The 56318-nt window shown below is 62.9% G+C and carries 55 protein-coding genes and 1 tRNA gene (2 of these 56 only partly in view); 31 read left to right on the forward strand and 25 right to left on the reverse strand.

Going from position 1 to position 56318, the window contains the following annotated elements:
* On the reverse strand, nt 1–514 hold the 5' portion of the coding sequence (dapA, locus tag NKI46_RS04440) for a 4-hydroxy-tetrahydrodipicolinate synthase (RefSeq protein ID WP_023732000.1). The gene continues 368 nt to the left of window position 1, outside the view; 514 of the gene's 882 nt are visible here — the first part of the coding sequence; the start codon lies at nt 512–514; the stop codon falls past the left edge of the window.
* 277 nt (nt 515–791) lie between these two features.
* Between dapA and NKI46_RS04445 the strand changes: the two genes are divergently transcribed.
* Nucleotides 792–2825 (forward strand): lytic transglycosylase domain-containing protein, encoded by a 2034-nt coding sequence (locus NKI46_RS04445; RefSeq protein ID WP_352744923.1) that lies wholly within the window; start codon nt 792–794, stop codon nt 2823–2825.
* A 300-nt stretch (nt 2826–3125) separates the two neighbouring features.
* The gene (locus NKI46_RS04450) at nt 3126–4046 is read left to right on the forward strand and encodes an alpha/beta fold hydrolase (protein ID WP_352522268.1); all 921 of its coding nucleotides are present in this window, start codon (nt 3126–3128) and stop codon (nt 4044–4046) included.
* 40 nt (nt 4047–4086) lie between these two features.
* Here NKI46_RS04450 and NKI46_RS04455 read toward each other — a convergent pair whose 3' ends face one another.
* Nucleotides 4087–5163, reverse strand: coding sequence for a tyrosine-type recombinase/integrase (locus tag NKI46_RS04455; RefSeq protein WP_352522269.1), 1077 nt, complete (start codon nt 5161–5163; stop codon nt 4087–4089).
* Nucleotides 5164–5404: 241 nt separating this feature from the next.
* Entirely contained in the window at nt 5405–6619 is a 1215-nt protein-coding gene (locus NKI46_RS04460; RefSeq protein WP_023731410.1) for a porin, read from the reverse strand.
* A 464-nt stretch (nt 6620–7083) separates the two neighbouring features.
* Between NKI46_RS04460 and NKI46_RS04465 the strand changes: the two genes are divergently transcribed.
* From NKI46_RS04465 to NKI46_RS04525, 13 genes are all read left to right on the forward strand, one after another.
* Nucleotides 7084–7174, forward strand: a tRNA-Ser gene (locus NKI46_RS04465).
* A 271-nt stretch (nt 7175–7445) separates the two neighbouring features.
* Nucleotides 7446–7688 (forward strand): GIY-YIG nuclease family protein, encoded by a 243-nt coding sequence (locus NKI46_RS04470; RefSeq protein WP_352521909.1) that lies wholly within the window; start codon nt 7446–7448, stop codon nt 7686–7688.
* 121 nt (nt 7689–7809) lie between these two features.
* On the forward strand, nt 7810–8982 hold the full coding sequence (locus tag NKI46_RS04475; RefSeq protein WP_023684506.1) for a porin: 1173 nt from the start codon (nt 7810–7812) through the stop codon (nt 8980–8982).
* Nucleotides 8983–9242: 260 nt separating this feature from the next.
* Nucleotides 9243–10355, forward strand: a complete 1113-nt coding sequence (locus NKI46_RS04480) for a pyridoxal phosphate-dependent aminotransferase (RefSeq protein ID WP_352744926.1) — start codon at nt 9243–9245, stop codon at nt 10353–10355.
* A gap of 156 nt (nt 10356–10511) precedes the next feature.
* The gene (locus tag NKI46_RS04485; RefSeq protein ID WP_352744929.1) at nt 10512–10796 is read left to right on the forward strand and encodes an acylphosphatase; all 285 of its coding nucleotides are present in this window, start codon (nt 10512–10514) and stop codon (nt 10794–10796) included.
* A gap of 67 nt (nt 10797–10863) precedes the next feature.
* Entirely contained in the window at nt 10864–11508 is a 645-nt protein-coding gene (locus NKI46_RS04490; protein WP_023702168.1) for a TetR/AcrR family transcriptional regulator, read from the forward strand.
* Complete coding sequence (locus NKI46_RS04495) at nt 11477–12640, forward strand: isovaleryl-CoA dehydrogenase (RefSeq protein ID WP_352744932.1); 1164 nt, start codon at nt 11477–11479, stop codon at nt 12638–12640. Before NKI46_RS04490 ends, NKI46_RS04495 begins: the two co-directional genes overlap by 32 nt.
* Nucleotides 12641–12747: 107 nt before the next feature.
* Nucleotides 12748–13572, forward strand: coding sequence for a DUF1444 family protein (locus tag NKI46_RS04500; protein ID WP_352744935.1), 825 nt, complete (start codon nt 12748–12750; stop codon nt 13570–13572).
* A gap of 8 nt (nt 13573–13580) precedes the next feature.
* Nucleotides 13581–15188 carry a carboxyl transferase domain-containing protein gene (locus tag NKI46_RS04505; RefSeq protein WP_023670209.1) on the forward strand — a complete coding sequence of 536 codons (1608 nt, stop codon included), beginning with the start codon at nt 13581–13583 and terminating at the stop codon, nt 15186–15188.
* Nucleotides 15189–15719, forward strand: a complete 531-nt coding sequence (locus tag NKI46_RS04510) for an O-acetyl-ADP-ribose deacetylase (protein ID WP_023670208.1) — start codon at nt 15189–15191, stop codon at nt 15717–15719.
* Nucleotides 15720–15839: 120 nt separating this feature from the next.
* Nucleotides 15840–16214, forward strand: coding sequence for a hypothetical protein (locus NKI46_RS04515; protein WP_023670207.1), 375 nt, complete (start codon nt 15840–15842; stop codon nt 16212–16214).
* Between the two features lie 45 nt (nt 16215–16259).
* Complete coding sequence (locus NKI46_RS04520) at nt 16260–16637, forward strand: hypothetical protein (RefSeq protein WP_023684512.1); 378 nt, start codon at nt 16260–16262, stop codon at nt 16635–16637.
* Nucleotides 16638–16686: 49 nt separating this feature from the next.
* Nucleotides 16687–18663: an acetyl/propionyl/methylcrotonyl-CoA carboxylase subunit alpha gene (locus NKI46_RS04525; protein ID WP_352744939.1), complete on the forward strand. Its 1977-nt coding sequence runs from the start codon at nt 16687–16689 to the stop codon at nt 18661–18663.
* A gap of 49 nt (nt 18664–18712) precedes the next feature.
* Here the strand turns inward: NKI46_RS04525 and NKI46_RS04530 are convergent, their stop codons facing one another.
* Nucleotides 18713–19834 carry an ABC transporter substrate-binding protein gene (locus NKI46_RS04530; RefSeq protein WP_023670204.1) on the reverse strand — a complete coding sequence of 374 codons (1122 nt, stop codon included), beginning with the start codon at nt 19832–19834 and terminating at the stop codon, nt 18713–18715.
* Between the two features lie 386 nt (nt 19835–20220).
* On the reverse strand, nt 20221–20487 hold the full coding sequence (locus NKI46_RS04535) for an SEL1-like repeat protein (RefSeq protein ID WP_006199745.1): 267 nt from the start codon (nt 20485–20487) through the stop codon (nt 20221–20223).
* A gap of 437 nt (nt 20488–20924) precedes the next feature.
* Between NKI46_RS04535 and NKI46_RS04540 the strand changes: the two genes are divergently transcribed.
* Complete coding sequence (locus tag NKI46_RS04540) at nt 20925–21266, forward strand: DUF2147 domain-containing protein (RefSeq protein ID WP_352744942.1); 342 nt, start codon at nt 20925–20927, stop codon at nt 21264–21266.
* Between the two features lie 131 nt (nt 21267–21397).
* Here NKI46_RS04540 and NKI46_RS04545 read toward each other — a convergent pair whose 3' ends face one another.
* Nucleotides 21398–21628 carry a hypothetical protein gene (locus tag NKI46_RS04545; protein WP_156935551.1) on the reverse strand — a complete coding sequence of 77 codons (231 nt, stop codon included), beginning with the start codon at nt 21626–21628 and terminating at the stop codon, nt 21398–21400.
* Nucleotides 21629–21679: 51 nt separating this feature from the next.
* Here NKI46_RS04545 and NKI46_RS04550 point away from each other — a divergent pair, with 51 nt between their 5' ends.
* The 3 genes from NKI46_RS04550 (at nt 21680) to NKI46_RS04560 (ending at nt 24767) form a co-directional block, all read left to right on the forward strand.
* Nucleotides 21680–21874, forward strand: a complete 195-nt coding sequence (locus NKI46_RS04550; protein WP_023702175.1) for a hypothetical protein — start codon at nt 21680–21682, stop codon at nt 21872–21874.
* A gap of 278 nt (nt 21875–22152) precedes the next feature.
* The gene (locus tag NKI46_RS04555; protein ID WP_023731828.1) at nt 22153–23613 is read left to right on the forward strand and encodes an AMP nucleosidase; all 1461 of its coding nucleotides are present in this window, start codon (nt 22153–22155) and stop codon (nt 23611–23613) included.
* A gap of 152 nt (nt 23614–23765) precedes the next feature.
* A complete protein-coding gene (locus NKI46_RS04560) occupies nt 23766–24767 on the forward strand; it encodes an endonuclease/exonuclease/phosphatase family protein (protein WP_352744944.1) in 1002 nt (333 codons plus the stop codon).
* 25 nt (nt 24768–24792) lie between these two features.
* Here NKI46_RS04560 and NKI46_RS04565 read toward each other — a convergent pair whose 3' ends face one another.
* Both NKI46_RS04565 and NKI46_RS04570 read right to left on the reverse strand, forming a co-directional pair.
* Entirely contained in the window at nt 24793–25539 is a 747-nt protein-coding gene (locus tag NKI46_RS04565) for a DUF922 domain-containing protein (protein WP_348625725.1), read from the reverse strand.
* Complete coding sequence (locus NKI46_RS04570) at nt 25536–27215, reverse strand: electron transfer flavoprotein-ubiquinone oxidoreductase (protein ID WP_023670196.1); 1680 nt, start codon at nt 27213–27215, stop codon at nt 25536–25538. The genes NKI46_RS04565 and NKI46_RS04570 overlap by 4 nt, the downstream gene beginning before the upstream one ends.
* Before the next feature lie 303 nt (nt 27216–27518).
* On the opposite strand from NKI46_RS04570, the gene NKI46_RS04575 reads away from it, so the two are divergent.
* The 3 genes from NKI46_RS04575 (at nt 27519) to NKI46_RS04585 (ending at nt 30257) form a co-directional block, all read left to right on the forward strand.
* Nucleotides 27519–28073 carry a hypothetical protein gene (locus tag NKI46_RS04575; protein ID WP_352538491.1) on the forward strand — a complete coding sequence of 185 codons (555 nt, stop codon included), beginning with the start codon at nt 27519–27521 and terminating at the stop codon, nt 28071–28073.
* Between the two features lie 267 nt (nt 28074–28340).
* A complete protein-coding gene (locus NKI46_RS04580) occupies nt 28341–29219 on the forward strand; it encodes a uracil-DNA glycosylase (protein WP_352744947.1) in 879 nt (292 codons plus the stop codon).
* A gap of 225 nt (nt 29220–29444) precedes the next feature.
* The gene (locus NKI46_RS04585) at nt 29445–30257 is read left to right on the forward strand and encodes a helix-turn-helix domain-containing protein (protein ID WP_023670193.1); all 813 of its coding nucleotides are present in this window, start codon (nt 29445–29447) and stop codon (nt 30255–30257) included.
* A 19-nt stretch (nt 30258–30276) separates the two neighbouring features.
* On the opposite strand, the gene NKI46_RS04590 is transcribed toward NKI46_RS04585, so the two are convergent.
* A complete protein-coding gene (locus NKI46_RS04590; protein WP_023670192.1) occupies nt 30277–31179 on the reverse strand; it encodes a DMT family transporter in 903 nt (300 codons plus the stop codon).
* A 419-nt stretch (nt 31180–31598) separates the two neighbouring features.
* Between NKI46_RS04590 and pepN the strand changes: the two genes are divergently transcribed.
* Entirely contained in the window at nt 31599–34238 is a 2640-nt protein-coding gene (gene pepN, locus NKI46_RS04595) for an aminopeptidase N (RefSeq protein WP_352744950.1), read from the forward strand.
* 310 nt (nt 34239–34548) lie between these two features.
* Nucleotides 34549–36870: a PAS domain-containing sensor histidine kinase gene (locus NKI46_RS04600; protein ID WP_352497128.1), complete on the forward strand. Its 2322-nt coding sequence runs from the start codon at nt 34549–34551 to the stop codon at nt 36868–36870.
* Nucleotides 36871–36974: 104 nt separating this feature from the next.
* Here NKI46_RS04600 and NKI46_RS04605 read toward each other — a convergent pair whose 3' ends face one another.
* The 5 genes from NKI46_RS04605 to NKI46_RS04625 form a co-directional block, all read right to left on the reverse strand.
* On the reverse strand, nt 36975–37448 hold the full coding sequence (locus tag NKI46_RS04605) for an EF-hand domain-containing protein (protein WP_352744953.1): 474 nt from the start codon (nt 37446–37448) through the stop codon (nt 36975–36977).
* Nucleotides 37449–37512: 64 nt separating this feature from the next.
* Nucleotides 37513–40479: a bifunctional [glutamine synthetase] adenylyltransferase/[glutamine synthetase]-adenylyl-L-tyrosine phosphorylase gene (locus tag NKI46_RS04610; protein WP_352744956.1), complete on the reverse strand. Its 2967-nt coding sequence runs from the start codon at nt 40477–40479 to the stop codon at nt 37513–37515.
* Entirely contained in the window at nt 40479–41954 is a 1476-nt protein-coding gene (locus tag NKI46_RS04615) for a sensor histidine kinase (protein ID WP_352744959.1), read from the reverse strand. Before NKI46_RS04615 ends, NKI46_RS04610 begins: the two co-directional genes overlap by 1 nt.
* A gap of 107 nt (nt 41955–42061) precedes the next feature.
* Nucleotides 42062–42736 carry a response regulator transcription factor gene (locus NKI46_RS04620; RefSeq protein WP_352744962.1) on the reverse strand — a complete coding sequence of 225 codons (675 nt, stop codon included), beginning with the start codon at nt 42734–42736 and terminating at the stop codon, nt 42062–42064.
* 254 nt (nt 42737–42990) lie between these two features.
* Nucleotides 42991–44544, reverse strand: a complete 1554-nt coding sequence (locus tag NKI46_RS04625) for a Do family serine endopeptidase (RefSeq protein WP_023752740.1) — start codon at nt 44542–44544, stop codon at nt 42991–42993.
* A gap of 191 nt (nt 44545–44735) precedes the next feature.
* Between NKI46_RS04625 and NKI46_RS04630 the strand changes: the two genes are divergently transcribed.
* On the forward strand, nt 44736–45005 hold the full coding sequence (locus NKI46_RS04630) for a CopG family ribbon-helix-helix protein (protein WP_352744965.1): 270 nt from the start codon (nt 44736–44738) through the stop codon (nt 45003–45005).
* Entirely contained in the window at nt 45002–45310 is a 309-nt protein-coding gene (locus NKI46_RS04635) for a type II toxin-antitoxin system RelE/ParE family toxin (RefSeq protein WP_023670182.1), read from the forward strand. Before NKI46_RS04630 ends, NKI46_RS04635 begins: the two co-directional genes overlap by 4 nt.
* Here NKI46_RS04635 and NKI46_RS04640 read toward each other — a convergent pair.
* The 8 genes from NKI46_RS04640 to NKI46_RS04675 all read right to left on the reverse strand — a co-directional run bounded on the left by NKI46_RS04640 (nt 45307) and on the right by NKI46_RS04675 (nt 52459).
* Nucleotides 45307–45771, reverse strand: coding sequence for a cytochrome c-type biogenesis protein (locus tag NKI46_RS04640; protein ID WP_352744968.1), 465 nt, complete (start codon nt 45769–45771; stop codon nt 45307–45309). The two genes, NKI46_RS04635 and NKI46_RS04640, sit on opposite strands and share 4 nt — an antisense overlap.
* Nucleotides 45768–47759: a heme lyase CcmF/NrfE family subunit gene (locus NKI46_RS04645; protein WP_023670180.1), complete on the reverse strand. Its 1992-nt coding sequence runs from the start codon at nt 47757–47759 to the stop codon at nt 45768–45770. The genes NKI46_RS04640 and NKI46_RS04645 overlap by 4 nt, the downstream gene beginning before the upstream one ends.
* Nucleotides 47759–48202: a cytochrome c maturation protein CcmE gene (gene ccmE / locus NKI46_RS04650; RefSeq protein ID WP_023670179.1), complete on the reverse strand. Its 444-nt coding sequence runs from the start codon at nt 48200–48202 to the stop codon at nt 47759–47761. The genes NKI46_RS04645 and ccmE overlap by 1 nt, the downstream gene beginning before the upstream one ends.
* 3 nt (nt 48203–48205) lie before the next feature.
* Entirely contained in the window at nt 48206–49345 is a 1140-nt protein-coding gene (gene ccmI, locus NKI46_RS04655) for a c-type cytochrome biogenesis protein CcmI (RefSeq protein ID WP_352744970.1), read from the reverse strand.
* An 85-nt stretch (nt 49346–49430) separates the two neighbouring features.
* Nucleotides 49431–49874: an RT0821/Lpp0805 family surface protein gene (locus tag NKI46_RS04660; RefSeq protein WP_352744973.1), complete on the reverse strand. Its 444-nt coding sequence runs from the start codon at nt 49872–49874 to the stop codon at nt 49431–49433.
* A gap of 174 nt (nt 49875–50048) precedes the next feature.
* Nucleotides 50049–51467 carry an ATP-binding protein gene (locus NKI46_RS04665; protein ID WP_023821067.1) on the reverse strand — a complete coding sequence of 473 codons (1419 nt, stop codon included), beginning with the start codon at nt 51465–51467 and terminating at the stop codon, nt 50049–50051.
* Nucleotides 51451–52116: a response regulator transcription factor gene (locus NKI46_RS04670; RefSeq protein ID WP_023670175.1), complete on the reverse strand. Its 666-nt coding sequence runs from the start codon at nt 52114–52116 to the stop codon at nt 51451–51453. Before NKI46_RS04670 ends, NKI46_RS04665 begins: the two co-directional genes overlap by 17 nt.
* Nucleotides 52117–52198: 82 nt before the next feature.
* Nucleotides 52199–52459 carry a hypothetical protein gene (locus NKI46_RS04675; RefSeq protein ID WP_023670174.1) on the reverse strand — a complete coding sequence of 87 codons (261 nt, stop codon included), beginning with the start codon at nt 52457–52459 and terminating at the stop codon, nt 52199–52201.
* A 279-nt stretch (nt 52460–52738) separates the two neighbouring features.
* On the opposite strand from NKI46_RS04675, the gene NKI46_RS04680 reads away from it, so the two are divergent.
* Entirely contained in the window at nt 52739–53125 is a 387-nt protein-coding gene (locus NKI46_RS04680) for an ester cyclase (RefSeq protein WP_023732030.1), read from the forward strand.
* A gap of 6 nt (nt 53126–53131) precedes the next feature.
* Here the strand turns inward: NKI46_RS04680 and NKI46_RS04685 are convergent, their stop codons facing one another.
* Nucleotides 53132–53539 carry a DUF3168 domain-containing protein gene (locus tag NKI46_RS04685; protein WP_352744976.1) on the reverse strand — a complete coding sequence of 136 codons (408 nt, stop codon included), beginning with the start codon at nt 53537–53539 and terminating at the stop codon, nt 53132–53134.
* 217 nt (nt 53540–53756) lie between these two features.
* Here NKI46_RS04685 and NKI46_RS04690 point away from each other — a divergent pair, with 217 nt between their 5' ends.
* Nucleotides 53757–53966, forward strand: coding sequence for a hypothetical protein (locus NKI46_RS04690; RefSeq protein ID WP_023727640.1), 210 nt, complete (start codon nt 53757–53759; stop codon nt 53964–53966).
* Between the two features lie 7 nt (nt 53967–53973).
* Complete coding sequence (locus tag NKI46_RS04695) at nt 53974–54165, forward strand: hypothetical protein (protein ID WP_352744979.1); 192 nt, start codon at nt 53974–53976, stop codon at nt 54163–54165.
* Nucleotides 54166–54207: 42 nt separating this feature from the next.
* Here NKI46_RS04695 and NKI46_RS04700 read toward each other — a convergent pair whose 3' ends face one another.
* A complete protein-coding gene (locus NKI46_RS04700; RefSeq protein WP_023705437.1) occupies nt 54208–54474 on the reverse strand; it encodes a DUF1488 family protein in 267 nt (88 codons plus the stop codon).
* A complete protein-coding gene (locus tag NKI46_RS04705; RefSeq protein WP_023670169.1) occupies nt 54471–54734 on the reverse strand; it encodes a hypothetical protein in 264 nt (87 codons plus the stop codon). The genes NKI46_RS04700 and NKI46_RS04705 overlap by 4 nt, the downstream gene beginning before the upstream one ends.
* 247 nt (nt 54735–54981) lie before the next feature.
* Between NKI46_RS04705 and NKI46_RS04710 the strand changes: the two genes are divergently transcribed.
* Nucleotides 54982–55344, forward strand: a complete 363-nt coding sequence (locus tag NKI46_RS04710; RefSeq protein ID WP_352744983.1) for a co-chaperone GroES — start codon at nt 54982–54984, stop codon at nt 55342–55344.
* Between the two features lie 64 nt (nt 55345–55408).
* Nucleotides 55409–56318, forward strand: the 5' portion of a protein-coding gene (gene groL, locus NKI46_RS04715) for a chaperonin GroEL (RefSeq protein ID WP_352744986.1). It continues 719 nt past the right edge of the window; 910 of the gene's 1629 nt are visible here — the first part of the coding sequence; the start codon lies at nt 55409–55411; its stop codon lies off the right edge, out of view.

Here is a 56318-nt window from a genome sequence, read left to right on the forward strand (position 1 = left end):
ACACGCGCTCGACCTTGCCGGTGGCATCCTTGACGCCGACGATGTTCTGGAAGTCGTGCGCCAGCCTGCCCATCGTCTCCGGCATCATGTCGATCACCGAGCGCGGCGGGATGTTGTAGATGATGATCGGCAGCTTGGTCGCCCTGGCGACAGCGGCGAAATGCTCGTACAAGCCGCGCTGTGTTGGCTTGTTGTAGTAAGGCGTGACCACCAGAGCGGCGTCGGCGCCCGCCTGCTCGGCATATTGCACCAGACCGACCGCTTCCGCGGTGTTGTTGGAGCCGGCGCCGGCGACGACCGGAGCGCGCCCCTTGGCCACCTCGATGCAGACCTTGACGACATGGCGATGCTCGTCATGCGACAGCGTCGGCGACTCGCCGGTGGTGCCGACCGGGACGAGGCCCGTCGTGCCCTCGCCAAGTTGCCATTCGACGAAGGCGCGAAAGGCTTTCTCGTCGAAACGCCCGCTCTTTTCGAACGGTGTCACGAGCGCAGTAAGCGAGCCTCTCAGCATGTCGTCCAACTCCTTGGGACTTGTTTGTTTATGCGTGTCGTCGTCCCAAAACCGGTTTCCCCTTTTGGGCCACTGCATTGGGCGCCTTCTAGCCGAAAGCGAAGCCGCGCACCATAGTCTCGACACTGTTGCGCGGCAAGCATGCCGATGGTGCCAGCAAGCGCAATTCGAACGGCCTCGATAACGCTTTGTTTACGGGCTCTTCACGACCTAAGTCTAGGCTCTCGGGCACCTGGGCTTGCCATCTAAAGTGCCGCAACAGGGAAAGATCAGGATCATGCCGGCCGGTCGGCCACTCCGCTTCATATTGCTTGGCGCCGTTGCCCTGCTGATAGTGGGGACGGCGGCAAACGAGAGCGTCGACGAGCAGACGACCTCATCGATCCCGATGCCCGACATGCAAGACAGAGCGGAGACCGATGTGCCCTCCCCCAGCATCGTCGTGCTGAAAAGCGGTCTCGACGCATTGGCGACCGGCGATATCGCCGCGGCGCGAGCCGTGCGCGAAACATTGCCGGCCAATTCGCTGGACCGCCATATCCTGGCCTGGGCAATCGCGCTCTATGGCGGCGACCGTGTGCCGAGCAGCGAGATTGCCGATACCGCAAAGATGCTGCCGAACTGGCCGGGCACCATGGCCTTGCGCAAGAACAGCGAGCGCGCGCTTTATCGCGAAAACCCGTCGCCGCAGACCGTGGTGAAAGCCTTTGACGGCAGCCAGCCGCTGACCTTTCAAGGCGTGGTCATCCTTGCCCGTTCTTATGTAGCTCTTGGCAATACCAAGGCTGCGCTTTCCGTGCTGTCGCCATTCTGGCGCACCGAGAAGCTGGAAGCCAGGGACGAGGCGGCCGTCAGCAAGGAGTTTGGCGCCATCATTCCGGCTGCCGACCATCGTTTCCGCATGGAACGGATGTTTTATGCCGACCGGGAGAATTCGGCACTGCGGGTCGCAGCACTTGCCGGCGCGCAACCGCTGGCCGATGCCTGGGCCGCCGCCTCGCGTGGCGACAAGAACGCGGCCAAGCTGTTGAAAGCAGTGCCTGCCGCACAGCAATCGGCCGGCTATTTCTTCGCGCAAGCCGAATATCTGCGCAAGCAGCGGAAGTTTGCGGACGCCGCCGCGTTGATGATGAAAGCGCCAACGAACCGCGACGCGTTGGTCGATCCCGATGCCTGGTGGGTAGAACGCCGCGTGCTGTCGCGCGCGCTGGTCGATCAGAGCGACTGGAAGACCGCCTACAAGATCGTTGCCGCGCACGCCGCCGAAAGTCCCGCCAGCGCCGCCGAGGCTGAATTCCACGCCGGCTGGTATGCGCTGCGCGGCCTCAACGATCCTGCGACGGCCTCGACCCATTTTGCCCGCATCGCCGATCTCGCGCAGGGACCGATGTCGCTGTCACGCGCCTATTACTGGCTTGGCCGCGCGGCGGAAGTCGGCGGTCCCGGCAATGCGAAGGATTATTTCACCAAGGCGGCAGCCTATGGCACCACTTTCTACGGGCAGTTGGCGGCGGAACGGGTTGGCTTGCGCACGCTGAACATCGTCTATCCCGAGCCAAGCACTGCCGACCGCCAAAGCTTTGACAGCCGCGAAGCCGTCAGCGCCATCAAGCGGCTGCAGGAGGCGGGCTACGACCGCTATGCCGAGACGCTTTACCGCGACCTCGCCGGGCAGTTGACCAGCCCCGGCGAGCTGGCGCTGCTTGCGGTGCTGGCGGAAAAGCAGGGCAATCATTTCATGGCGCTGAAGATCGGCAAGATCGCCGGCGCGCGCGGCATCGATGTCGGCGCGCTGTCGCATCCGCTGGGCGTCATTCCCGACACCGCCGACATATCCGGCTCGGGCAAGGCGCTGGCCTATGCGATCGCCCGCCAGGAAAGCGAATTCAATGTCGGCGCCGTCTCCAGCGCCGGCGCGCGCGGCCTGCTGCAGCTGATGCCGGGCACCGCCAAGCAATTGGCGAAGAAGGCAGGACTGAGCTTTTCCCAGGATCGGCTGACCAGCGATGCCGGCTACAATGCGACGTTGGGGGCTGCCTTCCTCGGCGAGCAGCTCGACCGCTTCGGCGGCTCCTATGTGCTGACCTTCGCCGGCTACAATGCCGGCCCCAACCGCGCCAGCCAATGGGTAGCCAAGTACGGCGACCCGCGCGGCAAGGGCATCGACGCCGTCGTCGACTGGATCGAGCGGATTCCCTACACCGAAACAAGAAGTTACGTGCAGCGCGTGATGGAGAATTACGAGGTCTACAAGATGCGTATTTCGGGGAAGTACGACATCGTTGGGGATTTGGTGAACGGGCGGGGTTGAGGCGGCAGAGCTGTCGCCATGGGCAGACGTTGGCGATCCTTCGCGCCCCCCTCTGGCCTGCCGGCCATCTCCCCCACGAGTGGGGAGATCAGCTGTCGTTGCCGATTTCGCCAATCTCCAACGTCGAAGGAAGGGCGTAGCGCCTGAACCGCCAATCTCCCCCCTCGTGGGGGAGATGTCCGGCAGGACAGAGGAGGGCGACATTTCCAAGAGTGTCAGCTTGCCGACAACCCTCGATTTGACCGCTCCCACCCTCGCCTGTAGCAGACGGAGACAATCCGGCCAGGGAGTCCTTTTAATATGTCGAGCACCGACGGCTTTTCCGATTTCTTCTACACAGCGCCGGACGGCCTCAGACTTCACGCTCGCATCTACGGTGAGACAAACTCGGGAACCTGGCCGGTGGTCTGCCTGCCTGGACTGACCCGCAACGCGCGCGACTTTCATGAGTTGGCGCTTTATTTGTCACAGCGGGCCGACAATCCGCGCAAGGTCATCGCCTTCGACTACCGTGGCCGCGGCCAGTCCGCTTACGACCCTGACATCGGCCACTACAATGTCGGCATCGAGGCCGGCGATGTCCTCGCCGGACTGGCCGCTCTGAACGTCGAGGAAGCGGCCTTTATCGGCACATCGCGCGGCGGGCTGATCATCCACGTGCTCGGCCCGCTGCGGCCAGCCGCGCTGAAAGCCATTGTGCTGAACGACATCGGACCGGTGATCGAGGCCGCGGGGCTCGCCCATATCCAAACCTATCTCGACCCGGCACCGAAACCGAAGAGCCGCGCTGAGGCGATCGATGCGCAACGCGTCGCGCACGGCGCGGATTTTCCCGCTCTGACCGAGGGGGATTGGGAGCGGATGGTGTCGGCCCTCTACCGCGAGACGGACGAAGGCCTCCTGCTGCCGGATTTCGACACGCAGCTGGTCGAGACGGTGGCGGGCCTCGACCTCAGCAAGCCGTTGCCGGATCTGTGGCCGCTGTTCGAGGCGCTGGCGGCGATACCTTTGCTTGCCATTCGCGGCGCCAACTCGAAACTCTTGTCGGCCGACACACTCGACGAGATGCAAAAGCGTCATCCCGGCATGGAAGCGACCACCGTCGAGGGCCAGGGTCATGCCCCCTTCCTGGAGACAGGCAATTTGCCGGGCGCCATCGCGGCTTTCCTGGATGAAGCGGAATGTTTGGATAGGATAAGTAAACCCCAAGATCAAATCTGATCCTGGGGTTGTCGTGGCAGTATATGAAAGCCTTGGGTAACTATTTGGCTTTCGAGCTTTTCCGGGGCGCCTTGGGTGCCTTCGCCGCTGCCGTTTTGCTTTTTTGAGCAGGCGCTGGCACTGAGGCCGTGGTCAGCGGCGATGCGAAGGCCGAGCTTTTTCCATCGCCGGACAGCCCTTCGCCGCGTGGTGTCTCCAGCACGACGACGCAGCCGTCGAGATCGTTGGTGGCCAGATGTGCGTAGCGCATGGTCATCGAAAGCGTCTGGTGGCCAAGCCACATCTGCACGCGGCGGATGTCGATGCCGCCCTGGACCAGACGTGAGGCGCAGGTGTGACGCAAGATGTGCGGCACCACCTGGTCGTCGGCGCCGAGACCGACTTCAGCCTTGGCATCGTTCCAGATGGCGCGAAACTGTGCCTGGCTGAGTTTGGTGAACGGGCCCTTGGGCCGGCGGCCCTCTGACGGGGGCAGTTTGATGACCTCCTTGACCCGCTCGGTCATCGGGATGGTGCGGCTGCGGCCGGATTTGGTGATCCAGAACGAGACGCGGTGTTCCTGGATGTCGTTCCAGATCAGTCCGAGCGCCTCGCCGAGACGGCATCCGGTGTCCACGAGAAAGCATGAAAGACGGTAGGCATCCTCGCTGCGGGTCCTGATGGCGGCGAACAGCCTTGCTTCTTCGTCCCTTTCGAGGAAACGTATCCGTCCCGCCCGCTCCTTCTGGCGGCGGAACTCGGGCAGGCTGTGGATATCCCCCATCTTGTAAGCCTTGCGCAGCAGTTTGCTGAGGGCAGCCATCTTTCGATTGATGGTTGCGTTGCTGTTGCCGCGCTGGCGCAAGGTGCCGATAAGGTTGTCAAGGGTGCTCTGGTCGAAGGCGCTGAACCGTTCTCCGAGGAGAATCTCGTCTATTTCGCCGATGAAGGAGCTGACATTGTACTTATGTCGCCCATCATCCCAGAGTATGTCTCGGTATGCTGAAAAAAGCTCTCCGACCCGGTGCGACTTTACTTCTCTGATCTTGTTGTAGCTGTATTTTATCTTCGCATTTTGAGAAGAGAACATTGAGAAATGTTCGGAGGGGTCGCCCTCTTGTATCGCGTCGATGGTCATAAATTGCCACACCCCCGAGTGGATAGAGTCAGACCTACCCGCTTGGAAGCGTCCTTTCAAGAGATTTAATCACGCAGTTGTGAATTCATCCGCCCATCAGCGGATCCCACGAACTCACCCTACGGACTGTTCAGCTGCCGATTCCCCCTGTTCCTTCTGCTTGCCTTGTTCCAGTCACGAAACAAAAACAGCCCGGGCGTAGATGCGCCCGGGCTGGTATTCACTTGCCTAAAGCCAGACCTTAGAACGAGCGCTGGAAGCGGAGCATGCCGCCGATGGCGTCGTCGCCATCAGTAATACCGGTCCAGTTGTGGTTCGTGCCAAGGGTATCGACCTCATCGATCTTGCCTGCATTGACGTAGTCAACTTCGGCAGTGATCGTGAACCCGGGAACGACGTCGTAGGCGATGTTGGCTGCGATGCCGAGGTTTTCACCTTCGTCATACGAAACCTGAGCGTTGAACGAGGTCTTCTCGTTGATGGTGTAGGTGCCACCACCCCAGACTGCCCAGTTGCCATCCCACGGCTTGTAGAAGCCGCGGCCGCCGGCCGGGAACGCGTAGCCCGTATCCGTCAGGTTGTCGTCGGTGCCGTAGCCGCCCATGATGAAGAGCGACAGGTTCTGCATCGGGGTGATGTCCAAACGAACCTTGCCGGAGACTTCTTCATAGTTGCTGTCGTAAGCGATGACGCCGGTGATGGCGCCCCAGCCCTGCGTGTACTTCAAGCCGCCGACGACATGCGGAACGTAGCTGTCGATCGTGCCCACGCCGTAGGAACCGGGAGTACCGCCGCCCGCGCCTTCTTCGAGCGAGATCACGGCCGAGAAGCCGTTGCCCGCATCGAAATAGTACTGGATGACGTTGGTGTCGAAATCGCCGTAGGGAACCAGCGTATCCTGAATGACGTTGCCGGCGTAGCCGATGAACGTGTTGAAGGCCGATTCGTCCTTACCGACGCGCAGGCCACCGAGCTGGATCCAGGCGAAGTTCAGCGAGACAGTGTCGCCGTTGCCAGCAGCATTGGGCGAGCCAAAGAGGGGGCCGGCTCCGTCCGGATCGAAGCCCGAATCACGGTTGTTGTTCTGGAAGTTGAAGCGGGTCTCGGTGTAGGTCTTCAAGGTGCCGAGCTCGGTTTCCTGGCCGGTCCAGGTCTTCAGCGAGAAACGGGCGTGCTTGAACCAGGTGTCGTTGCTGCCACCGTCCTCAACGTCGGCAGACGTCGCACCGTCGAACGAGCCGACGTCGCCGGCGCCGATATCGTAGCGGATATAGCCGCCGATGCGCAGGCAGGTTTCGGTGCCGGGGATGTAGAAGTAGCCCGAGCCGTAAACGTCGCAAATCTTGACGTATTCAGCCGGTTCCGGCTCGGCGACGACGACGGCGTCGGCGGCGCGCGCACCGGAAACTGCGATCAGGGCCGCAGCGGAGCCGAGAAGAAGGCTCTTAATGTTCATTTTCTGACCTCCAGTCAAAAGTTAAAAAACGGGTCTGGGTATTCTTTGCTGAAGGACAGCGTTCCCTGCCCCATCCCCACTACCGAAAAAGATGCGCACCGCGCCGCTCCTTCGAAATTGACATTACCCATGAGGCGGCGGCGTTCAACCATGATCGTACCGGCAAAAGGGCTGTGCGGGTGCTATCCCCCGGCGTTGTTGCACAAATGACACGATTTGGCCTCAGTCAGAAAGCTCTCATTAACTATCGAAGGGCCCGGAAGCCTTGTCCAGCGCGCCGCATTGCGGCCGAATCCGGCGATCGCCGGCCGGAATTGCGGCGCTGCTGCCGACTCGCCGGCCAGGGAGCGGCCGCAGATTCGCCGCATGCAAAAGGCGGCGCTGCGGCCAAATCCGGAATTTTCAGAGATAATGGCGCCGGCTTGTTGATTGTGCCCGCGCTTTTCTTTATCCAGCGGCGCAACGGAGAGGTGGCCGAGTGGTCGAAGGCGCTCCCCTGCTAAGGGAGTAGAGGTCAAAAGCTTCTCGTGGGTTCGAATCCCATCCTCTCCGCCATCCTGCTTCGCTCTTCGAGCTTCGCAGGACAAACCCAACCCTCAGCGCGAAGCAGGATGGCGGAGAGGATGCCCTCCGAAGCCTTGGCGTAGGAGGGCCGGACCGTGTGGCGTGCTACGTGCCGCACAGCGTAAGCCCAAAGCATCACTTGCAAAATTCGATTGGCAGTCCTGCTTCGCTCTTCGAGCTTCGCAGGACAAACCCAACCCTCAGCGCGAAGCAGGATGGCGGAGAGGATGCCCTCCGAAGCCCCGGCAAAGGAGAGCAGCTCATGTGGTATGTGTATCTCCTGGAGAGTGCGGCTGCCGAAGGCGAACGCTATATCAGCATAACGACGGACCTGAAACGACGGCTTGTCGAGCACAATGCGGGGAAATCCAGCCATACATCCAAGTTTCTGCCGTGGCGGATCGTCACCTATATGGCCTTTTCGAACCAGGCCAAGGCAGCTTCATTCGAGCGCTATCTCAAATCCGGTTCAGGGCATGCTTTCGCAAACAAGCGCCTGTGGTGATGGCCGCATCACCCGCAGCAAAGTCCATTTTTCAATAAACCTCAACAATAACAACTGATTACAGCGAAAACGCCTGTCGCCGGCTTCACTATCTTGTTCGATTCTGACTGGAGGTCAGAAAATGAACATTAAGAGCCTTCTCCTCGGCTCCGCTGCGGCCTTGATCGCAGTTTCCGGTGCGCGCGCCGCCGACGCCGTCGTCGTCGCCGAGCCGGAACCGGCTGAATACGTCAAGATCTGCGACGTCTACGGCGCCGGCTACTTCTACATTCCCGGCACCGAAACCTGCCTGCGCATCGGCGGCTATGTCCGTTACGACATCGGTGCCGGCGACGTCGGCTCGTTCGACGGTGCGAGGTCCTTCGACCATAAGGATGGCGACGAGCAGGATACCTTCTACAAGAACGCCCGTTTCACGCTGAAGACCTGGACCGGCCAGGAAACCGAACTCGGCACCTTGAAGACCTACACCGAGACCCGCTTCAACTTCGGCAACCGCAACGGCTACCCCTCGGCAGACGATCCGACGACCGAAGCAGACGAGTTCAACTCCAACCCTGCCGGCAACAAGAACGTTTCGCTGAACTTCGCCTGGATCCAGCTCGGTGGTCTGCGCGTCGGTAAAGACGAATCGGCCTTCGACACGTTCATCGGCTACGCCGGCAACGTCCTTCAGGATACGCTCGTTCCCTACGGCGACTTCGACACCAACGTCGTCCAGTACTACTTCGATGCGGGCAACGGCTTCTCGGCCGTCGTCTCTCTCGAAGAAGGCTCGGGCTTCGACACCATCGACAGCTACGTTCCGCATGTCGTCGGCGGCGTGAAGTACACGCAGGGCTGGGGCGCCATCACCGGCGTCGTCGCTTATGACAGCAACTATGAAGAAGTCGCCGGCAAGGTTCGGTTGGACATCACCCCGATGCAGAACCTGTCGCTGTTCATCATGGGCGGCTACGGCACCGACGACAATTTGACGGACTCGAGCTATGCGATCGACGCCGGCGGCCGCGGCTTCTACAAGCAGTGGGGCGGCAACTGGGCATTCTGGGGTGGCGGCACCTACACCATCAACGAGAAGACCTCGTTCAACGCCCAGGTCTCGTATGACGAATGGAAGAATCTCGGCGTCGCCGCCAACATCGCCTACGACGTTGTTCCCGGCTTCACGGTCACGGCCGAAGTCGACTACCTCAACGCAGGCAAGTTCGACGACGCCAACTTCTCCAACTTCACCAACGCCGACAAGAAGAGCAGCATTGGCGGCCTGCTGCGCTTCCAGCGCTCGTTCTAACAGGCTCTGACTGGCTCAAAATCGAACCCGGCGGGCAACCGCCGGGTTTTTCTTTTTGAAGCATCCGTCGCCATAGTCATTGGCTGCAGTGCTGGCCTTCAAAAGGTTGCCGCCTACCGGCAGTCAGGTCGTAGAGCGTGGCCACCCGCGCCGATTTCATCCCGGGCGTCATGGCCGCTATTTCCAGCCGCGCCAGAACTTGCGCCGTCCTATCGGGCACGCTAGCAAGAAGGCCCCTCTTCTCGTCGTGAGCCTTTGCCATGCGCCAGCGCCCTGCCCTCACGCCGCTTGTCGGCGCACTCCCCTCGACGGTGCCGTTTGTCGGCCCGGAGGCGCAGGAGCGCGAGCGCGGCCGCGCGTTTCGCGCCCGCATCGGCGCCAATGAGAGCAGTTTCGGGCCTTCACCGCGCGTTATCGCCCGCATGGAGAGCGTCGCGCGTGACCAGTGGATGTATTGCGATCCCGACAATTACGATCTGAAGCAGGCCACCGCCCGCCATCTCGGGGTCGGCGCCGAAAACGTCGTGGTCGGCGAAGGCATAGACGGGCTGCTCAGCCTGGTGGCGCGCATGTATGTCGCGCCGGGCGACGCAGTGGTCACCTCGCTCGGCGCCTATCCGACCTTCAACTTCCACATTGCCGGCGTCGGCGGCCGGCTGGTCACGGTGCCTTACGAGAACGACAAGGAAAGCCTGGACGGCCTGCTCAAGGCAGTCATCAAGGAGAAGGCGCCGCTGGTCTATCTCTCCAATCCGGACAATCCGATGGGCAGCTGGTGGGAAGCAGGAGATATCACCCGCTTCGTCGAAGCGTTGCCGGAAACCACCATGCTGGTGCTCGACGAGGCCTATGGCGAATTGGGGCCGGCCTCGGCGCTGCCGCCGATCGATGTCGCGCGGCCCAACGTCATCCGCATGCGCACCTTCTCCAAGGCATACGGGCTGGCCGGCATTCGCTGCGGCTATGCGGTGGCCGAGGCTGAGGTGATCCGCGATTTCGAGAAGATCCGCAACCATTACGGCGTCAGCCGCATGGCGCAGATCGCCGGCGTCGAGGCGCTGGCCGACCAGGACTGGCTGCACAGCGTGGTGGCGCGAGTTGCTGCCGGCCGCACACGTATAGCCGGGATTGCCGAGACGAACGGGCTGAAGCCGCTGCCATCGGCGACCAATTTCGTCACCATCGATTGCGGCAAGGACGGCGCCTTCGCGCTGAAAGTGCTGCAAAATCTTTTGTCGCGCGACGTGTTCATTCGCAAACCGATGGCGCCAGGGCTCGACCGTTGCATAAGGGTCAGCGTCGGCCTCGATCATGAGCTCGACATCTTTGCCGAGGAACTGCTCGGCGCGCTCGCCGCTGCGCGGGGAAATTAGCCCGGCCGATTGCCATCGCAACAGAGCCTGCCGAGGCCGCCAAGGCCAAAACAGAATCAGCCGCGACCCCGACTCCGTCGATCCAGCAGCAATCCGACACTCAAGCCTGTTGCTTTCGTCCGATTCCGCGCCAGTTTCTGTGCATGGGAGGCAACGATGGATGACCGGCAAAGGGCAGTGCAGGCGCGTGTGCATGGCAAGGTGCAAGGCGTCGGCTACCGGACGTGGGCGCGAGGCGAAGCGACAGGGCTTGGCCTCGTAGGTTGGGTACGCAATGAACGAGACGGCACCGTGACGGCCTGGATTGCCGGTGCCGATGCTGCGGTTTCCACAATGATCGATCAGCTCCGGCAAGGGCCAAGGGGAGCTTCGGTTTCGAAGGTCGAGACCGAGGAATTCGAACTCCTCGACGCGCCCATCGACTTTCGGATCATCGTCTAGACGGAACCACTTTATTGCCGCTTGAATTAATTGAACGTTCGTTTTATTACTGGTTCGGGAGACGTTCATGGCACGCACAACGGGATCCGACGGCGAAAAAACTGAAGCGGCCGTCCGGGAGGCTGCGGTCAGCCTGATCGCCCGCTTCGGCTACGAGGCAATGTCGATGCGGCAGCTTGCCGCCGAGGTCGGCGTCCAGGCGGCCGCGCTCTACCGCTATTTTCCGACGAAGGAAGACCTGCTGTTCACGCTGATGCGCGAACATATGGAAGGGCTGATCGAAGCGTGGGACGCCGCACGCCCCGACGCAGCCGATCCGGCAATGCGGCTTGCCGCCTATGTCGAAAACCACATCGCTTTCCACATCGAGCGCCGCCACTCCACCCATGTCTCGAACATGGAATTGCGCAGCCTGTCGCATGACCGGCTGACGCAGATCCTTCGCATGCGCACCGCCTATGAGAAGGAGTTGCGCGCCATCCTGCGCGACGGCGCGGAGGCCGGCGCCTTCAGTGTCGATGACACCGGGCTCACTGCCATGGCCCTGATCCAGATGATGACCGGCGTCATCGTCTGGTTCCGGCCGGGCGAGCGGCTGTCGATGGCTGAAGTCACGGCGACATACCTTTCAATGACAATGCGCCTGGTTGGCGCGAAGATCGAAATCGGGGAGGAACGGCATGTACACGAACACACTCAGCTTCGGGCATGACGAAGACATCGAGGCGCTGCGCGATCTGGTGCGCCGCTTTGCCCAGGAGAAAATAGCGCCGATCGCCGCCGAGATCGACCGCAGCAATCAATTCCCCGCGCATCTGTGGAAAGAACTCGGCGCGCTCGGCCTTCTCGGCATCACCGCCGATCCCGATTTCGGCGGCAGCGGCATGGGCTATCTTGCCCACGTCATTGCGGTGGAAGAGATTTCGCGCGCCTCGGGCTCGGTTGGTCTCTCCTACGGCGCCCATTCGAACCTCTGCGTCAACCAGATCAACCGCTGGGCGACGCCGGCTCAGAAGGAGAAATTCCTGCCGGCATTGTGCTCGGGCGAAAGGGCAGGTGCGCTGGCCATGTCGGAATCGGGCGCCGGCTCCGACGTCGTCTCGCTCAAGCTGCGCGCCGAAAAGCGCAACGACCGCTATGTGCTCAACGGCTCGAAAATGTGGATCACCAACGGCCCCGATGCCGAAACGCTGGTGGTCTACGCCAAGACCGATCCCGAGCGGAAATCGCGCGGCATCACCGCCTTCATCGTCGAAAAGACGATGGCCGGCTTCTCGGCATCGCCAAAGCTCGACAAGCTCGGCATGCGCGGCTCCAACACCGGCGAACTGGTGTTCGACAATGTCGAGGTGCCCTATGACAATGTGCTGCATGAGGAGGGCCGCGGCGTCGAGGTCCTGATGTCGGGCCTCGACTACGAGCGCACCGTGCTCGCCGGCGGACCGCTCGGGCTCATGGCGGCCTGTCTCGACGTGGCGATCCCCTATGTGCATGAGCGCAAGCAGTTCGGCCAGCCGATCGGCGAGTTCCAGCTCGTGCAGGGCAAACTTGCAGACATGTATTCGACGATGAACGCCGCGCGCGCTTACGTTTATGCTGTCGCGGCTGCCTGCGATCGCGGCCAGACGACACGCAAGGATGCTGCCGGCTGCGTGCTGTTTGCCGCCGAAAAGGCGACGCTGATGGCGCTCGACGCCATCCAGCTGCTTGGCGGCAACGGCTATACCAACGAGTACCCGACCGGCCGGCTGTTGCGCGACGCCAAGCTCTACGAGATCGGCGCCGGGACCAGTGAGATTCGCCGCTGGCTGATCGGACGCGAGATCATGGCGGAGGGGGTTTAGTGCCTGCCAAGATGGCAGGCTGTTGTTTTGCGGGTATCGAGAGACAAGTAGGGCGATAGATGGTTACGTCATCGGGACATCCAGTCACAAGGCGGGGGATATTTGCGATGGCTTTGTCTTTCACAATCGCTGGCTTTCTCGGGCGCGCGAAGGCTCAGAAGCGTCGCTTTTCTAATATGGCGGAATTCAGAGAGCTCGTAATTGCCGAACTCAAACGGCAGCCAGGTGTCGATAGCGCTGTCGCAGACCCATCGGATCCTGCAAAAATCGGCGCAAAACTCGATGGCGCAGAAGTGACGGCAGACGTCACAAACGTGTTCGGGCACTTGAACTCATACCCCGACGAAGACGCCGATGCGGCCATACGCAGGCTAGTCCGAGGCCTCGCCGAAATACGACCTAGGGCGAGTGAAGAAAGTCTGATCGCGGTGATACGGACCCAGCAGTATGTCGAGCACCTCAGATCGATGGGTCTGGATTTATTGTGCGAACCGCTGGTTGGTGAAATTGCGGTCGTATACATGGCCGACCTTCCCGATTCAGTCTCACCTGTTGCTCCGAAGGACTTCCCCGGCCGGGCGCTTTCGGATTTGCGCGATGTCGCACTAGGCAATGTGAAGAAATGGCTGCCGAAAATTGTCTCCGACGGCCAGATTGGCACATTTTATCTCTATTACGTCGACGGCAATACGATGCTCTCCACGAGCCTTGTGCTGCTCGACGAGTTCTGGCTGTCGATCAAAGCACAGTTTCCCGGCGATGTTTTATTTGCGCTGCCGCGCCGGGATCAATTGTTCATCTTCGATGCGAGCAATCCGAAGGCCCAAAGCGCGGCCAGACAGATGATCGACGTCACGTTCGAGGATGGCTTCAATCTGCTATCCGATAAAATTTTCGAACGCCGCAACGGCAAACTCCTAGCGCAGGTGTAGAGATCGATATGGCCGTACTCCAAACCCAGATCTCGCCCTCCTCCGAAACCTACCTCGCCAATGCCGAGCGCATGCGGGCGCTGGTTGCCGACATTGCGGACAAGGCGGCAAGCGTCGAGCGCGGTGGCTCGGAGGAGGCGCGCGAGCGTCATGTTTCGCGCGGCAAGCTGTTGCCGCGCGAGCGGCTAGCGCAGTTGCTCGACACCGGCTCGCCTTTCCTCGAGATCGGCCAGTTCGCGGCATGGTCCATGTATGGCGAGGAGATTTCCTCGGCCGGCCTCATCGCCGGCGTCGGCCGTGTCGAAGGCACCGAGGTGATGGTCGTGGTCAACGACGCCACGGTGAAGGGCGGCACCTATTATCCGCTGACGGTGAAGAAGCATTTGCGGGCGCAGGAGATCGCGCTGCAAAACAATCTGCCTTGCGTCTATCTGGTCGACAGCGGCGGCGCCAACCTGCCCAACCAGGACGAGGTGTTTCCCGACCGCGAGCATTTCGGCCGCATCTTCTACAACCAGGCCAACATGTCGGCGGCCGGCATTCCGCAGATCGCCTGCGTCATGGGCTCATGTACTGCGGGCGGCGCCTATGTGCCGGCAATGTCGGACGAGACGATCATGGTGCGCAACCAGGCGACCATTTTTCTCGGCGGCCCGCCGCTGGTGAAGGCGGCTACGGGCGAAGATGTCAGCGCCGAGGAGCTTGGCGGCGCCGACGTGCACACCAGGCTGTCCGGTGTCGCCGACCACTATGCGCTGGACGACGAACATGCGCTGGCCATCTGCCGGCGCATCGTCAAAAACCTCAACCGGCGCAAGACTGTAAGCTTGACCTTACAGAAACCCATGCCGCCGCTTCATGACGCGCAGGAACTCTACGGCATCGTGCCGACGGATCTGCGCCAGCCCTATGATGTGCGCGAGGTGATCGCGCGCGTCGTCGACGGCTCCGAGTTCGACGAGTTCAAGCAGAATTACGGCACCACGCTGGTCACCGGCTTTGCCCATCTTCAGGGCATGCCGGTCGGCATCATCGCCAACAATGGCGTGCTGTTTTCCGAAAGTGCTGTGAAGGGCGCGCATTTCATCGAACTGTGCTGCCAGCGCAAGATCCCGCTGATCTTCCTGCAGAACATCACCGGCTTCATGGTCGGGCGAAAGTACGAGGCCGGCGGCATCGCCAAGGACGGCGCCAAGCTGGTGATGGCGGTTGCCACCGCCAAGGTGCCGAAGGTGACGATGATCATCGGCGGGTCGTTCGGCGCCGGCAATTACGGCATGTGCGGCCGCGCCTACTCGCCGCGCTTCCTGTGGATGTGGCCGAACGCGCGCATTTCGGTGATGGGCGGCGAACAGGCGGCGACCGTGCTGGCGGTGGTCAAGCGCGAGGGCATCGAGCGCAAGGGCGGTGAGTGGAGCGCGGACGAGGAAGCGAAATTCAAGAAGCCGATCCTGATGAAATACGAGCATGAGGGCCACCCGCTCTACTCCTCGGCGCGGCTGTGGGACGACGGCATCATCGATCCGGGGAAAACGCGCGAAGTGCTCGCGCTCAGCCTTTCGGCCGCGCTCAACGCCGACATCGAAGAAACGAAGTTCGGCGTGTTCAGGATGTAGATGAGCAAGTTCGGCGAACGGATACATGTCCACACCGGCGACATCACCAGGCTTGCGGTCGATGCCATCGTCAACGCCGCCAATTCCTCGCTGCTGGGCGGCGGCGGCGTCGACGGCGCCATTCACCGCGCCGCAGGCCCGGAGCTCGAATTCGAATGCCGGATGCTGAACGGCTGCAAGGTCGGCGAAGCAAAGCTTACCAAGGGCTATCACCTGCCGGCACGTTACATCATCCACACGGTCGGACCTGTCTGGCAAGGCGGCGGAAAAGGCGAAGCCGGGCTGCTCGCCTCCTGCTATATCAGGTCGCTCGAAATCGCCGCCGCCAGGGATTGCCGGACCGTGGCATTTCCGGCGATCTCCACCGGCATCTACCGTTATCCGAAAAATGAGGCGACGCAGATTGCCGTTGGCATCGCAGGTACCTTCGTCGGACAGAACTCAACGCCCGAAACAGTTATTTTCTGCTGCTTCGACGAGCCAACAGCTCAACTATACCGACAAGCCGTTGCTGCCATTGAAGGATGCTAGTCTGCATGGATAAGATGGTTCATCCACCTACGCAAAAGAAATTTTCGGTGAGCAGGCTGGCGGCACTGGAGAATAGACGCTATTGTTCATTCCGCATTGGGCAACGGGGATGGGGTAAAGATGAGGCCGAAATATTCGGGAAAAACGACTGCGTCGGTACTTGCAGTCTTGCTTATATTTGCGGTACCCGGCGTTGGCGCCGCGGCATCGCTGGCGGGAAGCAAAGGCGACATCCATTTCTATCCGTATTTGCCGAAAAGCCCGAAAGACCAGTGCACCATGGCTTACAACGCCTATGTGGCCGCCGGCGGCCATTCGGCCTATGCGACCACGCCCTATGCCCGGATCCGTTCGTTGTACATCATCTGCGGCTCGGGCTTGAATGCACCGTCACAGAAGGCTGCCGAAGAACGGGCGATGAAATCCTGCGAGTCCGCCCGCAGCCATTACAAGGTCATTACAGGGGCGGGCTGCGAAGTTGCGGCATCGAAGTAGGCCGACAAGCATCGGCTTGGGCATTTTTCAAATGGGCGGCGCAAGATGAAATCGACACGCATCAAACGAATTACTGTATCGATGCTTGCCGGCCTGCTCGTATTTACGGCACCCGGTATCGGGGCGGCTGGATCGCTGGCGGGCAGCAAGGGAGACACCCGATTCTGGCCTCCGTTGTCACTGAATCCAAAGGAGCCCTGCACGAAGTCGTACAACGCCTATGTCGCGGCGAGTGGCCACTCGGCCTACGCGACCACATTCTACTCGCGCGTCGACGATCTTTACATCATCTGCGGTGCGCGGCTGAACGCGCCATCTCAGAAGGCCGCGGAAGAGTTGGCGTTGCGAAGCTGTCAGGTTGGCCTGAAAAAGTGGAAGGTTCAGACCGCGAGCGGCGGCTGCAAAATCGCGGCTTCGAAATAGGCTCATTCCTGCCAGACCGGCGCCGCCCGAGACAAACCCGGGAGGCTCCATGTTCGCCAAGATCCTGATCGCCAATCGCGGCGAGATCGCCTGCCGGGTGATCCGCACCGCACGTAGGCTCGGTGTGCGCACGGTTGCCGTCTATTCCGACGCGGATTCCGAGGCTCTGCATGTCGAGATGGCCGACGAGGCGGTGCATATCGGTCCCTCGCCCGTCGGCGAAAGCTATCTGCGCGGCGACAGGATTGTTGCGGCGGCGCTGGCGACCGGCGCCGAGGCCATCCATCCCGGCTACGGCTTTCTCTCGGAAAACCCTGATTTCGTCGACCAGGTGGTGGCGGCGGGATTGATTTTCATCGGCCCGTCGGCTGCCTCGGTCCGCGCCATGGGTCTGAAGGACGCGGCCAAGCGGCTGATGGAAAAGGCCGGCGTGCCGGTGGTGCCGGGCTATCATGGCGAGGCGCAGGAGATCGTGCTGCTGGCGTCCAAGGCGCGTGAGATCGGCTATCCCGTGCTGATCAAGGCGCGCGCCGGCGGAGGCGGCAAGGGCATGCGCCGCGTCGAACATCCCGAACATTTTTCGGAAGCGCTGTCAGGCGCACGGCGCGAGGCCAAGGCCGCGTTCGGCGACGATCGCGTGCTGGTCGAAAAATATGTCGACAAGCCGCGCCACATCGAGGTCCAGGTGTTCGGCGACAATTTTGGCAATGCCGTGCATCTCTATGAGCGCGACTGCTCGGCGCAGCGCCGCCACCAGAAGGTGATCGAGGAAGCGCCGGCGCCCGGCATGACGCCGGCGCTGCGCAAGGCGATGACGGAAGCGGCGGTCAAGGCCGCCAAGGCGATCAGCTATTCGGGCGCCGGCACCATCGAATTCATCGTCGACGCCTCGCAGGGGCTGAAGGCCGACCGTTTCTGGTTCATGGAAATGAACACCCGCCTGCAGGTCGAGCATCCCGTCACCGAAATGGTCACCGGCACCGACCTGGTCGAGTGGCAGTTGCGGGTAGCCGCCGGCGAAAAGCTGCCGAAGACGCAGAGCGAAATCACGCTTTCCGGCCACGCCTTCGAGGCGCGCATCTATGCCGAGGAAGCGGCGAAAGGGTTTCTGCCGGCGACCGGCACGCTGCATCACCTGGCGTTTCCCGACAACGCGCCCGAAGGCGCCAGCATGCGCATCGAGACCGGCGTGCGGGCCGGCGATGCGATCTCGCCCTTCTACGATCCGATGATCGCCAAGCTGGTCGTCCACGCCAAGGACAGGCAGGCGGCACTCGATGCGCTCGGGACTGCGTTGTCGCAGACCGAGATTGCCGGCTCGACCGTCAACACCGCCTTTCTCGCGGCACTTGCCGCGAACACCGATTTTTCGGCCGGCGACGTCGATACCGGCCTGATCGGCAGGCATCAGGAAGCGCTGACCGCGGTCGCCCCGCCGCGCAGCGAGATCGTTGCCGCGGCGGCCCTTGCCGCGGCGGGCGCCGGTGCCTTGCCGCCGTCGAACGATCCGTGGTCGTCGCTTGCCGGCTATGCGCATTTCCACAGCATTGCGCGCCGCACGCGCCTGCGCCATGGCGAGGACGATATACTGGCGCGTGTTTCAGTGCGGCCGGACGGGCGCTTCGAGGTGGCGCTGGACGCGCCCTATGACAGCGTCAATTCGCATGATCTTCGCGCCGCCCCTCGCCTTGCCCGCTGGCCAGGCCACGTCACCGTGTTCGAAGGTGCGGTCGGCTACAGTTTCCTCGTCCCGGATCCGCTGGCGCGCACCGACGAGACTGCCGCCGCTTCCGGCAGCCTGCGCGCGCCGATGCCGGGCCTGGTCAAGCTGGTGCGCGCGGCAAAGGGCGAAAGGGTGATCAAGGGCCAGCCGCTGTTGACCCTGGAAGCGATGAAGATGGAGCACACGATCGCGGCCAGCCATGACGGCGTGATCGCGGAAATCGCCACAGAGGGCGCGCAGGTCACCGACGGAACGGTGCTGGTGCGCTTCGTTGAAGAGGCTGCAAGCCGGCTGGAGGCTTGAACAAAAATGGCCGGGACAAGCCCGGCCATTTCCATGAGTACGCGGACGATTACTGCGCGATCGGTGCGTATTTGCCGTCGTGCCACTGGTTGATGTCGTAGCTGGCGTTCTTCAGATCGCCCTTCTCGTCGAAGGTCACGTCGCCGACCACGGTGCTGAACGGCGTGCCGTTCTTCAGCGCTTCGGCTACCTTGACCGGATCGTCCGTTCCGGCGCGCTTGACGCCCTCTGCAAACGCCTGAACGACGGCGTAGGAGAACAGCGTAAAGCCTTCCGGCACGAAGCCGCCCGCCTTGATCTTGGCGATGGCCTCCTTGGCTTCCGGCTTGGCCTGCGGGTCCGACGGGAAGACGAACAGGGTGCCTTCACCGGCGGGGCCGGCGACCTGCCAGAATTCCGGCGAGGCGATCGAGTCCGGCATGATCAGCTGGAACTTAACGCTCTGCTCGGCCGACTGACGCAGGATAAGCCCGGCTTCCGGGTGATAGCCGCCGAAATAGACAACGTCGGCCTTGAGGTCCTTCAGCTTGGTGACGAGAGCCGAATAATCCTTCTCGCCGGCATTGATGCCTTCATAGTCGATCTCCTTGAGGCCACCGGCATTCATCGTCGCCTTCACGGCATCGGCAACGCCCTGACCGTAGGCGCTCTTGTCATGCAGGATAACGACATTCTTGCCGGCATATTTCTTGGCGATCCACGGGCCAATGAAGGCGCCCTGCGCGTCGTCACGCGTATAGAGACGCATGATCGTCGGCCAGCCGGCCTTGGCGGCGGCATCGGTCAGCTCGGGATTTGAAGAGGCCGGGCTCATCATCAGCGCGCCGGCCTCGGCGTAGACGGCGGAAGCCGGGATGCTCGAACCTGAACAGGCATGGCCGTCAATAAACTTGACGCTGTTGGCAACGATCCGGTTGGCCACCGAAACCGCCTGCTTGGGATCGCACTGGTCGTCCTCGATGTCGAGCTTGATCATCGAGCCGTTGACACCGCCGGCGGCGTTGATCGCGTCGGCGGCTGCCGTTGCGCCCTGCTTGAACTGGTCGCCGATCGTGGCGAGCTGTCCGGTCATCGGGCCGACCACCGAAATGGTGATGTCATCGGCAAAGGCAACCGGCGCGCTCATCATCAGGCCAAATACGGCCGCGCTCAAAATACCCATTTTTTTCATGGTGATAGAACTCCTCCCACACTCGCGCAGCCGCTCTGGCCGCGCTTCTTTCCGAAGGCGGGACAATTTCATCCTTCATTGGGCCTGTCTAGGCGCATCGGCGCCGCTCGATTGGGCCTCATCAACGCAAAAAGCCACGCCAGCCTGTTCCGGCCGGTCGTGGCTTTTTGCTCGTAGCAGTCCCCATGCGCCCCCGCGCCACGAAAACCTGCCCGCCGTCCCCATTGTGCACGACTGGACCGTGCCGGCCTGCCGCGTTCTTGTTCTTTCATGGTCGGCCGTCTTGTCGCGGCCTTGTCGTTTCACCGGTTCCGACCGTCTTTGCGGTCTTGATCCCGGGGCTTCCCTGTTTTCGATAATCTGCCTGCGATAATCTGCTCGCGATCTCAGTGCATCGTCATCCATTCGCGGGCTTCGCGCAGCGCCTTGGCGATCTCGACCTTGGACATTGCGGCCGACAGTTCCGAGCGCAGTTCCGCGGCGCGGACCGAGCCCTTGATGGCGGCGATGTTGAACCATTTGTGGGCGGCAACGACATCGGTCTCGCAATCGCGGCCGGTCGCATACATCATGCCCAGTTCGAAAAGAATGTCGGCCTGGGCAGTTGCCCCCATGGCGCCGAAGCCGGCTTCAAGCATTTCAAAACGTGCCATTTTAGTCCCCTGTCTGGCTCCCGAGAGCGGGCCTCTTCTGTCCCCCGGTGTTCCCTGGGGAGCCGCTCTTTCGATGCTTCCGAGAATGAGGCCGAGCCTTGAATCCGTCGTTAAATGGCGTGCTTAATTTGGAGAAAACAAAGCTAAAACAAGAGGTAAACGCGGAAATTCGTTAAGGAAACAAAGTCAGCAATCCCGCCGTTTCTCGACCGATTTGACGAAAATTTGCAAGGCGCCGATCAACACTCTGCTAACCACGCGAACCAAAGCCAACGCCTCGATCGTTTCATTTCCACGGGCTGCACTCTCCCGACCCCGCATGAAAATTGCGAAACCTTCCGTCGCGGCACGCTTTTGTTTTGCCGGGAGCTGGATTAGCTTACGTTTGCGTAAGGGGCAGAGAGGCGGCTGCCCCATCTAAACCAGGGAGGACAGATATGTTTCGCAAAGTGAGCTTGGCCCTGGCGGCCGCCGTGATGATGGCTGGTGCGGCTTGGGCCGATCCGATCGAAGGCAATTGGAAGACACAAGCCGGCGACACAGCAGTAATCGGCGGCAGCGGTTCATTCTCTATCACGCTGAAGACCGGCAAATATGCCGGGAAGACCATCGGTTCGCTCAAGGCGGCCGGGGGCAACAAATATGCCGGCAACATCACCGATCCGGCAAGCGACAAGACCTATTCGGGCAAGGCAACACTGTCGGGCACCTCGCTCAAGATGAGCGGCTGCGTGCTCGGCGGGCTGATCTGCAAGAGCCAGACCTGGCACAAGCTCTGATCTTGCTGCTTTGAGTTGACCAACGGGGCCTTCACAGGCCCCGTTTTCTTTTGCAGGACGGTCCGCGCCATAGCGACGACCGTTTGCGGCGGCGCAAACCCGAACCGACGCTCTCTCTAAGACCTCGTCAATCACTTTGAACCGCAGATGAACGTCGGCATCAGCGCCGGTTCAGTCGCATCAGGGCATTTTGATGGCGTGTTCAAGGAGACACTACGCAAATGCTCGCTCGCCGCTTCACCATCGTCTGCCTGTTGATGAGCCTGTTCGGGATGCTCTTCGCCATCCTCGTGGCCGAAGCCGGCCGCCCGGCCCGTTCCTGGGATGCAGCCAGTTCCTGCCAATTCGATTGCATGAACCATTTTCGCCCCTGAGACGACAAAGACATAGATCCAAACAGAAAAGCAAAAGCCATGAACCGCATCGCCATCAACGCCCTCCAGACCCTTCGGCTCCTGCCGCGGGCGGCGCTCGTCCTGGTCGTGCTGTCGGCGCCGGTCCTGGTCATGCCGATGATGCGGGCCAATGCCGACACGACGATCGACGCGCCGGCGACGAAGAAGCATGGCGTCGGCTTTGTCTTGCTGGTCAGTCTGCAGCGCGGGTAAGGTGTGCCGGTATTAAGGTGATGCCGGCCTGCAAGTGGCGGCCTTTGGTGCTCACATACTTCGAGTACGCTCCGCTCCGGTTCTCGAAGCCAACCAGTTTGGTCGCTTCGCGCCCGTCTTCGACTCCGGCTCAGCCTTACCTGAATCTCAGCACACCTTGGGCGTGGACGAATAAATCGACCACTTGGCGGCCATCCTCCCCTCCCAAGTGCGGCCTCAAGTCTCTATATTGAGCCATGGAAAAGCGAATCTACCCACAAGCTATCGAATCGGTCGTCATGCCGGAGCCTTTCGGCAAGCAGAGCTTCGACGACGCCAAAAAGGCCGTGGCCGCCTTGCAGGTGCTCTACGACCGCAACACCAAGTTTCTGCGCGACTCCTTTGCCACGCTTGCCGCCGGCGGCGACGAAAGCAAGCGCTACCGCGCCTTCTACCCGGAGATCGGCGTCACCACCAATTCGTTCACCCAGATCGACTCGCGCCAGGCCTACGGCCACATGCCGACCCCCGGGCATTTCTCGACCACCATCACCCAGCCGGTGCTGTTCGAACGCTATCTCGTAGAGCAGCTTCGCCTGATCATGCGCAATCACGGCGTGCCGGTAACGGTTTCGGAATCGACCACGCCGATCCCGCTGCATTTCGCGTTCCTTGAAGGAACCCATGTCGATGGCGCCGCCGCCGACCGCATCAAACGGCCGATCCGCGACCTGTTCGACGTGCCGGATCTTGACGGCACCGACGACCAGATCGCCAACGGCACCTTCGAGGTCGCGTTCGGCGAACCAAGGCCGCTGGCGCCGTTCACGGCGCAGCGCATCGACTATTCGCTGCACCGCATGACGCACTACACGGCGACCAGCCCGCAGCATTTCCAGAACTTCGTGCTGTTCACCAACTACCAGTTCTACATCGACGAGTTCGTCGCCCGCGCGCGGGCCCAGATGGCTGAAGGCGGCCACGGCTATACCGAATTCGTCGAACCGGGCAATGTCATCACCAAGGCAGGGCAAAACGCGCCCAGCGAAGGCGTGGCGGCGCCGCGCCTGCCTCAGATGCCAGCCTATCATCTGAAGAAGCCGAACCATGGCGGCATCACCATGGTCAACATCGGCGTCGGCCCGTCCAACGCCAAGACGATCACCGACCATGTCGCGGTGCTGCGGCCACATGCATGGCTGATGCTCGGCCATTGCGCCGGCCTGCGCAACACTCAGGCGCTGGGCGACTATGTGCTGGCGCATGCCTATGTCCGGGAAGACCATGTGCTGGACGATGACCTGCCGGTGTGGGTGCCGATACCGCCGCTGGCCGAGATCCAGGTGGCGCTGCAGGAGGCGGTCGCCGAAGTCACCGGACTTTCCGGCTACGATCTCAAGCGCATCATGCGCACCGGCACCGTCGCCACCATCGACAACCGCAACTGGGAACTGCGCGACCAGCGCGGACCGGTGCAGCGGCTGTCGCAGTCGCGCGCCATCGCGCTCGATATGGAATCGGCCACGATCGCCGCCAATGGCTTCCGCTTCCGCGTGCCCTACGGCACGCTGCTTTGCGTCTCCGACAAGCCGCTGCATGGCGAGTTGAAGCTGCCCGGCATGGCGACCGAATTCTACAAGCGGCAAGTGGCGCAGCATCTGACCATCGGCATCAAGGCGATGGAGAAGCTGGCGGAAATGCCGATGGAACGGTTGCATTCGCGCAAGCTGAGAAGCTTTTCGGAGACGGCCTTTCAGTAGACCGGCTTGCCGTAAATGTTTGCCGCGAGGCGTTTCGTCATCTTGATTGGGCCGCATTTCAGCCGATAAAGGCCTGATACCTCGGCAATGTATTACCCGGTCTATGGGCAAAACCCGGTCTGATGGCACGCGTGCGAAAGATGATGGCTTCAATGGCGTTCCTGGCAATGCTCGGCCTCTCGGCCGCGCTTGTAGCCGGGTTCTTTGGCGCACTGCATCCGGCCTTCGATGCCTTCGCCCATTTCCGCATCCATTTTGCCGTGCTGATGGGGCTGATTGCGCTGCCGCTGCTCGCCACCTCGTTTCGCCTGCAGGCGGGCGTGGGCCTGCTGCTGGCCGTGGCCGCCTTCGCCAGCACGTTGAGCACCTTGCCGCGCCTGTGGCCGGTGCAGGCCGCCAATGACGCCGCGCCCGGCAACGAACCGGTCTACCGGCTGCTGCAGATGAACCTGCGTTTCAACAATCCGACACCCAAGAAGGTTCTTTCGCTGATCGCCAGGACCAACCCGGACGTGATCACGCTCGACGAAGTATCGGCCATGTGGGCGACCGAACTCGGCTATATCGAGAACGCCTATCCCTATCGCATCCTGTGCGCCCATCCCGACGGCGTGTGGGGCGTGGCGCTTTTGTCCCGGCGACCTTTTGCGGCCGGCACCGAGCCGCATTGCGAACCGCGCGGCGCGATGGCGGCCGCCACCGTCGATTTCGGCGGCACTCCGGTCGATGTCGCGGCGATCCATTTGAGCTGGCCGTGGCCGAAGGAACAATACTGGCAGATCGGCGAGTTGACCGAGACGCTCACCTCGCTCGGCGAGACGGCGATCATGGCCGGCGACTGCAATGCCGTGCCGTGGAGCGCCGCGGTACGGCGCGTTGCCTCGCTCGGCGGACTGACCGTGATGCCGTCGGCCGGACCGACCTGGATCCACCGGACCCTGCCCGATTTCCTGCGGCGCTATGTGGGCCTGCCGATCGACCAGGTGTTTTCGAAGGGCGGGGTGACCATCCTGTCGTCGACGCAGATGGAAGAGACCGGCTCCGACCATCTGCCGGTGATGGTGGAATTTTCATTGATGCGCGACGAGACCAAGCCGGTCGACGAGGATTCTACCGCGACTGTGTCGCTGATCCAGCCCAGCATGGGCGGCTAGATCGTACGCCACGGGGCTTACGGTTTCACAAGCCTACCAAGGCCTCGATGATGCGCTCGACATGGCCGCCTTCACTGTGCTCGCGCGCGTCGAACGCGATCTGTTTTGCCTCATAGAGCTTGGAAGTGGCTTGCAAGCGCCGCGTGGCTTCGACGCGCGTTTTGTTGCATTGCGGATCGTTGGCAAATTTCAGGCCGCGAACCGACCGCTCGGCAGCCTGCATCATCTGCCCGGCGATACGGCCATGGGTTCCTTCATGAGCGAGAACGCCTGTGAAAAACCGGTTCCAGCGTTTGCGCAGCGCCGGCGTGACGGCCGAGGCGACGCGCGGGTAGGTGTAGGCGATGTTGAGCGTTCCATTGGCCTGGCGCAGGCGGCAGACGCCGTTGACCTGACCCACGTCCAGGCTCCAGTCGGCGGTGTAGCTTGTCTGCGCGATGGCGTGGGTCATGAAACCGTGCTTGGGGCCCCTGCGGTTCATGGCGATAACCAGACCGGCACCTGTCGTGCCGGTGATGTCATAGGTTCGCGTCTTGACGACGGTTTTCACCCCCGCCGACGCCGTCCCGACGACGCCGCAGGCCGCGCTTACGACGGCGACGCAAAACAAGACCACCACGCGCATGCCATTTTCCCCATGGACGCGGCAATGAGACCACAAGCAGACGACGGTTTCAACAATCTTTGGCGCCGAGCGCCTTACATGCCTTGGTAAACCCGGCCATCGCCGCCATTTTTGCTGGTTGAGACGGCCCCGGTCGGTGAGGCTCACATGCCCTGATAGACCGGGCCTTCGCCGCCTTGTGGCGGCACCCAGTTGATGTTCTGGTTGGGATCCTTGATGTCGCAGGTCTTGCAGTGCACGCAGTTCTGCGCGTTGATGACGAAGCGCACATCCTTGTCAGACGGATCGGCGGCGGCGTTGCCGTCCTTGTCGACCCATTCGTAAACACCGGCCGGGCAATAGCGGGTCGAAGGCCCGGCAAAGACATCATGCTCGGAACGCTTCTGCAACTCCACGTCGCCGACGATGAGATGCACCGGCTCGTTTTCCTCGTGATTGGTGTTGGACAGGAACACCGAGGACAGGCGGTCGAAGGTCAGCACGCCGTCCGCTTTGGGATAGGCGATCTTCTTGTGCTTGGCCGCGGGCTCAAGCGTGGCATAATCGGCCTTGCCATGTTTCAGCGTGCCGAAGGGCGAGAAGCCGAACAGCGTGTTCAGCCACATGTCGAGACCACCGAGGCCGACGCCGATAATGGTGCCGAAGCGCGACCAGAGCGGCTTGACGTTGCGGACCTTCTTCAAATCCTTGCCGATATCGGTCGCGCGCCAGGCGTCCTCATAAGACGACAGTTCGTCATTGGCGCGGCCGGAGCCGATCGCTTGCGCGACATGCTCGGCCGCCAGCATGCCGGACAGCACCGCATTGTGCGAACCCTTGATGCGCGGCACGTTGACGAAGCCCGCCGCACACCCCATCAGCACGCCGCCGGGGAAGGAGAGTTTCGGCACCGACTGCCAGCCGCCTTCGGTAATGGCGCGCGCGCCGTAGCCGATGCGCTTGGCGCCCTCGAAGGTGCGCGATATCGCCGGATGCGTCTTGAAGCGTTGGAATTCCTCGAAGGGCGACAGCCAGGGGTTCTTGTAGTTGAGATGCAGGACGAAGCCGACCGCGACCTGGTTATCCTCGAGGTGGTAGAGGAAGGAGCCGCCGCCTGTCTTCAGGTCGAGCGGCCAGCCGAAGGAGTGCTGCACCAGGCCCGGCCGGTGGTTCTCGGGCTTGACCTGCCACAGCTCCTTGAGGCCGATGCCGTATTTGCCGGGCTCACGGCCGTCGGACAGTTTGTATTTTGCGATCAGCTGCTTGGACAGCGAACCGCGCGCGCCCTCGCCGATCAGCACGTATTTGCCCATCAGCGCCATGCCCGGCGCAAAGCCCGGGCCATGTGTGCCGTCTTTTTCGACGCCCATGTCGCCGGTGACGACGCCCGTGACGGCGCCGGCATCGTTGTAGACGAGGCTGACGGCAGCAAAGCCCGGATAGATTTCGACGCCTAGCGCTTCAGCCTTGGTTGCCAGCCAGCGGCAGACATTGCCGAGCGAGACGATGTAGTTGCCGTGATTGCTCATCAGCGGCGGCATCAGGATATTGGGCAGACGGAACGAGCCGGCGGGGCCGAGCACCAGGAAATCGTCGGCCGTAACCGGCGTCTTGAAGGGGTGGCCATCTTCCTCGCGCCAGCCCGGCAACAGGCGGTCGATGCCTATGGGATCGACGACGGCGCCTGACAGAATGTGGGCACCAACCTCGCCGCCCTTTTCCAACACCACGACGGAAAGCTCGGGATTGACCTGCTTGAGACGGATCGCTGCGGCAAGGCCCGCCGGGCCGGCCCCGACGATGACCACGTCGAATTCCATGCTCTCGCGTTCGATCTCGCTCATCAACCCCTCCGCACTGGCCGACCGTTTCCGGGCATTTTGCTGGCTCCTGCGCTGCATAGCGCATCAATCCGCGACAGGAAACCGGCGCTGACGTGACAATGCCGATTTCGACAAAAAGTCGCGGATGACAACTCTGCCGCAAGCGTTTTGCGCGCGGCCGCGCTCAGCGTCCCATATTTTAATTGTTCGACGGCTCTCTTATCGGCCATACTTATTTCCATGCGCACGCCGTCCGGCTATTCATTGACGCGCTTCCCCCTTCCGCCCGGCCGGACCTGCCGAGCGATCCTTCTCGCCCTTTCAATGCTTACGCCGGTTCGCGCTCAGACCGAGCCGGTGAAGGTGTGGGCGACCGGCGCCTATTCCTTTTCCGACGAGCTTGGCGGTTTCCACATCACCGGCGCCTCGGGCACCGGCACCAAGGAAGATCCGTTGGTCATCTCCGAGGAGCTGAATTCGTCGACGCCGGTGACGCTCACCATCCGCACCACCAAACCGATCCAGCCGTTCAGCACCAACGGCGAATTCGCCAACGGCATCCTGTACATGCGTATCGAGGTGCTCAACAACAGCGGCCAGGCCTGGGTCGAATTCCAGTTCGAGCTGCAGGAGATACTCAACCAGCCGAGCGTGTTCGGCGACGGCCTGTCCTTCGACCAGCGCAACAAGACGCCCGACAACATCCTGTCGAGCGCGTACGCCGATTTCGACCGCGATTTCGAACCCTATGACCGGCTCTTGTTCAAGAGTGGACAGATCGACCCGCTGAAGAGGGGACGCTTCGAGTTTCTGATCACCGACTACACGCCGCGCTGGACGTTCTATCTGGTGCAGGATCCGCGGATACCGACGGGGTAAGCGGCAGACGCCGTGAAAATCGCCACGAAATGCCCTTCGTGATTGGCGAAAGCCGACGAGCGCGTAATCTCCCTCCTTGAGGGGGAGATGGCCGGCAGGCCAGAGGGGGTCGCTGCGCGTCGAGCGCCAACCTCCTCTGTCGCCGACAGGCCGCGTCCGGTCGTGCCGACCCCCTCTGTCGCCTTCGGCGACATCTCCCCCTCGAGGGGGGAGATTACTAACCGCCCAACCTTGCAAATCGTCTCTCGGCGGACGAATGTGCCCGGCATGACTGCCGCCTCCCCCAACAACCGATCCGACCTGACCGAGTTGCTCGCCTTCTACGCCTCTGCCGGCGTCGACGAAGCGTTGGAGGACGCGCCGGTGAACCGGTTTGCCGGGGCAGCACCGAAGCGCCCCGAGCGCACAACGGCGCCTGCCGCGCCGCCTCGCGAAAACAAGTTTCCGGAACAAGCCGCCGCCAGCCCCGGGCTGGACGCAAGCCGGGTGCCGGACGCGCCGGCGCGTTCCGTTCCGGCCATGGCGACGGTGCCCGACGAGGCACAGGCGGCCCTGGCCCGGCAAATGGCGGCAAGTGCCTCGACGCTCGACGAACTGCGCCAGCACATGGCGTCGTTCGATGGCTGCAACCTCAAATTCACCGCCAAGAACCTGGTCTTTGCCGACGGCAATCCGGAAGGTTCGGTGATGTTGGTCGGCGAGGCGCCCGGCCGCGACGAGGATATTGAGGGCCTGCCCTTCGTCGGCCGCTCGGGCCGGCTGCTCGACCGCATGCTGGCGGCGATCGGGCTTGACCGGACTTCGGTCTATATCGCCAACGTCATTCCCTGGCGGCCACCCGGCAACCGCACGCCGACGCCGCACGAGACCGAAATCTGCCGTCCCTTCATCGAGCGGCAGATAGAGCTGGTCAATCCGAAGGTGCTGGTCAATCTCGGCGGCCCTTCGGCCAAAACCCTGCTCAACACTACCGAGGGCATCCTGCGCCTGCGCGGCAATTGGCAGGTGCACACGACGGTGTCGGGCACTGCCATTCCGGCCATGCCGACGTTGCACCCGGCCTATCTCTTGCGGACGCCGGCGCACAAGAAACTGGCGTGGCGGGATTTTCTCGAGGTGAAAGCGAAGTTGCGAGAGGTGGGGTGAGGCGCGCCTCTTCCTTCCACCCTTGTGGGGGAAGGTGGATCGGCGCGCAGCGCCGAGACGGATGAGGGGTGTTCCAGCGGAGTGAGACGTTGGCGTTCCCTGGAACACCCCTCATCCGACCGAGCTTCGCTCGGCCACCTTCTCCCACAGGGGGAGAAGGGAGAACCGCGCCAATGACCTCAGAGGTAATTGAAATACCGCCCGCCCCGGCCTACTCATCCTCCCATGACAACAGCCCAAACCTCCGCCGGCAGCCTGATCCGCGAATGGCGCACGCGCCGGCGCATGAGCCAGCTTGATCTCGCAATGGAGGCTGAGATTTCCCAGCGTCATCTCTCCTTCGTCGAAAGCGGCCGCGCCGCGCCCTCGCGCGAGATGGTGCTGCATCTGGCCGAGCAGCTTGAGATTCCGCTGCGGCAGCGTAATCAGCTGTTGCTGGCTGCCGGCTTTGCCCCGAGCTTCAGCGAGCGGCCACTCACAGATGCGACGCTGGCGCCGGCGCTTGCCGCGGTCGAGAGCGTGCTCAAAGGGCATGAGCCGTTCCCCGCCCTGGCCGTCGACCGGCACTGGAACCTGATTTCCGCCAATGCCGCCATCGGCCCGTTTCTGGCCGATGTTGCCGAGCCGTCGCTGCTCCAGCCGCCGGTCAATGTGCTGCGCCTCAGCCTGCACCCGAACGGCATCGCACCGCGCATCGTCAATCTCGCGGAATGGCGGGCGCATCTGCTGGAGCGGCTGAAACACCAGAACGATGCCGCCGGCGATCCCGTCCTGGTCGAGCTGGAGCGCGAATTGCGAACCTATCCGTCCGGGCTCAAGGGTGCGCGGCCGGTGCCGGTCGAGCCCAACGGCATCGTCCATCCGCTGCGGCTGGCGCATGGCGACCAGGTGCTGTCCTTCATCAGCACCATCACCGTCTTCGGCACGCCGCTTGACGTGACGCTGTCGGAACTGGCGATCGAGTCTTTCTTCCCGGCCGACGAGCAGACGCGAGCGGTGCTGGTGCGGCTGGCGAAGGAACGTGCGGAAGCTAACTGAGCCAACCCCGCGGACCTCCTCACCCCTGTGGTGGCGCTGCCTTGCGCGTTCGGGTGCGTTCCAGGCCGAGTTGGCGCTCGCGCCAGATGATGAACATGCCGGCGGCAACGACGATCACACCGCCGACGAGCGTGTTGATGGTGGCGATATCGCCAAAGGCGAAATAGCCGACGACGACACCGAGGATCATCGAGGTGTATTCGAACGGCGCCACCACCGAGGCCTCGGCGTGGCGATAGGCTGCCGTCATCAGGATCTGCGCCAGCCCGCCGCAGAAGCCTGCGGCGACCAGAAGGCCGGTCTGCAATAGCGTCAGCGCCTGCCAGCCGAAAGGCAGCGAAAACAGCGCCATGACGCTCGCCGTCGCCGAAAACCACAACACAATGGTCGCTGTCCGTTCGGTCTGAACCAGATTGCGCACGAGCAGGATGGCATTGGCGGAGATTGCCGCTGAGAAGAGAGCAGCGATGACGCCCAGCACCTCCTGGTCGCCGAGCGCGGCGCCCGACGTGAGCAGCGTCAGCTCCGGCCACGAGATGATCAGCACGCCGACCAGACCGACCGCAACCGCGCTCCAGCGATAGACGCGGATAGCTTCGCCGAGGAACAGCGAAGAGAACACCACCACCAGCAAAGGCTGGGCATAGTTCAGCGTGATCGCTTCCGGCAGCGGCAGCCGGGTCAGCGCGAAGAAGCCGAGCCCCATGGCGCAAACGCCGACGACACCGCGCGCAATGTGGTTCAGCGGGCGTTTGGTGGCGAACGCCGTACCGAGTTTTCTCTTGAAGGCCAGGAAGACGATGATCGGGAAGATGGCGAAGAAGGAGCGGAAGAAGACGATCTGGCCGGCCGGCAAAGTGCCGGCGGCCTTGATGCAGGTTTGCATGCCGACAAAGACCGCCACCGACATGACCTTGAGCATGATCCCAGTGAGAACATTAGAGCGCCGCGCGTCGTCTTCGACGCGCAAAGGACGCTCTGACACTTTAAATCTGCGCATCGTGCTTTCCAAAAATCGACATCGATTTTTGGGCCGATGCGCGCCGGGATGATCGGACAGTTTCCCGCCCGCTTCGTCTCCAGGCCCGGCTTTCACTGTTCTGTTGCTTCCCGGATCTCCGCTGAGATGCGCGTCGAACGACGCGGTACACAGGCGCCCATGCCGAACTTCGATGTGACGACGGTCATCAAGGCCTCACGATGATGGCGGAAGGGGAACGCCCCGAAATAGGCATTGGCGCAGTTTTGTCGAGTGGCCGTTTCGTGTAAAGAGCGCGCAACTTTAGATTAATGGGCCAGGACACGTCAGCGGCTCCGATAGCGACAGGGAAACCCAAGGGAATGCGAACCGATACCGGCCAGGTCTTCAAGCTCGAAGACTACCGCCCCAACGACTTTTCCATCCCGCAAACCGGCCTCACCTTCCGCCTTTCGCCAGACGCAACGCGTGTCACCGGAGTGCTGACGATCGAACGCCGCGATGGCGCCGCCGCCTCGACGTCGCTGGTGCTGGACGGCGACGGGCTGGTGCTCAAGCGCATTGCCATCGACGGTCGCGAGCTTGCCCCGGCCGAGTATCTCGCCACGCCGGACCAGCTGACCATTTTGAGGCCGCCGGCCCGTTTCCAGCTGCTGCTCGAGACCGAGATCGCGCCGGCCAGCAATGAGGCGCTGATGGGCCTCTACCGCTCCAGCAATGTCTATTGCACGCAATGCGAGGCCGAGGGCTTTCGCCGCATCACCTATTTCCTCGACCGCCCCGACATCCTGTCGGTCTATACCGTGCGTATCGAGGCGAGGCTGGACGAAGCGCCGCTGTTGCTTTCCAACGGCAATCCGGTCGAAAGCGGCGCGCTTGCCGACGGCTGGCACTTTGCAGTCTGGGACGACCCCTTCCCCAAGCCGTCCTATCTGTTTGCGCTCGTGGCCGGCAATCTCGGCAAGGTTGCGGACAGTTTCGTCACCATGTCCGGGCGCGAGGTCGAACTCGGCATCTATGTCGAGCCAGGCAAGGAGGGGCTTGCCGGCTACGCCATGGATGCGCTGAAGCGCTCGATGCAATGGGACGAGCAGGCCTTCGGCCGCGAATACGACCTCGACGTCTTCAACATCGTCGCCGTTTCCGACTTCAACATGGGGGCCATGGAGAACAAGGGCCTCAATATCTTCAACGACAAATATGTGCTGGCCGACCGGGAAACCGCCACCGATGCCGATTTCGCCAATATCGAGGCGATCATCGCGCATGAGTATTTCCACAACTGGACCGGCAACAGGATCACCTGCCGCGATTGGTTCCAGCTCTGCCTGAAAGAAGGGCTGACGGTTTTTCGCGACCACGAATTCTCCGCCGACCAGCGCTCGCGCGCGGTCAAGCGCATCGCCGAAGTGCGCACGCTCAGGGCACACCAGTTCCCCGAGGACCAGGGACCGCTGGCGCATCCGGTGCGGCCGCGCCGCTACCGCGAGATCAACAATTTCTACACGGCGACCGTCTACGAAAAAGGCTCGGAAGTCGTGCGCATGATCCGCACCATTCTCGGACCTGACACGTTCCGCGCCGGAATGGATCTCTATTTCGAGCGCCATGACGGCGAAGCAGCGACGATCGAGGATTTCCTCAAAGTGTTCGAGGACGCCTCCGGGCGCGATCTGTCGCAATTCGCGCTCTGGTACCACCAGGCGGGCACGCCGAACCTGACCGTCAGTTCGACGCACAATCCGGCCACGCGCGAGTTCACGCTCGAGATCGAGCAGTCGGTGCCGCCGACGCCGTCGGAAAGCCGCAAGCGGCTGATGCACATCCCGCTCGCCTTCGGGCTGGTCGGCGCCGGCGGCGAACCGGTTACCTATGGCGGCGTCGAGGGCGCCGCCGTCGAGGACGGTGTCATCCATATTCGCAAGCGCCGTCACATGGTGCGCTTCTCAGGCGTTGCCGAGCGGCCGGCGGTGTCGCTCAACCGCGGCTTTTCGGCACCGATCACGCTTTCGGTCGAGCAGAAGGCCGACGACCAGTTCTTTCTCGCCGGCCATGACAGCGATGCCTTTGCGCGCTGGCAGGCGTTCAACACGCTTTTGACCGATGCGCTGATAGCGGCCTTCCGCCAGATCCTCGGCGGCGCAAAGCCGGCCTTCACCGCCAGGCTGACCGGACTTGCCGGCAAGATCGCCGGCGACGAGACGCTGGAACCCGCTTACCGGGCACTGGCGCTTTCGCTTCCGGGCGAGGCCGACATTGCTCGCGACATCGGCAGGAATATCGACCCCGACGCCATCTTCGCCGCCCGCGAGGCGCTGGCGCTGGCAATCGCGCGCGCCAATCAGCAAACGTTCACCGACCTATACGGTCGCCTCGCCGACGACGGGCCGTTCAGCCCCGACGCGGCAAGTGCGGGACGCCGCGCGCTGCGCAACATCCTGCTCGACTACCTCTCGCTGCTGCCGAAAGGTGCTGCGCTCGCCGCCCGGCATTTCGAAACCGCGACCAACATGACCGACCGCGCCGCAGCGCTGACCGTCCTTGCGCACCGCCATGACGGTTCGCCGGAGGCGATCAAGGCGCTGGCCGATTTCGAGGCGCGTTATGGCGCCGATCCGCTGGTCATGGACAAATGGTTCCAGATCCAGGCCAGCGTGCCGGGACGCCGGACAGTCGACACGGTACGCGAGCTGACTGGTCACGCAGCTTTCTCGATGGCCAATCCGAACCGGGTGCGCTCGCTGGTCGGCACATTCGCCAGCGCCAACCAGACCGGCTTCCACCGCGCCGATGGCGAAGGCTACCGGTTTTTTACCCAGACCGTACTCGAGGTTGAAAAACGCAATCCGCAAGTGGCGGCCAGGCTGGCGACAGCGCTGCGCTCGTGGCGCTCGCTGGAGCCGGGCAGGCAAGCCAAGGCCAGGGAAGCGCTGCTGGCCATCGCCGGTGCCGAGAACCTGTCGGCGGATTTGCGGGACATTGTGGAGCGAACGCTGGCCTGATCCCTCCCCCTTGAGGGGACGGTGGACAGCCGCCGAAGGCGGATGGACGGGTGGGGTCGTTGCGGCAGTGCGCGACCTCGACCAACTTCGACCGTGATTGAGAGAGTCGAGCGCTTCGCCGAGGACCCCACCCGGCCCTTCGGGCCACCCTCCCCTCAAGGGGAGGGATTTCAGCGTTATTTCAATCAATTTTTAATGTTTTTCGGCCGCGCCTCTGGACAAGGCGAATCACCTTTGATTCTTTACAGACGATTCGGATGTGCGGTGTTGCCGGATCGTCAAGCGTACGGAAATTCGGGGAGTGCCATTTATGGCCAAGGCGGACGCGTGGGGCGCGCCCGAAGGGACGGCTTTTGAGCGGCGCAAGGCGCGAGGCGACGGCCTCGCCGGCAATACGCGGCTCATCGCTGAACCAGCCTACCGGCGGCTCCTGGCTGCCGAACCCCTTCTGCGCCGTTCGATACCGGCTCTCATCATCATCTTCCTGATCGTCATCGCCGCACTGCGCGTGCTGTCGCTGATGAACGAGCGCGACGAGGCCGAGCGCGACGGCAAGGCGGTGCTAGGTCTCGCCGCCGGCCAGATGGCGAACGCAATCTCGGCCGACCCGACCGCGGCATCCAGCGGTGCAATTGATCTTCTGGAAAGCACGAGCCGCCAGGGCGCCATGGGCAGAAGCCATGTGCTTGTGATCACCGACAGCGCCTTCAAGATCATTGCCGTGTCGCCGCTGTCGACCGGCTGGCAAGGGCGATCGCTGGACAGCCTGGTGCTGGACGGCCAGCCGCTGTTCATGTTCGGCGACCGCGCCGGGGTCATGGATGTCAGCATCGGCGGCCAGGACTGGTACGCGGCGGTGAGCCTGACCCGGGACCGCAAGAACGCCGCCGCCGTGCTGGTGCCGCAGGAAGCGGCGTTCGACAACTGGCGCAAGACCGTCTCGCTCAACGTCACGCTGTTTGTGCTGACAGCCGGCGTGCTGATCATCATCCTCTACGCCTATTTCGGCCAGGCATCGCGCGCCCAGACAGCCGACCGCATCTATCTCGAAGCCCATCAGCGCATCGACATGGCGCTGGTTCGCGGTCGCTGCGGCCTGTGGGACTGGGACATGGTGCGCGGCAAGATGTACTGGTCGCGCTCGATGTACGACATGCTGGGCTACGAGCCCTGCAACTCGATGCTGTCGTTCGGCGAGGTCGACGACATCATCCACCCCGAGGACGGCGACCTGTTCGAGCTGGCCAACAAAATCGTCGAGCGCGAGATCCACCATATCGACCAGGTGTTCCGGATGCGTCACGCCGACGGCCAGTGGGTGTGGATGCGCGCCAGGGCCCAGGTGATCGACCCGGAAGCGCCTGAGATCCAGCTGATCGGCATTGCCGTCGACGTCACCGAGCAGCGGCATCTGGCGCTGCGCTCGGAGGCGGCCGACCTGCGCCTGCGGACCGCGATCGAAAACATCAACGAATCCTTCGTGCTGTGGGATGCCGCCCAGCGCCTGATCATGTGCAATTCCAAATACCAGAAGGACAACGGCCTGTCGGACCGCGACGTCATGCCGGGCGCTGCGCGCGCCGTGCTTGAAGAGCGCATGCTGGCCTTCGCCTCGGAACGGCGGCTGGCCAACACCAACGGGCCACAAGGCGGCGCGACCTTCGAGCGGCAGCTTTCCGACGGACGCTGGCTGCAGGTCAACGAACTGAGGACCCGGGACGGCGGCACGGTCTCCGTCGGCTCCGACATCACCCAGATCAAGCTGCACCAGGAAAAGCTGGTCGACAGCGAGCGCCGGCTGATGGCGACCATCCACGACCTCAGCCTTGCCCGCCGTGCCGAGGAGGAACGCGCCAAGGAACTGGTCGAACTCAACCGCGAATACATGAAGGAAACCGAGCGCGCCGAGGCCGCCAACCGGGCCAAGTCCGAGTTCCTGGCCAACATGTCGCATGAACTGCGCACGCCGCTCAACGCCATCATCGGGTTCTCCGAACTGATGGAACAGGGCCTGTTCGGGCCGTTGGGTTCGCCGCGTTACGAGGAATATGCCAACGACATCAACGGCAGCGGCAAATATCTGCTGGGCGTCATCAACGACATACTCGACATGTCGAAGATCGAGGCCGGCCAATTCTCGATGGACCGCGAGGAAATCGATCTCTGCCCGCTGATCCGCGAGACGGTGCGGGTGATCTCGCTGCAGGCGGCGGAGAAATCGATCACGGTCGAAACCCGCATCGCCGATACGATGACGCTGTTCGCCGACCGCCGGGCGATCAAGCAGATCGCCATCAATCTGCTGTCGAATGCGGTGAAGTTCACCGGCCAGGGCGGCCATATCTCGGTGCGCGCCCGCAACACGTCAGGCGCGCTGGTGCTGACCATCGAGGACAATGGCTGCGGCATTCCGAAGGAGGCACTGAGCAAGCTTGGCCGCCCCTTCGAACAGGTGCAGAACCAGTTTTCGAAGAACCACGCCGGTTCCGGCCTCGGCCTTGCCATCTCGCGCTCGCTGGCCGAGTTGCAAGGAGGAGCGCTGAAAATCCGCTCGACCGAAGGCGTCGGCACGATCGTGTCGGTGCGCATCCCGGTGAAGAAGGCGCAACCGGCGGTGAAGGCGGCGGCCTGACGGCCCGCCAATGCGAAGCGGTGCTCTCCGCTGCGTTCAAGGACTGAGTAGGCGCGGTCATGCAAGGACTCCGGCGGCTTCGCCGCCGGAGCCACAATCACCACTCACTCCATGCTGTCGTCACCACCGTCCCAGTGACGGTGGTGGCCCATGCGGCCGTTCTTTGGTAGTTCGTTGCGCTCGATCTTGCCGTCATTGTTGCGGTCGAGCATCGCGAACACCTTTTTCTCGCGCCCGGTGATGTCGTCCGTGGTCAGCGTGCCGTCGCCCTTGCTGTCGTAGCGGGCAACGATGCGCTTGGCCATTTCCTCGAACCGCGCCTTCTCCAGCGCGTCAGCGAGCTGGGCGACTGTCAGCTTGCCGCCATTATCGGCGACCAGCTTCTTCAGCCGCGCGTTCATGGCGTCGGAAAACTGGTCGAAGCTGATGGTGCCGTTGGAATCCTTCATCGCCTTGTCGAGGCGCATCATGGTGCCCTCGCGCATTCTGGCGCTGGCATTGTTCTCGGCATAGGCGGTGGTGCCGACGGCGCCGGCAAGCGCGACGAAGGCAAGGGCAAGTCCGGTTGTCTTTCTCATGGGTATCTCCTGTTGCATCGTCACCCCCGATGCGATCCGAAACAGCCGCCAGAGCTTCACGCCCTCACAACCGTTTCGTACGAAGCAAAAGGTCGAAATCCTTTCTGACCTTTTGCGACGTTTCCTTGAGATGTGCTTCCAGCACACCGAAATCCGGCAGGTCAGTCACCGCCAGAAGCAGATCCGACAATCCCGGCGGAACGTCATCGCGTTCGAATGCGCCGGTGAGGCAAAGCCGCGTCATCTGGGTCAGCGCCAGATAGAGCTGGTAGGCTCCGCAAAGCTGCTGCCTGACGTCGGCCTCGGCGAAATCCGGCGACAGATGCGCCAGGATTTCGCCGGTCGCGGTCACCCTGCGGCCGGCTTCGACCTGCCCGGTTATAACCGCCACCTGCGCGATGAATTCGAGGTCGATGAGGCCGCCGGAGATGAGCTTGATGTCCCAGAGATCGCGCGGCGATTTTTCCTTCTCGATCAGCGCGCGCATCTCGGATGCCTCCGCCCTCACCTTGGCGGCGTCGCGCGGCAAGGCCAGAAGTGCCGCCACCTCGGCCTCGACCTCGGCGCAAAGGGCCGCGTCGCCGCCGATGGCGCGCCCCCGGGCCAGCGCCATGTGCTCCCAGGTCCAGGCCTCCTGGCGCTGGTATTTCTTGAAGGCATCGATGTGGGTGGCCACCGGCCCCTTGTTGCCGGATGGCCGCAAGCGCAAATCGAGCTCGTAGAGAACGCCTTCGGCGGTCGGCGCCGAGACAGCCGCGATCAGCCGCTGCGTCATCCTGGTATAGTAGTGCGATGGTGCGAGCGGCTTGTCGCCGTCGGACTCGTCGGCATTCGCGTCGTGGTCGTAGAGCAGAATGAGGTCGACATCGGAGCCGGCGGTGAGCTCGCGGCTGCCGAGTTTGCCCATGCCGAGCAGCGACACGGTGCCGCCGGCGATGCGGCCATGACGCAGCGCGAATTCGGTGGTCACCGCCTGCAATGCGGCGTCGATGGTGAGGTCGGCGAGATCGGAAAAGGCGCGGCCGGCGCGCGCCGGGTCGATCGAGCCGGCGAGCAGCCTGACACCGATCAGGAATTTCTGCTCGGAGGCAAAGATGCGCAAACGGTCGAGCACGTCCTCATAAGCCCGGTCGCCTTCGATGAAAGCGGCCAACCGCGCTGAGAGATAGGCGCGGTTGGGCAGTTCGGTGAGTAGCGCCGGGTCGAGCAGACCATCGAAGACATGCGGGCGCCTTGTGATGATTGCCGCCAGCCGAGGCGCGGCGCCCATGATCGTCGCCATAAGCTTCAGCAGAGCGGGATTCGACTGCAGCAGCGAAAACAGCTGGATGCCGGCGGGCAGGCCGGCGAGGAATTCGTCCAAGCGAACCAGCGCCTCGTCGGCCCGGCGCGTCTGGCCGAAGGCTTTGAGCAGCGCCGGCGTCAGTTCGGTCAGCCGCTCGCGCGCTTCCGCCGACTGGGTGACGCGGTAGCGGCCGAAATGCCAGCCTCGAATCACGCGGCAGATGTCGCTTGGCCGCTGGAAGCCAAGGCCGTGCAAGGTCTGCAGCGTGTCGGGATCGTCGACATCGCCGGTGAAGACCAGATTGCCGACGCCGGCCGACAATTCAGGCGCGGTCTCGAACAACGCGGCGTAGTGGCGCTCGACCTCATGCAAAGCCGCGCGAAAGGTTTCGGCAAATCTGGCGGCATCGGCAAAGCCCAGCATATGGGCGATGCGTTCCAGCCCCTCATCATCGTCGGGCAGAATATGCGTCTGCTCGTCGGCGACCATCTGGATGGTGTGTTCGACGCGGCGCAGAAACCAATATTGCTGCGTGAGCGCGTCGCGTGCATCGGCGGTGATCCAGTTGCGCGCGGCCAGCGCACCCAGCATCGGCACCGTCTCGCGGCCGCGCAGCTCCGGAAAACGGCCGCCGGCGATCAGCTGCTGGGTCTGGACGAAGAACTCGATTTCGCGAATGCCGCCGCGGCCGAGCTTCACGTTGTGTCCTTTGACCGCGATCTCGCCATGACCCTTGTGGGCATGGATCTGGCGCTTGATCGAATGAACGTCGGCGATCGCCGCATAGTCCATGTATTTGCGCCAGACATAAGGCTGCAATTCCCGCAGGAACGCATCCCCGGCATCGAGATCGCCGGCCACGGGACGCGCCTTGATCATGGCGGCGCGCTCCCAGTTCTGGCCGCGCGCCTCATAGTAGCGAAGTGCTGCCTCGACCGGGATCGCCAGCGGCGTCGAGCCTGGATCGGGGCGAAGCCTCAAATCGGTGCGGAAGACATAGCCGTGCCCGGTGCGGTCCTGCAGGATGCGGACCAGCCTGCGGGTCAGGCGCGCAAACAGCTCTGTGGCGTCGAGCGGATCGACGATTGCCGGCGCATCCGGATCGAAGAAGACGACGAGGTCGATGTCGGAGGAGAAATTCAGTTCATGCGCGCCAAGCTTGCCCATGCCGAGCACGATCCAGCCGGATTGCTGTGACGGATTTTCGGGATCGGCCAATTTGAGCTTGCCTTGGCTGTGCGCCTCGCGCAGCAGGAAGTCGACCGCCGCGCAGGTGCAGGCATCGGCGAGATTGCTGAGGCGCCTTACCGTCAGCGCGGCATCGGCCTCGCCGGAGAGGTCTGCAAGTGCGATCAGGAAGTGAGCTTCACCCTTCCACTGCCTGAGTTCCATCATCAGGCTGGATTCGGAAACGGTCTCGGAAAAGGCGACCTTGCCGATCGCTTCGGCGATGGCGAGCAGCCGAGCCTCGACACTGCCATCGAACAGCGCGTCGAGGATTTGCGGCCGGCGGCGCGCGACATCGCGGAGGAAGGGCGAGAGGTCGAAGACGGCAGCGAGAAACTCCTGTGCGGCGCCCTTGCCCCCTAGGAATTTCGCCAGCCGCGGCAGGTTCTCGTCCTTGGCATCGCCAGCGATCTCCGACAGTTCACGCCGGGCGCGGGCCTCATCCAGCGGCGCGAGCTGCGCCGCCAGTTGCACGCGCCATTCGGTCTCGATCCGTTTCGCAGCCATCCTCACCGCCATCAATGGTCCTCCCGCGCCGGGAAGCTCATGATAACGGACAATCCGGGATTGGCAGGCAGAAGTTCAAGCCGGCCATTGTGAAAAGTCATGATCGCCTTGGCGAGGCTGAGGCCAAGACCGGATCCCGGCTGCGAGCGGCTCTTTTCCAGCCGCACGAAGCGCTCGGTCGCCCTGGCGCGGTCGGCATCGTCGGGGATGCCATGGCCATTGTCGGAAACGGAAAGGCGGATTTCGTGACCGACGCGCTGCAGGGCTACGCGCACGGCAGGCTTTTCCGTCGCATCGGTCGAGTATTTGATGGCGTTGTCGACGATGTTCGACAGTGCCTGGCCGATCAGCTCGCGGTTGCCATCGACGGAAAAACTCCCGTCCGCTGCAGTTTCAAGCACCACGCCAGCCTCCTCCGCCACCGGCTCATAAAGCTCGACAACGTCATGCACCGCGGCGGCGAGATCGACCTTGCTGGTGCTCTCCGAGGAATAGCCGGCCTCCAGCCTGGAGATCATCAGGATGGCGTTGAAGGTTTTTATCAGCTGGTCGGATTCGGCGATGGTGCCTTCCAGCGCCTGCCGGTAGTCGGTGGTCTTGTGCTTGCCCGAAAGTGTCGCCTCAGCGCGGTTGCGCAGTCTGGTCAGCGGCGTCTTCAAATCATGGGCGATGTTGTCGGAGACCTGCTTCAGCCCTTCGTTGAGCGTCGCTATCCTGGCCAGCATGGTGTTGAGGTTTTCCGACAGGCGGTCGAACTCATCGCCGGCGCCGGTCACCGGCAGCCGTCCCGTGAGATCGCCGCCCATGATGCGGCGGCTTGCCTCCGAGACGCTGTCGATGCGCTTCAGCGCGGCGCGGCCGACAAGGAACCAGATCAGCAGCCCGCCCAGGCCCATCATGCCCAGCGCCAGCATCAGGGCGCGGCGGACGACGGCGCGGAAGCGCTCGGGCTCGCCGAGATCGCGGCCGACCAGCATGATCATCTGGTTGGGCAGCCGCAGCACCAGCGCGATGGCGTTGTGGCCCTTCTCGCCCTCGGGCTGAATTTCGGTCTCGCCGGGCTGCGCGCCATTCGGGTCAGAAGCCTGGTTGCGCTGCCGTTCGAGCTCACCTTCGCCGAAACGGCGATAGGAGAAGGGTTCGGTCGTCCAGCCATCGGTCTCGAGCACCCCCGGTGCCAGGCTCTGCACGTTGCCGGTGAGGATCTGGCCGTTGACATCGGCAATGAGATAGAGGTTGGCGCCGGGCTGGCGCGAGCGCTGCTCGACGACGCGCACCAGCCGCGGCAGGCCGCCGCTCTGATAGGCACGGGCGAGGCCGAGCACCTCGTCATTGATGGTCTGCTGGGTCTGGCCGGTCAGCATGCGGGCCGACAACGACGTCATGTAGAAGACCAGCAACACGGCACATAGCGCGAAAAGCAGGAAATAAAGCGCTGAAAGCCGCGCCCCCGTCGTCCTCATGATGGCCGGCAGGGAAAGGGCCATCGAGTTCTAGCTCATGATGAGATTTGGCTGAAATCTCATCATGACCTACCCCTTTGTTGGAGCATGATCTTCTCCAAAAACCGGTACCTACTTTTTGGGATCATGCTCTAGCCGCTCTTCAGCATATAGCCGGCGCCGCGAACCGTATGCAGGATCGGCTTGTCGAAACCCTTCTCGATCTTGCCACGCAGGCGCGAGACGTGAACGTCGATCACGTTGGTCTGCGGATCGAAATGATAGTCCCAGACATTTTCGAGCAGCATGGTGCGCGTCACCACCTGGCCGGCATGGCGCATCAGATATTCGAGCAGGCGGAATTCGCGCGGCTGCAGCGTGATCTCGCGCGCCGCGCGCTTGACCGAATGGGACAGCCGGTCAAGCTCGAGATCGCCGACCCGGTAGATGGTTTCGGCCTCCCTGGCGCTGGCGCGGCGGTTCAGCACCTCGACGCGGGCGAGCAATTCGGAAAAGGCATAGGGCTTGGTCAGATAGTCGTCCCCGCCGGCGCGCAGACCGGTGACGCGGTCATCGACTTCGCCCAGCGCCGACAGGATCAGCACCGGCGTGGTGTTGCCGCGCGAGCGCAGGCCGGCAATGACGGAGAGCCCGTCGCGGCGTGGCATCATGCGGTCGACGACCATCACGTCATAGTCGCCGGCATCGGCCAGCGCAAAGCCGGTTTCGCCGTCGCCGGCGACATGGGCGGTGTGCCCAGCCTCGGCAAAGGCCTTCTGCATATAGTCGGCCGCCTCGCGATCGTCTTCTATGACGAGAATCTTCATAGAGCCGTTATACGCGATTTCGCCGGAAGATTGAGGGGCCGCCATGAGCGCAAAAGCTTTCGTTCAAGCATGTCGTTTTGCCAAAACCGCCGTGCACTTTTGGGCGACATGCTTCGATGTTAGAGCGGCAGCGGGCGATGGGGGCCCGCTGCCGCCGGGGGCAGAACACGATGACTGACTAACGCGTTCGGCCCCTTGCTTCCCGTGCGGCGGCTCGGGGGTGTTGAAACCGCCGCACTGGAAACTGTGTGATGTCAGCCTTTGGCGACTGGCAGCGCGACGAAGCGGTTTGAATCGTCGCGGGTGATCTGCATCAGCACCGCCTTGCGGCCGGACTTGACCGCATCGGCCATCGCCTTGGCGACGTCTTCGGTGCCGTTCACCTCCGTCGAATTGACCGAGGTGATGACATCGCCGGGCTGGATGCCGCGGTCGGCGGCATCGCTGTCTGGATCGACATCGGTCACCACCAGGCCCTTGCCGTTTTCCGACTTGGTGACGGTGAGGCCGAGATCGGCCAGCGCGGCGGGCTTTGCCGGTGCCGCGGGCTGCTGCGGGTCGGCCGAGGCCTGCTTGTCGGTGGATGGCAACGTGCCGAGATCGACCTTGATGGTCTGGCTCTTGCCGTCGCGCCACACCGTGACGTCGACCGACTTGCCGGGTGGGTAGGCGCCGATCAGACGAGCCAGTTCCTTCGGCGATGCGACGTCCTTGCCTTCGACCTGGGTGATCACGTCACCGGCGGTGATGCCGGCCTTCTTGCCGGGGCCACCGTCCTGGGCGCCCGAAACCAGAGCCCCGTTCTGCGACTTCAGGCCCAGCGATTCGGCGATGTCCGATGTAACCGGCTGGATTTCGACGCCGAGCCAGCCACGCTGCACCGAGCCGCTCTTCATCAGATCCTGCACCACCTGCTTGGCGGTCGAGGCCGGAATGTCGAAGGCGATGCCGACGCTTCCGCCCGACGGCGAGAAGATCGCGGTGTTGATGCCGACGACCTGGCCGTTGAGGTTGAAGGTCGGGCCGCCCGAATTGCCGCGGTTGACCGAGGCGTCGATCTGGATGAAGTCGTCGTAGGGACCGGCGCCGATATCACGGCCACGGGCCGAGACGATGCCGGCGGTGACGGTGCCGCCGAGGCCGAACGGATTGCCGACGGCCACCACCCAGTCGCCGACGCGAACCTTGGAATCGTCGGCGAAATCGACATAGGTGAACTTGCCGACGCCATCGACCTTGAGCACCGCCAGATCGGTGCGCGGATCGGTGCCGATCAGCTTGGCGTCAAGCTCCTTGCCGTCATTCATCACCACTGTGAAGGCGGAGCCTTCCTCGACGACATGGTTGTTGGTGACGAGATAGCCGTCATCGGAGATGAAGAAGCCAGAACCCTGCGCCACCGGACGCGGCTGGTCGTTGTTATGGTCGCGGTGGCTGAAGCGACGATTGCCGCCGTCATGGCCGTTCTGATCACCAAAGCCGCGGAATTGCTTGAAGAACTGGCGCAGCTGCGGATTGTCGGGCAGGTTGTTCATGCCGTCCGGATCGTCGGACTGGTCGGAGCCGTCATCGGCGGCAGGCTCGATCTTGGCCTTGACCTTGACGCTGACCACGGCCGGCGAAACGCGCTCGACGACATCGGCAAAGCCCGGCACCTGGGGCGCTTCGACCCGCACGGCGTCGGCCAGAACGGGAGCTGTACCAGTGGCAACGGCGCCGAAACCGATGCCGCCGGCAATGGCCAGCGAAGCGGCGGCGGCCAACAGGCGTTTGCGGGTGCGGGAATATGGGTTGGGGGCGATAGTCATGGGTCTCGTATCCTCTTTTCACTGGATGCGGCTCAGGCAGAGCATCCTCGGACAAGAGAAATAGAGAGGCGCACATTACGGCGCCATTTCCGGTGCATGAAAGTTTTGTAATGTTGGGCGGTCGCACAAATCGCTTGGTTGCGCTCGCCTGCTGCCCTATGGTGTACACAACTCAGCACAAGGCTTTCACAATGACAGCAAGCACCACCATGACCATTCGAGTCTCGTCCGAGACCAAGCTGAAGCTGGAGCAGATCGCTACCGAGACCAGGCGTAGTAAATCGTTCCTCGCCGCCGAGGCGGTCTCAGCCTATGTCGATCGCGAGCTGGATATCATCGAAGGCATAAAACGTGGCATGGCCGACGCAGAGGCTGGCCGTGTCGTGCCCCACGACGACGCCATGGCGGAGCTCGACGCGGTGATCGAAGCAGCGAAAGCCAGGCGCGCAGGCAAGGCGTGAAGCGGTTCGTCACCTGGTCGCGAGAAGCGCTGGACGATCTCACGCAGCAAGTTGCCTTTATCGCTCAGGACAATCCTGCCGCCGCCCGACGCCTCGCGGACCGTATCCGTGAAATGGGCCGGGGCCTTGGTGATATGGCGACGGGCCGACCTGGCCGGGTAACAGGCACTTATGAGAAGCCCATCGGCCGCCTGCCCTACATCATTGCCTATGAATTGCGCCTGATCGCCGGCCGTCAGAGCATTGTTATCCTGCGCGCCATCCACACGTCGCGGGACTGGCCTTTGGAGGAATGGCCGAGCTAGTCGCTCAGCATCTTGTCCAGCGCCGCCTGTTCCTCGGCGCTCAGCGCCTTGGTTGCCAACGAGCGGCGGGAGCGTGTGGTCAGCACAATGTAAATGCCGCCGACTAGAAGCAGAAGCACCGGCGTGCCCCAAAGCAAGGCGTTGCGCGGGCTGAAGCGCGGCTTCAACAGCACGAACTCGCCGTAGCGCGACACGATATAGTCCATCACCTGCTGGTCGGTATCGCCGGCAACCAGGCGCTGGCGCACCAGGATGCGCAGGTCGCGGGCGAGGTCTGCATCGGATTCGTCTATGGACTGGTTCTGGCAGACCATGCAGCGCAGGCCTTCCGACAGTAGCCGCGCCCTCGCCTCGAGCGCCGGATCGGTGAGAACCTCGTCCGGTTTCACCGCTTGCGCCGCGCCGGCAAACAGCAGCGCCAGAAGCAGGGTGAGCGAGGCCAACGAGAACCTGGTGCTCACGGCGCGCCTGCCGACGGCATGGAGGCTGCCTGCTTGCGGCGGCGCGAGGGTGCGCCAACCCGCAGGCGACGGTCGAGCAGCGACATTGCGGCTCCCGCCATCATCACCAGAGCTCCGCCCCAGATCAGCGTCACCAGCGGCTTCCACCACAGGCGCACCACGACGGATCCATCGGTGCCTTCATCGCCCAGCGACAGATAGAGCTGGCTGAAGCCGATCGTCTCGATGCCGGATTCGGTCGTCGTCGTCTGCCGCACCGGAAAGAAGCGCTTGGCCGAGGTGATTTCGGCTGAAACGCCGCCATCGGCGCCGATCAGGGAAAAGCGGCCGCGCTGCTCGCTGTAGTTCGGACCCTGCGCCGGGAAGAGGCCGTCGAAACGCAGCGTGTGGCCGGAGAGTTCGACGCTCTCGCCGGCATGCATCGACAGTATCCTTTCGGTGCCGAAGCACAGCGTGCCGACAATGCCGAGCGTCGTCAGCCCGAGGCCGAGATGGGCAAGTGCAGTGCCGAACACCGAACGCGGCAGGCCGGCGAAACGGCGCAGCATGATGGCGTGCGACACATTGCCAAAGCCGGACTTGACGGCGAGGTCGGTGAGCGCGCCGCAGACCAGCCAGCAGGCGAGGCCGACACCAAGGGCGGCGAACACCGACGCGCCGTCGATGAACAGCCCGGTGACCAGCATCGCCAGGAGAGCGGCGCCGAAAGCCGCCATCAGGCGCTGGGCGACGGCATAGAGGTCACCGCGCTTCCAGGCGAGCAATGGTCCGAAAGGAACCACGACCAGCAGCGGCACCATCAGCGGGCCGAATGTCAGGTTGAAGAAGGGGGCGCCGACTGAGATCTTGCCGGCCGAAAGCGCTTCGACCGCCAGCGGATAGAGCGTGCCGACCAGCACGGTCGCCGTGGCCGTGGTCAGGAACAGATTGTTGAGGACGAGTGCGCCTTCGCGCGAGATCGGGTGGAACAGGCCGCCGGCCGTCAGCCGCGAGGCGCGCAGCGCAAACAGGGCCAGCGAGCCGCCGATGAACAGCGTCAAAATGCACAGGATGAAGATGCCGCGGGTCGGATCGGTGGCGAAAGCATGCACCGAGGTCAGCACGCCGGAGCGCACCAGGAAGGTGCCGAGCAGCGACAGCGAGAAGGTGAGGATGGCAAGCAGCAGCGTCCAGATCTTGAGCGCCGAACGCTTCTCCATGACGATCGCCGAATGCAGAAGAGCCGTGCCGGCCAGCCACGGCATAAAGGAGGCGTTTTCGACCGGATCCCAGAACCAGAAGCCGCCCCAGCCGAGCTCGTAGTAGGCCCAGTAGGAGCCCATCGCGATGCCGCCGGTGAGGAACATCCAGGCGACCAGCGTCCACGGCCGCACCCAGCGCGCCCAGGAGGCATCGATGCGGCCTTCGATGAGGGCGGCGACCGAGAAGGAAAAGCAGATAGAGAACCCGACATAGCCGAGATAGAGCAGCGGCGGATGGATGGCGAGGCCAAGATCCTGCAGGACCGGGTTGAGATCGCGGCCCTCGATCGGCGCCGGATTGAGCCGGGTGAACGGATTGGATGTCGCCAGGATGAACAGGAAGAAGGTGGCGCCGATAGCCCCCTGCACGGCCAGCACATTGGCGCGCAGCGTCGCCGGAAGGTTGGAGCCGAAGACAGCGACCAGCGCACCGAAGAAGGTCAGGATCAGCACCCAGAGCAGCATCGAGCCTTCGTGATTGCCCCAGGTTCCGGTGATCTTGTAGATCAGCGGCTGCAGCGAATGCGAGTTTTCCCACACGCTCGCTACCGAGAAATCGGAACTTGCATAGGCGCCGGCGAGTGCTGCGAACGATAGCGCCGTGAGCGCGAAGCCTGTGACCGTGACGGGACCGCCGACAGCCATCAGCCTCTGGTTGCCGGTACGGGCGCCGATCAGCGGCACCAGCGTCTGCACCAGCGACAGCACAAAGGCGAGGACGAGCGCGAAGTGTCCGGTCTCAACCATTACTGGCTCTTGCTCTCTTGCCACACGCCCTTGGCCTTCAGCCCGTCAGCGACTTCCTTGGGCATGTAGCGCTCGTCATGCTTGGCCAGCACGCTGTCGGCGACGAAAACGCCGTCGGCGCCAAAGCTGCCTTCGGTGATGACGCCCTGCTCCTCGCGGAACAGATCGGGCAGGATGCCGGTATAGCTGACCTTGACCGATTTGTGCGTGTCGGTGACCGAGAACGCAACCGTCGCGCCCTGCCCGCGCACGACCGTGCCCTTTTCGACGAGGCCGCCGAGCCTGATGCGCTGTCCCGGCTGCAAGCTGGCGGTGGTCAGATCGGCGGGCATATAGAAATAGGAGGCCTTCTGGCCCAACGCATAGAAGGTCAGCCCGGTGGCGGCGCCGAGGAAGGCAAGACCTCCGACAATCACCGACAATCGCTTCTGCTTGCGCGTCATGTCCTACTCCGTCGCCGTCAGGCCGAGCGAGGCGGCAAAGGCGGTGAATTTCTTCGCTTCCTCACTGTCGGCGCCAAACACGGCAATACCGCGATGCAGCGCGTCCCGCGCCTGGTCGGCCTTGCCCAGCACAACATAGGAACGAATGAGCCGCATCCATCCTTCCGTGTCGCGCGGATTTTGCCGCAATTTTTCGTCGAGGCCGGCGACCATGGTTTCGATCATGGCCTGCCTGTCCCGCGGCGCCATCGACGAGGCGGCATCGACGGCTGCGGCGTCGGGGCCTTTGGCGGGCTCTCCTGACGCGACGCTGCGGTTGGCGGCCTCGGCCAGTGCCTGTTGGACAGCTCCGCGCCATGGCGAATCCTGCGGCAGGGAATCGAGCATTTTCTGCCAAGCCGTGGTTGCCTCGGGTATGCGGCCTTCCTGGGCCAGCGCCATCGCCAAATAGAACGAGGCTTTCGCGTTTGCCGGGTCGAGTTTTAGCGCCTGTTCGAAAGCGGATTGCGCATCGGCCGAAACGATGCCGCCGGCCGCATTGGCAATCGCTTCGCCGAGACCGGCCTCGCGGGCAGCCGTGTCGCCATCGAGGCGGATGGCATTGCGATAGGCGGTCACGGCATCGGGAAAGCGCTGCAGGCGCAGATAGATCGGGGCGAGCACGTCCCAGCCGCGTCCATCGCCAGGGTTGGCGGCAAGATGGGCCTCGGCGCGCGCCACCAACTCATCGACCGAACTATCGGCCGGATTCTTGGCCAGCCGTTCGGCAAGCGGCTGCGACGGCAGATCGGGCGAGCCGAGCTGGCTGTACATGCCCCAGCTGAGCAGCGGGACCATCAGCACCGCTGATGTCGCCACCAGCCTGGCCGCCTTTGACGGCTGCTGAAGCGTCGCGGCATCGGCCTGGCCGGCATTTCCCAGCCGAAGGATGCGGCGGGCGATTTCGGCGCGCGCCTCCTCGGCTTCCGCCGGCTGGATCAGGCCGCGCGCGGCGTCACGCTCGAGCTCGGCCAATTGATCGCGATAGACTTCGAGGTCATGGTCGCTGCTGGTCGGAGCGTCCGTGCCGCCACTGGTCAGCGGCAGCAGCACCGTCAGGCTTGCGCCCAGCGTGAGGATTGCGGCTATGACCCAGAACAGCATGGTTCTTCCAATAGAGCGAGAGCCCTGCTCTCACAACATGAGGGTGCTGCGACGCTTTGACGGGATTCCGACCCCGGCTCAATGTTCAGGTCAGCGGCGTCCAGCTGCCGTCGGCGTTGCGGCATGCGGTGCCCCGCGCGGTCTGGCCGGCCGTGCCGGTAAACACCGTATGGGTGTACTGGCGGCAATCCTGCGAGCCGACGCGGTAGGGCTGGGCCGCGACGACTTCGCCGGAATGAGCCGAACTGTCGCCCTTCCAGGTCACCTTCTGGCCGCTCGCCGTATATTCGAGCGCCTTGTATTCCGCCTCGAGCGCCTTGCGCTTCTCGGTGCTGTTCAGGCCGCTGCCGATCGATCCGCCGACGAGCCCGCCGGCCATGGCCGAGATGATCGTCGTCGCGACTTTGGCCCCTGAAGGAGGCGACGCGGGCGGGTTGGTGATGGAGATATCCGGGCCACTGCCCTTGCCCAGCGTTCCGCAGCCGGAAAGAGCGAGCAGTGCGGAAACGAGCGCAACGCGAATCTTCATGCCAACAACCGGTTTTCTTGAACGGGATGCGCTGGGGGCCGCGTCATCGGGGGCGTCAGGACGTCATACTATTGATATTTGTCGGAAATTTGGCCGTTCTTAACGGCTTTTGCGCAATCGAGGGGCCGCCATAACACAGGCATTCGGCCGTGTCGATTGGCCCTGGGCAGTACATCATTGCAAGCTCCGCAAGCGCACAACCGCCTTCAGCCCGCCCATCGTGGAGCGTTCCAGCGCCAGCGCCCCGCCATACTCGTTGACGAGGTCGGCAACGATGGCAAGTCCGAGCCCGGTTCCCGGCTTTGTCTCGTCGAGGCGCCGGCCGCGTTTCAAGACATCGCGGGCCTTGTCCTCGGGGATGCCGGGACCGTCATCCTCGATCGATAGCTCGAACAGGCCGGCTGCGGCCGGCGTGACGGATACGGCAACAGTGCTCCTTGCCCATTTCATCGCATTGTCGAGGAGGTTGCCGACCAGTTCCTCCAAATCCTCGCGCTCGCCAGCAAAGACGATGTCGGCCGCCGGCAGCGTAAGCGACAGGCTGACATCAGGCTTGAGTTTTTGCAGCACGCGCACCATGCGCTGCACCAGCGGCGTCACCGGCGTGCGGTAGACGACGCTGTCGCGCTGCGCCGCGACCCGTGCCCGCTGCAGGTAGTGGTCGACCTGTTTCTGCATCGACGCCGCCTGGTCGGCGATGAGCTGGCCCTTGGCGCCGCCGAGCGCCCGGCCCTCGTTGATCAAAACTGCGAGCGGCGTCTTCAGCGAATGGGCGAGGTTGCCGACCTGCGTGCGTGAACGCTCGACGATGCGCTTGTTGTTTTCGATCAGCGCATTGGTCTCGTTGGCGAGCGGCTCGATCTCGGCGGGAAACTGGCCGTCGAGCCGTTGCGCCGTGCCTTCGCGCACCTGGGCAAGCGCGTTGCGAACCCGGCGCAAGGGCTGCAGGCCGAGCAGGATGGCGATCGCATTGATGGCGATCATGCCGACGCCGAACAGGCTGAGATAGGTCAACAGGCGGCCCTGGAAGGTGGCGATCTCGTGCTCGAGCTCGGTCTTGTTGCCCATTACGCGGAAGCGCGCGGCGCGGTTCTTGGCATCGAGGACGAATTCGCTTTCGAACACTTGCAGTTCCTCGTCACCGATGCCGTCGGTGGAATAGCTGCGCTGGAAACTGGAATTGAAAGGCACCTCGGCAACGGTCGGCGACGGGATCGTCGTGGTCATCGAGGACGAATGAAGGTTGCCGTGCACGCCTTCGGAAGCCGGCTCCACCGACCAGTACCAGCCCGAATTCGGCTCCGAGAAGCGCAGGTCGCCAAGGTCGGGAGCACCGGTGAGCTGGCCGGATTCGGAAACGCCGACCGAGCCGATCAGATTGAACAGATGCGCCGACAGCAGGCTGTCGAAGCCGCGCTCGCTGGCCTGGCGGTAGAGCGTGGTGATCAGAGTGAAGATGACGATCAGGGTGAGGATCGCCCAGATCGTGGAAAATCCGATGACGCGGAAGGCCAGCGAGCGCGGCCAGAGCCGCGCCGAAAAAGGCTTCCTTGCTGGTATGGGGAGCGGTTCCGCCTTACGCCTCCGGCTCACGCATGCGATAGCCCATGCCGCGCACGGTTTCGATCATGTCGATGCCCATCTTCTTGCGCAGCCGGCCGACAAAGACCTCGATGGTGTTGGAATCGCGGTCGAAATCCTGGTCGTAGAGATGCTCGACCAGCTCGGTGCGCGACACCACCTCGCCCATATGGTGCATCAGATACGCCAGCAGGCGGAACTCATGCGAGGTCAGCTTCAGCGGCACGCCGTTGACATCGGCCTTGGAGGCCTTGGTGTCGAGGCGCAGCGGCCCGCAAGTGAGCTCGGACGAGGCATGGCCGGCGGCGCGGCGGATCAGCGCCCTCACCCTGGCCAGCACCTCCTCGATGTGGAACGGCTTGGTGACATAGTCGTCGGCGCCGGCATCGATGCCCGACACCTTGTCGCTCCAGCGGTCGCGCGCTGTCAGGATCAGCACCGGCATCTTGCGGCCGTTGCGGCGCCAGCGCTCGACGACGCTGATGCCGTCCATCTGCGGCAGGCCTATGTCGAGCACGACGGCATCGTAGGGCTCGGTGTCGCCGAGGAAATGCCCCTCCTCGCCGTCATAGGAGCGGTCGACGACATAGCCGGCATCGACCAGCGCGTCGGCCAGCTGCCGGTTGAGATCCTTGTCATCTTCGACGACGAGTACGCGCATGATCGGTCAGGCCTGTTGATGTGTCAGATATAGGCCGATTCCGGTGGTCTGGGAAACGAGCCCTGCAAGGGGGAAGATTGGATCAGTTCGCCGGGACGACGATCTCGGAGCGGCGCGGACGCTGGCCGTCCTTGCCCGGCACAAGCACGACGATGACGCAGACCTCCTGGCCGCCACGCGTCGTCTGCGAAGCCTTGGCCAGCGTGCCGCCATTCTGCTCGGCAACCTGCTGGCCGATCGCGTAGCAATCCGCCGCGGCTGCCGGCGTCGCTTGCGACGCCAACAGGCCGGCCGCTGTGAGCGCCAGTATCGCGGTTCTGACATGAGAGCGAAGCGTTTTCATGGTCGGCGTTGTAACGCAACTGTGCTGAACGTGAAATGAACGGTGAACGGGTGAAAATCCATCCCCGCAATACCCCCTGCGCGCGCAACGAATGAATGCGATCCTACCGCCCAGTCCCTCAGACCGGGCAATGGATTCATAACCGGAAAACCGGCTGCGCGGCTATGGTGTTTGCGCGCAGGTTCTCAATTCGCAGCCAGATTGGGAACAGGTCAAGGCGAGACCATTCTGGGGCCGCCCTAAATAGCGCGGGAAAACGTCAAATCATCGGAGTGCGCCATGACGGATAAACACCTTGCCGACCTTTACCGGGGCTATATCGCTTGCCTGAATGCCCAGGACTGGGCGAAACTTGGAGACTTTGTCGGCGACGAGGTGCAGCACAATGGCGAAATGCTGGGCCTGTCGGGTTATCGCCGTATGCTCGAAGGCGATTTCGAGGCGATTCCCGACCTCCGCTTCAACATCGAACTGCTGGTCTGCCAGCCGCCGCGCGTGGCGGCGCGCCTGCATTTCGACTGTCATCCCAAGGGCGTGCTGTTCGGCCTGCCGGTGAACGGCAAGCGCGTGTCGTTCGCTGAGAATGTTTTCTACGAATTCGGAGAGGGTCGCATCCGCGAGGTGTGGTCAGTCATCGACAAGGCCGAGATCCAGGCGCAGATCTAGGTTGCTTCAATCACTTTGTTCGGTGAGAGCGCGTATCCGCAGCACCCCGTGGTAGAGCGCCAGGTCCTCGTCGTAGCGGGCCTCGGCGAACTCCAGCGACAGGTGGGTCTGGTCGCGCGAGCCGGTGGCGAAAGCGGCGCCGTCAAGGCGCGCCCGGATGCTGTCCATAATCAGACGCGTCTCGGCCTCGCCTTGCGCCTTCGACCAGACATGCAGCGTGATGAGCTGGTCGTCATCATTGTCGGCGCCGGTGTCCAGATCGAATGCGCTGGTCCTGCCATAGGTCACATAAGGGAAGGCGGCACTGTCGGCCGCCTGCTCGCGCAACCCGGCGCCGCCGAGCAGCGCCGTCAGCGAGGCATCGCTCTTCAATCTCATGAACAAGGCTTGCAGCAAATCGCCGGGCGCCGTCATCGTCGTCTCCGTTCGCCTGTCACGCTTTGAACAACCTCAGTTTCGCGCGCAACCTAACCGCGTTGCACGGATTTCGCCAGATGACGATCCGCCTGATGGAAGGCGGCGAATCGGGCGGCATGGCCCTTTCACGGACCGGGTTCTATTTGGCATGCGGGGAGTTTCAAGAAGGGTGTTATGAGGAGCCCTGTTTTCTCCGGCAATTCGAGGTCATTTCATGCGAACGCCACCGCTGCTGCCGGCTTTTGGAAAGCTTGGCGTCAAGCCCCCGGTCGCGATTGCGGCAGCACCCGCCCTGTCGAAGAGGACCGTGGCCCTGCGCATGCGCGAGATACTTTCAATGCACGGCGGCCTGGCCTTGAAGCTGTCGGTGGTGGCCTGGACAATCCTGATCCTGGCGGCGGCATTTTTCATGTCAAAGGCCTGATGCCGATATGGCAAACCGCTACGCGTTGCGCATGGACGAGCCCGAGAGCTGGACTATCTTCGACATCTTCACCGGCCAGCCTGTCGATCTTAAGCAACAGGTGATGGTGGCCATGAATTTGCGCGATGCGGAAGCGATGGCCGACCGCCTGAACAGCCGGGACGTCAAGCGGCGGGCAAAAGCCGACCGCACGTCCTGACGCACGCTGATCTCAGCCGCTCTGATGCAAGACGAACGCGCGCTAGCCGAAATCCGCGGCTGTGAGCACATAAATGCTCTTGCGGGTGCGGGCGTAGGCCTTGCTGGCAATGTCATGGATGGAGCTGGACGCGGTATCGAAGGCCGCCAGATAGGTGGCTTCCGCGGTCGCCGTCCCTGATGGCGCCTTAGAGAGGGCATCGGCGGCGACAGAGAAGGAAATCTGGAACATGCCGTCATGGCCGACAAAGCGGACGCGCTTGCCGGCCTCGTCATAGAAGCGGCTTGGATTGGGGAATGTCAGGCTCATGACGTGCCCCCCTTCGGCGCGGCGGCGGCTTTCTTGACTGTCGCCCGCTTCTTCTTCGGTGTCGGGTTCAAGGCTTCCGCGACGCGGTCGGCCTCTTCCTTAGCCAGGCGCAATTCCCTGAGCCTTGCTGTCTTGATCTCCCTGGCCCTCGCTTCGGACATGTAGTCGGAGGTTGCCTTGTTGCGCTCGGCCGTCTTCTTCTGCTTGTCCATGAAGCGGGCTTCAGCTTTTTCCATGATGCTCTGATTGCCTTCGGCCATCGCCTAAATCTCCTTCGTGCCTGAAATTGTGAAATCGAACTTACGATATAAATAGTCACTTTTGCCTCGAAATTCAATTTTTTGAAATATCTAGGCGCCTCGCGACGTTTCGAACCCTGCAGACATCATAATACTTTTTAATATTTAATTTTGGCCACGAATAATTTTTGGCACTCCTATCTATCGAGTGCCAACACGCCTATAAGAACGGCGCGGTCGCCTATGCCGGCCCCAGAAAGAAGTTCTCATGAAGTTTCGGCCACTCCACGACCGCGTCGTCATCCGGCGCGCCGAAGGCGATGTCAAATCCAAGGGCGGCATCATCATTCCCGACAATGCCAAGGAAAAGCCGCAGGAAGGCGAAGTCATCGCCGTTGGGCCGGGCGCACGCGACGAAAACGGCGCGCTTGTTCCGCTCGACGTCAAGGCCGGCGACTTCATCCTGTTCGGCAAATGGTCGGGCACCGAGGTCAAGATCAACGGCGAGGACCTGCTGATCATGAAGGAAGCCGACATTATGGGCGTCATCGACAAGAGCGAGACGGCCGCTATCGGCAAGAGCGGGACGGTCGTCACCGAGAAGAGCGTCAAAGCCAAGAAGGCTGCCTGACCGGCCTGGCTTTGCCAGGCTCCGGCGAGCCGCTTGCTTCACCACACCAACGGGATTGAAAAAAATGTCTGCCAAGGAAATCAAATTCGCCACCGACGCGCGCGACCGCATGCTGCGCGGCGTCGAGATCCTCACCAATGCGGTGAAGGTCACGCTCGGCCCCAAGGGCCGCAACGTCATCATCGACAAGGCTTATGGCGCGCCGCGCATCACCAAGGACGGTGTGACGGTGGCCAAGGAAATCGAGCTTGCTGACAAGTTCGAGAACATGGGCGCGCAGATGGTGCGTGAAGTGGCTTCGAAGACCAACGACCTCGCCGGTGACGGCACCACCACCGCCACGTTGCTGGCCGCATCGATCCTGCGCGAAGGCGCCAAGCTGGTTGCCGCCGGCATGAACCCGATGGACCTCAAGCGTGGCATCGACCAGGCTGTCGCCGCCGTGGTCAAGGACATCAAGGCGAAGGCCAAGAAGGTCAAGTCGTCGGCCGAGATCGCCCAGGTCGGCACCATCGCCGCCAATGGCGATGCCAGCGTCGGCGCCATGATCGCCAAGGCGATGGACAAGGTCGGCAATGACGGCGTCATCACCGTCGAGGAGGCCAAGACCGCCGACACCGAACTCGACGTCGTCGAAGGCATGCAGTTCGACCGCGGCTATCTCTCACCCTATTTCGTCACCAATGCCGACAAGATGCGCGTCGAACTGGAAGAGCCTTACGTGCTCATCCACGAAAAGAAGCTCGGCAATCTACAGGCGATGCTGCCGATCCTCGAAGCAGTGGTGCAGAGCGGCAGGCCGCTGCTGATCATCTCGGAAGACGTCGAAGGCGAAGCGCTGGCGACGCTGGTCGTCAACAAGCTGCGCGGCGGCCTCAAGGTCGCGGCCGTCAAGGCGCCGGGCTTCGGCGATCGCCGCAAGGCGATGCTGGAAGACATCGCCGTGCTGACATCGGGCCAGATGATTTCAGAGG

The organism is Mesorhizobium sp. M0615 (genome assembly GCF_040320805.1).
Classification (GTDB): Bacteria; Pseudomonadota; Alphaproteobacteria; order Rhizobiales; family Rhizobiaceae; genus Mesorhizobium.

Bases quoted from the DNA above. Each gene is read 5' to 3' on its own strand.
- NKI46_RS04445 (WP_352744923.1), top strand. From the start codon at position 792: ATGCCGGCCGGTCGGCCACTCCGCTTCATATTGCTTGGCGCCGTTGCC.
- NKI46_RS04450 (WP_352522268.1), top strand. From the start codon at position 3,126: ATGTCGAGCACCGACGGCTTTTCCGATTTCTTCTACACAGCGCCGGAC.
- NKI46_RS04455 (WP_352522269.1), bottom strand. From the start codon at position 5,163: ATGACCATCGACGCGATACAAGAGGGCGACCCCTCCGAACATTTCTCA.
- NKI46_RS04460 (WP_023731410.1), bottom strand. From the start codon at position 6,619: ATGAACATTAAGAGCCTTCTTCTCGGCTCCGCTGCGGCCCTGATCGCA.
- NKI46_RS04470 (WP_352521909.1), top strand. From the start codon at position 7,446: ATGTGGTATGTGTATCTCCTGGAGAGTGCGGCTGCCGAAGGCGAACGC.
- NKI46_RS04475 (WP_023684506.1), top strand. From the start codon at position 7,810: ATGAACATTAAGAGCCTTCTCCTCGGCTCCGCTGCGGCCTTGATCGCA.
- NKI46_RS04480 (WP_352744926.1), top strand. From the start codon at position 9,243: ATGCGCCAGCGCCCTGCCCTCACGCCGCTTGTCGGCGCACTCCCCTCG.
- NKI46_RS04485 (WP_352744929.1), top strand. From the start codon at position 10,512: ATGGATGACCGGCAAAGGGCAGTGCAGGCGCGTGTGCATGGCAAGGTG.
- NKI46_RS04490 (WP_023702168.1), top strand. From the start codon at position 10,864: ATGGCACGCACAACGGGATCCGACGGCGAAAAAACTGAAGCGGCCGTC.
- NKI46_RS04495 (WP_352744932.1), top strand. From the start codon at position 11,477: ATGTACACGAACACACTCAGCTTCGGGCATGACGAAGACATCGAGGCG.
- NKI46_RS04500 (WP_352744935.1), top strand. From the start codon at position 12,748: ATGGCTTTGTCTTTCACAATCGCTGGCTTTCTCGGGCGCGCGAAGGCT.
- NKI46_RS04505 (WP_023670209.1), top strand. From the start codon at position 13,581: ATGGCCGTACTCCAAACCCAGATCTCGCCCTCCTCCGAAACCTACCTC.
- NKI46_RS04510 (WP_023670208.1), top strand. From the start codon at position 15,189: ATGAGCAAGTTCGGCGAACGGATACATGTCCACACCGGCGACATCACC.
- NKI46_RS04515 (WP_023670207.1), top strand. From the start codon at position 15,840: ATGAGGCCGAAATATTCGGGAAAAACGACTGCGTCGGTACTTGCAGTC.
- NKI46_RS04520 (WP_023684512.1), top strand. From the start codon at position 16,260: ATGAAATCGACACGCATCAAACGAATTACTGTATCGATGCTTGCCGGC.
- NKI46_RS04525 (WP_352744939.1), top strand. From the start codon at position 16,687: ATGTTCGCCAAGATCCTGATCGCCAATCGCGGCGAGATCGCCTGCCGG.
- NKI46_RS04530 (WP_023670204.1), bottom strand. From the start codon at position 19,834: ATGAAAAAAATGGGTATTTTGAGCGCGGCCGTATTTGGCCTGATGATG.
- NKI46_RS04535 (WP_006199745.1), bottom strand. From the start codon at position 20,487: ATGGCACGTTTTGAAATGCTTGAAGCCGGCTTCGGCGCCATGGGGGCA.
- NKI46_RS04540 (WP_352744942.1), top strand. From the start codon at position 20,925: ATGTTTCGCAAAGTGAGCTTGGCCCTGGCGGCCGCCGTGATGATGGCT.
- NKI46_RS04545 (WP_156935551.1), bottom strand. From the start codon at position 21,628: ATGGTTCATGCAATCGAATTGGCAGGAACTGGCTGCATCCCAGGAACG.
- NKI46_RS04550 (WP_023702175.1), top strand. From the start codon at position 21,680: ATGAACCGCATCGCCATCAACGCCCTCCAGACCCTTCGGCTCCTGCCG.
- NKI46_RS04555 (WP_023731828.1), top strand. From the start codon at position 22,153: ATGCCGGAGCCTTTCGGCAAGCAGAGCTTCGACGACGCCAAAAAGGCC.
- NKI46_RS04560 (WP_352744944.1), top strand. From the start codon at position 23,766: ATGGCGTTCCTGGCAATGCTCGGCCTCTCGGCCGCGCTTGTAGCCGGG.
- NKI46_RS04570 (WP_023670196.1), bottom strand. From the start codon at position 27,215: ATGAGCGAGATCGAACGCGAGAGCATGGAATTCGACGTGGTCATCGTC.
- NKI46_RS04575 (WP_352538491.1), top strand. From the start codon at position 27,519: ATGCTTACGCCGGTTCGCGCTCAGACCGAGCCGGTGAAGGTGTGGGCG.
- NKI46_RS04580 (WP_352744947.1), top strand. From the start codon at position 28,341: ATGACTGCCGCCTCCCCCAACAACCGATCCGACCTGACCGAGTTGCTC.
- NKI46_RS04585 (WP_023670193.1), top strand. From the start codon at position 29,445: ATGACAACAGCCCAAACCTCCGCCGGCAGCCTGATCCGCGAATGGCGC.
- NKI46_RS04590 (WP_023670192.1), bottom strand. From the start codon at position 31,179: ATGCTCAAGGTCATGTCGGTGGCGGTCTTTGTCGGCATGCAAACCTGC.
- pepN (WP_352744950.1), top strand. From the start codon at position 31,599: ATGCGAACCGATACCGGCCAGGTCTTCAAGCTCGAAGACTACCGCCCC.
- NKI46_RS04600 (WP_352497128.1), top strand. From the start codon at position 34,549: ATGGCCAAGGCGGACGCGTGGGGCGCGCCCGAAGGGACGGCTTTTGAG.
- NKI46_RS04605 (WP_352744953.1), bottom strand. From the start codon at position 37,448: ATGAGAAAGACAACCGGACTTGCCCTTGCCTTCGTCGCGCTTGCCGGC.
- NKI46_RS04610 (WP_352744956.1), bottom strand. From the start codon at position 40,479: ATGGCGGTGAGGATGGCTGCGAAACGGATCGAGACCGAATGGCGCGTG.
- NKI46_RS04615 (WP_352744959.1), bottom strand. From the start codon at position 41,954: ATGGCCCTTTCCCTGCCGGCCATCATGAGGACGACGGGGGCGCGGCTT.
- NKI46_RS04620 (WP_352744962.1), bottom strand. From the start codon at position 42,736: ATGAAGATTCTCGTCATAGAAGACGATCGCGAGGCGGCCGACTATATG.
- NKI46_RS04625 (WP_023752740.1), bottom strand. From the start codon at position 44,544: ATGACTATCGCCCCCAACCCATATTCCCGCACCCGCAAACGCCTGTTG.
- NKI46_RS04630 (WP_352744965.1), top strand. From the start codon at position 44,736: ATGACAGCAAGCACCACCATGACCATTCGAGTCTCGTCCGAGACCAAG.
- NKI46_RS04645 (WP_023670180.1), bottom strand. From the start codon at position 47,759: ATGGTTGAGACCGGACACTTCGCGCTCGTCCTCGCCTTTGTGCTGTCG.
- ccmE (WP_023670179.1), bottom strand. From the start codon at position 48,202: ATGACGCGCAAGCAGAAGCGATTGTCGGTGATTGTCGGAGGTCTTGCC.
- ccmI (WP_352744970.1), bottom strand. From the start codon at position 49,345: ATGCTGTTCTGGGTCATAGCCGCAATCCTCACGCTGGGCGCAAGCCTG.
- NKI46_RS04660 (WP_352744973.1), bottom strand. From the start codon at position 49,874: ATGAAGATTCGCGTTGCGCTCGTTTCCGCACTGCTCGCTCTTTCCGGC.
- NKI46_RS04670 (WP_023670175.1), bottom strand. From the start codon at position 52,116: ATGCGCGTACTCGTCGTCGAAGATGACAAGGATCTCAACCGGCAGCTG.
- NKI46_RS04675 (WP_023670174.1), bottom strand. From the start codon at position 52,459: ATGAAAACGCTTCGCTCTCATGTCAGAACCGCGATACTGGCGCTCACA.
- NKI46_RS04680 (WP_023732030.1), top strand. From the start codon at position 52,739: ATGACGGATAAACACCTTGCCGACCTTTACCGGGGCTATATCGCTTGC.
- NKI46_RS04685 (WP_352744976.1), bottom strand. From the start codon at position 53,539: ATGACGGCGCCCGGCGATTTGCTGCAAGCCTTGTTCATGAGATTGAAG.
- NKI46_RS04690 (WP_023727640.1), top strand. From the start codon at position 53,757: ATGCGAACGCCACCGCTGCTGCCGGCTTTTGGAAAGCTTGGCGTCAAG.
- NKI46_RS04695 (WP_352744979.1), top strand. From the start codon at position 53,974: ATGGCAAACCGCTACGCGTTGCGCATGGACGAGCCCGAGAGCTGGACT.
- NKI46_RS04700 (WP_023705437.1), bottom strand. From the start codon at position 54,474: ATGAGCCTGACATTCCCCAATCCAAGCCGCTTCTATGACGAGGCCGGC.
- NKI46_RS04705 (WP_023670169.1), bottom strand. From the start codon at position 54,734: ATGGCCGAAGGCAATCAGAGCATCATGGAAAAAGCTGAAGCCCGCTTC.
- NKI46_RS04710 (WP_352744983.1), top strand. From the start codon at position 54,982: ATGAAGTTTCGGCCACTCCACGACCGCGTCGTCATCCGGCGCGCCGAA.